Origin of the sequence: Microbacterium sp. CFH 31415 (assembly GCF_022538185.1) — a bacterium.
Taxonomy (GTDB): domain Bacteria; phylum Actinomycetota; class Actinomycetes; order Actinomycetales; family Microbacteriaceae; genus Microbacterium.
Map to the genome: position 1 here is coordinate 1 of NZ_JAKYXC010000011.1, position 49,571 is coordinate 49,571.

Annotated in this window: 52 protein-coding genes; 45 read left to right on the top strand and 7 right to left on the bottom strand. The window is 66.6% G+C overall.

Features of this window, described 5'->3' with window-relative positions:
* Positions 1–186: 186 nt before the first annotated feature.
* The 14 genes from MK786_RS13205 to MK786_RS13270 all read left to right on the top strand — a co-directional run bounded on the left by MK786_RS13205 (position 187) and on the right by MK786_RS13270 (position 12,612).
* Positions 187–516 carry a flagellar protein FlgN gene (locus tag MK786_RS13205; RefSeq protein ID WP_191766111.1) on the top strand — a complete coding sequence of 110 codons (330 nt, stop codon included), beginning with the start codon at positions 187–189 and terminating at the stop codon, positions 514–516.
* A complete protein-coding gene (locus MK786_RS13210; protein WP_241112716.1) occupies positions 516–1,802 on the top strand; it encodes a hypothetical protein in 1,287 nt (428 codons plus the stop codon). The genes MK786_RS13205 and MK786_RS13210 overlap by 1 nt, the downstream gene beginning before the upstream one ends.
* Positions 1,799–2,287, top strand: coding sequence for a hypothetical protein (locus MK786_RS13215; protein WP_241112717.1), 489 nt, complete (start codon positions 1,799–1,801; stop codon positions 2,285–2,287). The genes MK786_RS13210 and MK786_RS13215 overlap by 4 nt, the downstream gene beginning before the upstream one ends.
* Positions 2,284–2,862, top strand: coding sequence for a hypothetical protein (locus MK786_RS13220; RefSeq protein WP_241112718.1), 579 nt, complete (start codon positions 2,284–2,286; stop codon positions 2,860–2,862). Before MK786_RS13215 ends, MK786_RS13220 begins: the two co-directional genes overlap by 4 nt.
* Positions 2,853–3,467 carry a hypothetical protein gene (locus MK786_RS13225; RefSeq protein ID WP_241112719.1) on the top strand — a complete coding sequence of 205 codons (615 nt, stop codon included), beginning with the start codon at positions 2,853–2,855 and terminating at the stop codon, positions 3,465–3,467. Before MK786_RS13220 ends, MK786_RS13225 begins: the two co-directional genes overlap by 10 nt.
* Entirely contained in the window at positions 3,464–3,712 is a 249-nt protein-coding gene (locus MK786_RS13230) for a hypothetical protein (RefSeq protein WP_241112720.1), read from the top strand. The genes MK786_RS13225 and MK786_RS13230 overlap by 4 nt, the downstream gene beginning before the upstream one ends.
* 356 nt (positions 3,713–4,068) lie before the next feature.
* Positions 4,069–4,437, top strand: coding sequence for a 30S ribosomal protein S12 (gene rpsL, locus MK786_RS13235; RefSeq protein WP_018171438.1), 369 nt, complete (start codon positions 4,069–4,071; stop codon positions 4,435–4,437).
* Between the two features lie 5 nt (positions 4,438–4,442).
* On the top strand, positions 4,443–4,913 hold the full coding sequence (rpsG, locus tag MK786_RS13240; protein WP_056117669.1) for a 30S ribosomal protein S7: 471 nt from the start codon (positions 4,443–4,445) through the stop codon (positions 4,911–4,913).
* Between the two features lie 71 nt (positions 4,914–4,984).
* Complete coding sequence (gene fusA, locus MK786_RS13245; protein WP_241112721.1) at positions 4,985–7,099, top strand: elongation factor G; 2,115 nt, start codon at positions 4,985–4,987, stop codon at positions 7,097–7,099.
* A gap of 156 nt (positions 7,100–7,255) precedes the next feature.
* The gene (tuf, locus tag MK786_RS13250) at positions 7,256–8,449 is read left to right on the top strand and encodes an elongation factor Tu (protein WP_241112722.1); all 1,194 of its coding nucleotides are present in this window, start codon (positions 7,256–7,258) and stop codon (positions 8,447–8,449) included.
* A gap of 96 nt (positions 8,450–8,545) precedes the next feature.
* Positions 8,546–9,568, top strand: a complete 1,023-nt coding sequence (locus MK786_RS13255) for a glycosyltransferase (RefSeq protein ID WP_241112723.1) — start codon at positions 8,546–8,548, stop codon at positions 9,566–9,568.
* Entirely contained in the window at positions 9,565–10,725 is a 1,161-nt protein-coding gene (locus MK786_RS13260) for a glycosyltransferase (protein WP_241112724.1), read from the top strand. Before MK786_RS13255 ends, MK786_RS13260 begins: the two co-directional genes overlap by 4 nt.
* Entirely contained in the window at positions 10,725–11,618 is an 894-nt protein-coding gene (locus tag MK786_RS13265) for a glycosyltransferase family A protein (RefSeq protein WP_241112725.1), read from the top strand. Before MK786_RS13260 ends, MK786_RS13265 begins: the two co-directional genes overlap by 1 nt.
* On the top strand, positions 11,596–12,612 hold the full coding sequence (locus MK786_RS13270; protein WP_241112726.1) for a stealth family protein: 1,017 nt from the start codon (positions 11,596–11,598) through the stop codon (positions 12,610–12,612). The genes MK786_RS13265 and MK786_RS13270 overlap by 23 nt, the downstream gene beginning before the upstream one ends.
* Here the strand turns inward: MK786_RS13270 and MK786_RS13275 are convergent.
* Positions 12,600–13,415, bottom strand: a complete 816-nt coding sequence (locus tag MK786_RS13275; RefSeq protein ID WP_308220045.1) for a glycosyltransferase — start codon at positions 13,413–13,415, stop codon at positions 12,600–12,602. The two genes, MK786_RS13270 and MK786_RS13275, sit on opposite strands and share 13 nt — an antisense overlap.
* Positions 13,416–13,777: 362 nt before the next feature.
* On the opposite strand from MK786_RS13275, the gene MK786_RS13280 reads away from it, so the two are divergent.
* The 3 genes from MK786_RS13280 to MK786_RS13290 all read left to right on the top strand — a co-directional run bounded on the left by MK786_RS13280 (position 13,778) and on the right by MK786_RS13290 (position 19,822).
* Entirely contained in the window at positions 13,778–15,184 is a 1,407-nt protein-coding gene (locus tag MK786_RS13280) for a polysaccharide biosynthesis protein (protein ID WP_241112728.1), read from the top strand.
* Positions 15,181–16,041 carry an NAD(P)-dependent oxidoreductase gene (locus tag MK786_RS13285; protein ID WP_241112729.1) on the top strand — a complete coding sequence of 287 codons (861 nt, stop codon included), beginning with the start codon at positions 15,181–15,183 and terminating at the stop codon, positions 16,039–16,041. Before MK786_RS13280 ends, MK786_RS13285 begins: the two co-directional genes overlap by 4 nt.
* Positions 16,042–16,204: 163 nt before the next feature.
* Entirely contained in the window at positions 16,205–19,822 is a 3,618-nt protein-coding gene (locus MK786_RS13290; RefSeq protein ID WP_241112730.1) for a glycosyltransferase, read from the top strand.
* Positions 19,823–19,936: 114 nt separating this feature from the next.
* Here the strand turns inward: MK786_RS13290 and MK786_RS13295 are convergent, their stop codons facing one another.
* The 5 genes from MK786_RS13295 to MK786_RS13315 form a co-directional block, all read right to left on the bottom strand.
* The gene (locus MK786_RS13295; RefSeq protein WP_241112731.1) at positions 19,937–20,989 is read right to left on the bottom strand and encodes a class I SAM-dependent methyltransferase; all 1,053 of its coding nucleotides are present in this window, start codon (positions 20,987–20,989) and stop codon (positions 19,937–19,939) included.
* 347 nt (positions 20,990–21,336) lie between these two features.
* The gene (locus MK786_RS13300; RefSeq protein ID WP_241112732.1) at positions 21,337–21,858 is read right to left on the bottom strand and encodes a hypothetical protein; all 522 of its coding nucleotides are present in this window, start codon (positions 21,856–21,858) and stop codon (positions 21,337–21,339) included.
* Between the two features lie 271 nt (positions 21,859–22,129).
* Positions 22,130–24,514, bottom strand: coding sequence for a glycosyltransferase (locus MK786_RS13305; RefSeq protein WP_241112733.1), 2,385 nt, complete (start codon positions 24,512–24,514; stop codon positions 22,130–22,132).
* Between the two features lie 64 nt (positions 24,515–24,578).
* Positions 24,579–26,915, bottom strand: coding sequence for a glycosyltransferase (locus MK786_RS13310; RefSeq protein ID WP_241112734.1), 2,337 nt, complete (start codon positions 26,913–26,915; stop codon positions 24,579–24,581).
* A 24-nt stretch (positions 26,916–26,939) separates the two neighbouring features.
* Positions 26,940–27,890 (bottom strand): hypothetical protein, encoded by a 951-nt coding sequence (locus MK786_RS13315; protein ID WP_241112735.1) that lies wholly within the window; start codon positions 27,888–27,890, stop codon positions 26,940–26,942.
* 279 nt (positions 27,891–28,169) lie between these two features.
* Here MK786_RS13315 and MK786_RS13320 point away from each other — a divergent pair, with 279 nt between their 5' ends.
* The 3 genes from MK786_RS13320 (at position 28,170) to MK786_RS13330 (ending at position 31,193) form a co-directional block, all read left to right on the top strand.
* Positions 28,170–29,087 carry a hypothetical protein gene (locus MK786_RS13320; RefSeq protein WP_241112736.1) on the top strand — a complete coding sequence of 306 codons (918 nt, stop codon included), beginning with the start codon at positions 28,170–28,172 and terminating at the stop codon, positions 29,085–29,087.
* Between the two features lie 149 nt (positions 29,088–29,236).
* On the top strand, positions 29,237–30,088 hold the full coding sequence (locus MK786_RS13325) for an ABC transporter permease (RefSeq protein WP_241112737.1): 852 nt from the start codon (positions 29,237–29,239) through the stop codon (positions 30,086–30,088).
* Positions 30,081–31,193, top strand: a complete 1,113-nt coding sequence (locus MK786_RS13330) for an ABC transporter ATP-binding protein (protein WP_241112738.1) — start codon at positions 30,081–30,083, stop codon at positions 31,191–31,193. The genes MK786_RS13325 and MK786_RS13330 overlap by 8 nt, the downstream gene beginning before the upstream one ends.
* Positions 31,194–31,215: 22 nt before the next feature.
* Here the strand turns inward: MK786_RS13330 and MK786_RS13335 are convergent, their stop codons facing one another.
* Positions 31,216–33,543, bottom strand: a complete 2,328-nt coding sequence (locus MK786_RS13335; protein ID WP_241112739.1) for a glycosyltransferase — start codon at positions 33,541–33,543, stop codon at positions 31,216–31,218.
* A gap of 70 nt (positions 33,544–33,613) precedes the next feature.
* Here MK786_RS13335 and MK786_RS13340 point away from each other — a divergent pair, with 70 nt between their 5' ends.
* From MK786_RS13340 to rplO, 25 genes are all read left to right on the top strand, one after another.
* Entirely contained in the window at positions 33,614–34,780 is a 1,167-nt protein-coding gene (locus tag MK786_RS13340) for a nucleotide sugar dehydrogenase (protein WP_241112740.1), read from the top strand.
* Positions 34,781–34,892: 112 nt separating this feature from the next.
* Positions 34,893–36,464 carry a sugar transferase gene (locus MK786_RS13345; protein ID WP_241112741.1) on the top strand — a complete coding sequence of 524 codons (1,572 nt, stop codon included), beginning with the start codon at positions 34,893–34,895 and terminating at the stop codon, positions 36,462–36,464.
* Positions 36,465–36,511: 47 nt separating this feature from the next.
* Positions 36,512–38,428 (top strand): DUF4012 domain-containing protein, encoded by a 1,917-nt coding sequence (locus MK786_RS13350; protein ID WP_241112742.1) that lies wholly within the window; start codon positions 36,512–36,514, stop codon positions 38,426–38,428.
* Positions 38,429–38,462: 34 nt separating this feature from the next.
* The gene (locus tag MK786_RS13355) at positions 38,463–38,957 is read left to right on the top strand and encodes a VanZ family protein (RefSeq protein ID WP_241112743.1); all 495 of its coding nucleotides are present in this window, start codon (positions 38,463–38,465) and stop codon (positions 38,955–38,957) included.
* Between the two features lie 83 nt (positions 38,958–39,040).
* Positions 39,041–39,256 (top strand): Rv0909 family putative TA system antitoxin, encoded by a 216-nt coding sequence (locus tag MK786_RS13360; protein ID WP_241112744.1) that lies wholly within the window; start codon positions 39,041–39,043, stop codon positions 39,254–39,256.
* Positions 39,257–39,780: 524 nt separating this feature from the next.
* A complete protein-coding gene (gene rpsJ, locus MK786_RS13365) occupies positions 39,781–40,089 on the top strand; it encodes a 30S ribosomal protein S10 (protein WP_013584016.1) in 309 nt (102 codons plus the stop codon).
* Between the two features lie 8 nt (positions 40,090–40,097).
* Positions 40,098–40,757: a 50S ribosomal protein L3 gene (gene rplC, locus MK786_RS13370; protein WP_191766100.1), complete on the top strand. Its 660-nt coding sequence runs from the start codon at positions 40,098–40,100 to the stop codon at positions 40,755–40,757.
* A gap of 4 nt (positions 40,758–40,761) precedes the next feature.
* Entirely contained in the window at positions 40,762–41,424 is a 663-nt protein-coding gene (gene rplD, locus MK786_RS13375) for a 50S ribosomal protein L4 (protein ID WP_241112745.1), read from the top strand.
* Complete coding sequence (gene rplW, locus MK786_RS13380; protein ID WP_056117679.1) at positions 41,421–41,720, top strand: 50S ribosomal protein L23; 300 nt, start codon at positions 41,421–41,423, stop codon at positions 41,718–41,720. Before rplD ends, rplW begins: the two co-directional genes overlap by 4 nt.
* Before the next feature lie 24 nt (positions 41,721–41,744).
* Positions 41,745–42,584 (top strand): 50S ribosomal protein L2, encoded by an 840-nt coding sequence (gene rplB / locus MK786_RS13385; protein WP_241112746.1) that lies wholly within the window; start codon positions 41,745–41,747, stop codon positions 42,582–42,584.
* A gap of 12 nt (positions 42,585–42,596) precedes the next feature.
* Complete coding sequence (gene rpsS / locus MK786_RS13390; protein ID WP_019181724.1) at positions 42,597–42,878, top strand: 30S ribosomal protein S19; 282 nt, start codon at positions 42,597–42,599, stop codon at positions 42,876–42,878.
* Between the two features lie 25 nt (positions 42,879–42,903).
* Complete coding sequence (gene rplV / locus MK786_RS13395; RefSeq protein WP_191766097.1) at positions 42,904–43,302, top strand: 50S ribosomal protein L22; 399 nt, start codon at positions 42,904–42,906, stop codon at positions 43,300–43,302.
* Positions 43,302–44,054 carry a 30S ribosomal protein S3 gene (gene rpsC, locus MK786_RS13400; protein ID WP_169580747.1) on the top strand — a complete coding sequence of 251 codons (753 nt, stop codon included), beginning with the start codon at positions 43,302–43,304 and terminating at the stop codon, positions 44,052–44,054. The genes rplV and rpsC overlap by 1 nt, the downstream gene beginning before the upstream one ends.
* On the top strand, positions 44,054–44,473 hold the full coding sequence (gene rplP / locus MK786_RS13405) for a 50S ribosomal protein L16 (protein ID WP_045275476.1): 420 nt from the start codon (positions 44,054–44,056) through the stop codon (positions 44,471–44,473). Before rpsC ends, rplP begins: the two co-directional genes overlap by 1 nt.
* A complete protein-coding gene (gene rpmC, locus MK786_RS13410) occupies positions 44,473–44,787 on the top strand; it encodes a 50S ribosomal protein L29 (protein ID WP_045275475.1) in 315 nt (104 codons plus the stop codon). The genes rplP and rpmC overlap by 1 nt, the downstream gene beginning before the upstream one ends.
* Positions 44,787–45,155, top strand: coding sequence for a 30S ribosomal protein S17 (gene rpsQ / locus MK786_RS13415; protein ID WP_241112747.1), 369 nt, complete (start codon positions 44,787–44,789; stop codon positions 45,153–45,155). Before rpmC ends, rpsQ begins: the two co-directional genes overlap by 1 nt.
* A 34-nt stretch (positions 45,156–45,189) precedes the next feature.
* A complete protein-coding gene (rplN, locus tag MK786_RS13420; protein ID WP_191766096.1) occupies positions 45,190–45,558 on the top strand; it encodes a 50S ribosomal protein L14 in 369 nt (122 codons plus the stop codon).
* Positions 45,559–45,563: 5 nt separating this feature from the next.
* Complete coding sequence (gene rplX, locus MK786_RS13425; protein WP_191766095.1) at positions 45,564–45,923, top strand: 50S ribosomal protein L24; 360 nt, start codon at positions 45,564–45,566, stop codon at positions 45,921–45,923.
* Positions 45,924–45,925: 2 nt separating this feature from the next.
* The gene (gene rplE, locus MK786_RS13430; protein WP_241112748.1) at positions 45,926–46,516 is read left to right on the top strand and encodes a 50S ribosomal protein L5; all 591 of its coding nucleotides are present in this window, start codon (positions 45,926–45,928) and stop codon (positions 46,514–46,516) included.
* A 100-nt stretch (positions 46,517–46,616) separates the two neighbouring features.
* On the top strand, positions 46,617–47,015 hold the full coding sequence (rpsH, locus tag MK786_RS13435; protein WP_241112749.1) for a 30S ribosomal protein S8: 399 nt from the start codon (positions 46,617–46,619) through the stop codon (positions 47,013–47,015).
* A gap of 6 nt (positions 47,016–47,021) precedes the next feature.
* Positions 47,022–47,558 (top strand): 50S ribosomal protein L6, encoded by a 537-nt coding sequence (gene rplF / locus MK786_RS13440; protein ID WP_241112750.1) that lies wholly within the window; start codon positions 47,022–47,024, stop codon positions 47,556–47,558.
* Positions 47,559–47,560: 2 nt separating this feature from the next.
* The gene (gene rplR / locus MK786_RS13445) at positions 47,561–47,920 is read left to right on the top strand and encodes a 50S ribosomal protein L18 (protein WP_241112751.1); all 360 of its coding nucleotides are present in this window, start codon (positions 47,561–47,563) and stop codon (positions 47,918–47,920) included.
* Between the two features lie 29 nt (positions 47,921–47,949).
* The gene (rpsE, locus tag MK786_RS13450) at positions 47,950–48,606 is read left to right on the top strand and encodes a 30S ribosomal protein S5 (RefSeq protein WP_308220046.1); all 657 of its coding nucleotides are present in this window, start codon (positions 47,950–47,952) and stop codon (positions 48,604–48,606) included.
* On the top strand, positions 48,606–48,791 hold the full coding sequence (gene rpmD / locus MK786_RS13455; protein WP_023954062.1) for a 50S ribosomal protein L30: 186 nt from the start codon (positions 48,606–48,608) through the stop codon (positions 48,789–48,791). Before rpsE ends, rpmD begins: the two co-directional genes overlap by 1 nt.
* Positions 48,791–49,483 carry a 50S ribosomal protein L15 gene (gene rplO / locus MK786_RS13460; protein ID WP_241112752.1) on the top strand — a complete coding sequence of 231 codons (693 nt, stop codon included), beginning with the start codon at positions 48,791–48,793 and terminating at the stop codon, positions 49,481–49,483. The genes rpmD and rplO overlap by 1 nt, the downstream gene beginning before the upstream one ends.
* The last annotated feature ends 88 nt before the right edge of the window (positions 49,484–49,571 follow it).

The window sequence follows — 49,571 nt, forward strand, 5'->3', positions numbered from 1 at the left end:
GAGGGGTACACCGAGCTGACCACGGGTCTGGAGAAGGCCATCGAGGGCATCTCCGACATGGGTGAGTCGCTGCGCAAGATGCAGCAGGCGATCAAGGACACCGACCAGGCACTCGCCGGCAACTGACCGTCTTCCGGCGCGCGGCGGCACTCCCGCCGCGCGCCGTCCTAGCTGGAGGATCACCCCGTGGCCGACATCATGCTGGACCTCGAACGCCTGCAGACGGCTCGAGAGGGCCTCGCCGCCGCGATCGCGGAGTTCGAGGAGGCCTCGAAGATCAACAGCGGTCTCGAGAAGGACATCGGCCGTCCCGACGACCGCACCGCTCTGCGCGACAAGGCCTCGGACTTCGAATCGAAGTGGGACGGCAAGCGCGGCAAGCTCAGCGAGAACCTGTCCAACATCCACGAGCAGCTGTCGTCGATCGTCGACGGCTGGCAGGAGTGGGATGCCGAGACCGCGGCCGACATCGAGGCGGCACGCGATACGAGCACGACGAATGTGAGAGCGGTCTGATGCGGTCACCCCACGGCGGTCACGAACTCCGGCAGCTGGAAGGCGAGGCCGAGGAGATCTGGAACCGCGGCGACGCCTGGGTCAAGCTCGGCGACGTCATGAAGCACACCTCGGCCGAACTCACGGCGATCGGCGACTCGTCGATCCACAAGAGCAAGGGCACCGAGAAGCTCGCCGAGATGGCGAGCGAGAGCGCCGACGATCTCGAAGCCGCAGGCGTCCGCTATCGCGAGACCGGACGCGCGCTGCGCACCTACGCGAACGCCCTCGAGACGGCCCAGACCTGGCTGCGGCGCAACCTCGAGAACGTCGAACAGGCGGAGCGGGCGTACCAGTCCGCGCTCGACGCCAAGGCCGATGCGCTCAGCGCACAGAACGCGCTCACCACCGTCCCCGGGGCTGACGACCCGACCGAGGCCGAGAAGAACGCGGCCGACGCCGAGGTGTCGTCGGCGACGACGGCGCTCACCAGCGCCACCACCACCCGCGACGGGCTGTGGACGGAATTCGACCAGGTGTTCACGAAGTGGTCGGATGCTTACGACGAGGCCGTCGAGGACATCCAGGGCGCGATGGACTCGGCCGACAACAACGACGGGTTCTGGGAGTTCGTCGACAGCGCGCTCGACGTTATCGGCATCGTGCTGATCGTGCTGAGCGTGATCGCCCTCATCATCGGAGCGCCGCTGACAGGTCTTCTCGGACTGGTGATCCTCGGGCTGACGCTGCTCGTCGTCGGGCTCACTCTCCTGCAGTTCGCGTTCGGGAAGGCGACGTTGAGCGACGTCGCCTGGAGCCTCGTGGGCCTGCTGCCGTTCGGCATCGGCAAGGTGCTCTCGCGTGGCGCCCCCGTGCTGTCGACGGTCGTCCGCGGGGGCCGTGGCGTGACGACCGCGGCCATCCGGTCGGGGCTGCCGCGTCTCAGCCTGCTCCGCCCGACCACCTGGACATCGCCGATCCGCTCGCTCGTCGCGCCGGTGCGCTCCTGGCTCGCGCTGCCGCGACCGGGCATGTTCGTCAACCCGTTCCGCTCGATCACCATGGGCGGCCCGGAGGCCGTGCAGGTGCAGAACTTCCTGAACACGATGCGCACGACGCCCTGGGCGAACAACCCCGGGGTCACAGAGTTCATCACCCGCACCGCGGGCGCGCTGCCCGGCCGCGGCGAGCGTCTGCTCAACGTCGGGCTGTGGACGTCGTTCTCGACCTTCGACGGACTCGGCGTCGCCGACGCCCAGCCCGACATCCCGGTGCTCGAAGATGTGCAACTACCCTGGGGACGATGAGTACGCGCAGCCAGCGACGCATCCCGGTCGCCGGGATCGTCTGCCTCAGCGCCGTCCTGGCGCAGGCGGGCATTCTCGTCGCGTTCCTCGTCGGCTCCCTCGCGCTCTCCGGCGCGCAGGTCACAGCCGGCGGTGACCCCGCCTGGGAGGCCGTCGTCCCGTTCCCGGTCTTCCCGGTGCCGCCCTGGCTCATGATCGGCCTCGCGGTGATCGGTCTCGTCGCCGGGATCGTGTGGGCGGCGACGGCCCGTCCTGCCGATGCTGCGGTGCTGACCGGCGGCGTCGGCCCCGCCGTCGCAGGCGCCTTCGCGTCAGGATTCTTCATGTTCGCCTTCGCTGACGACGGCGTGCCGCTGGGCGCCTTCGGCATCGCGCTCGCGATCGGCACGGCCACCGTGGTCGCGCTCTTCGCTGCGGCCGTGATCCACGGTGCGCGAGCCGACCGGACGGCGGCAGGCGACAGCATCGAGCAGGGGACCGCATGACCGGGCAGACCGCGACGCAGAGGCCCACGGGCTTCCACATCATGATGCCGCCCGGGTGGGTGCGCTACCTCGTCGACGACGAGGGCAAGCGCGCGCTCCTCAGGCAGACGTCGGCGCGCATGCGCGACCTGTCACGGCCCGACCTGGACGCACAGGCCCGCACGCTCGTCGAAGGGCAATGGCGCAAGCTGATCACCTCCGGGGTGACGGCGGTGTACCTGCCGGTCGAGACGACCGAGATCCTGCCGCCCGCGAGCATCGCCGTGCGCCAGCACGTCGCCCAGCCCGGCCGCACCTTCGAGGAGTCCATCCGTGCGCTCGCCGGCGCCACCGTCGAGTCCTTCGACACCCGGATCGGCCGCATCCTTCGCTGGCGCTCCGAGGCGCAGGGCGCCGGAGAGCTGTCGGCGATCCGCACGCGCCAGGTCGGCTACGCCTTCGCCCTGCCCGGCAGCGACCGCCGCGGGCTCGTGTTCGTGTCGGCGATCCCCTTCCCCGACGGCGCCGACCCGGCGATGGTCGAGGCCATGACCGAGCTGTCCGACACGATCATGGAGACCTTCCGGTGGCGATGAACGTCGAGTACACGATCGAGCTCGATCACCGCGTCTGGATCCCGGTGCCGCTCGTCTTCCCGTGGAACGGGTATGCGGATGCCGCCACCTGGGCCCACGATCTTTCGACGAGCCTGATGTCGGGCATCGACGCGCCCGACGAGGTGCGCGCCGCGCTCGAGCAGGCCGCGGTCGCCATGGCCGACGTCGATTCGCCGCTGCCGGGCGCGCTCGAGCGGTTCTGGCACCTGCCCGTCGAGGGCGGTCCGGAGCGGCTCGTCCACCTCTACGTCACCGAGACCGAGGCCCGCACCGCCGAGGAGCTCGCAGAGCTCGCCCGCGCGGGGGTCGGCGGGTTCGTGCAGACGGTCACGGTCCTCGAGGGCACCGCCTTCGACGTCGCGCTGCGCGCCGTCGTGCTCACCGACCTGCCCGATCGCCGCATCGCCGTGCTGCGCACGCTGGGGCTCCGCGGTGGCCACGTGTTCGTCGTCGAGCTCATCGAGGAGCAGACGGCAGTGCTCGAAGAGCTCGAACCCGCCGTCGAGGCGCTGTTCCGCTCGATCCGCGTTCGCGTCGAGGGCGATGAGCGCCCCCGCGCCACAGCCCAAGGAGCCTGGTCATGATCCTCCGCGTCGGCCTCCTCATCGTCGGGGCCCTGCTCTTCGTGTTCCTCGCCTGGGGTGCGATCACCACCTGGATCACGGTGTTCAGCGAGGGAGCGGGCACGTCGATCGCCGTTTCCGGACCGGGCAACGACCGGGGCGAGGGCCCCGCTCTCGTCGGCGCCATCGTCTTCACGCTCTTCGCGCTGCTCGCCGGCGCGGCGGCCGTGGTTGCCGGTGTCGCACTGGCAAAGGGGCGCCGCTGACCGCTGACGCCGGGCTGTTCGCCCACGGCGACGGGGCTGTGTCGGGGCGCGTTTGCCGCACCCCGGAATCCCGCGTATCATTGATCGGGTGTGCGCCCACGCGCGCCATCCGCTGTGCCTAGGCACGGAGGAGGCACGCCGAGCGCCACATCTCAGGGAACGACCTGCGAACAGGTCACCCCCACGGCATATCCACCACACAAGGCTCGGCATCATCATGCCGCTCCGGTGGATGAATGTGAGCCCGCCGCGTCACGAATCGCAAGATCCGGATGCTGCGGGGGAGACACGAACGCTGTCACCGTGCAGCACCTGGGTGGAACCGACGGAACCGCCCAGCCGACATAGGAGAGAACGTGCCAACCATTCAGCAGTTGGTTCGCAAGGGTCGCTCGCCCAAGGTCTCGAAGACCAAGGCGCCGGCGCTCAAGGCGAACCCGCAGCAGGCGGGTGTCTGCACCCGCGTGTACACGACCACGCCCAAGAAGCCGAACTCGGCGATGCGCAAGGTCGCCCGTGTCAAGCTCCGCAACGGCACCGAGGTCACCGCGTACATCCCCGGCGAGGGCCACAACCTGCAGGAGCACTCGCTGGTGCTCGTGCGCGGCGGTCGTGTGAAGGACCTCCCCGGTGTGCGTTACAAGATCGTTCGCGGCGCCCTGGACACCCAGGCCGTCAAGAACCGCAAGCAGGCCCGTAGCCGCTACGGCGCGAAGAAGGGTTGAGTTAGATGCCTCGTAAGGGACCCGCCCCGAAGCGCCCGGTCGTCAACGACCCGGTCTACGGCGCACCGATCGTCAGCCAGCTCGTCAACAAGATCCTCGTCGACGGCAAGAAGTCGCTCGCCGAGTCGATCGTCTACACCGCCCTCAAGGGTGTCGAGGCGAAGAACGGCCAGGACGCCGTCGCGACCCTCAAGAAGGCGCTCGACAACGTGCGCCCGACCCTCGAGGTCAAGAGCCGCCGCGTCGGTGGCTCGACCTACCAGGTGCCGGTCGAGGTCAAGCCTCACCGCGCCAACACGCTCGCTCTCCGCTGGCTCGTGAGCTACGCGAAGGGTCGTCGTGAGAAGACGATGACCGAGCGCCTCCAGAACGAGATCCTGGATGCCTCGAACGGCCTGGGTGCCGCGGTCAAGCGCCGCGAGGACACCCACAAGATGGCCGAGTCGAACCGCGCCTTCGCGCACTACCGCTGGTAATCAGCTTCGTGTCGCCGGCCGGAGGCGCGCCCTCCGGCCGGCGCATCCCGAATACGTAAGGAAGACATCCCGTGGCACAAGAAGTGCTCACCGACCTCAACAAGGTCCGCAACATCGGCATCATGGCCCACATCGATGCCGGCAAGACGACGACGACCGAGCGCATCCTGTTCTACACGGGCGTCAACCACAAGATCGGCGAGACGCACGACGGCGCTGCCACCACCGACTGGATGGAGCAGGAGCAGGAGCGCGGCATCACGATCACGTCCGCCGCTGTGACGTGCTTCTGGGACAAGAACCAGATCAACATCATCGACACGCCCGGTCACGTGGACTTCACCGTCGAGGTGGAGCGCTCGCTCCGCGTCCTCGACGGCGCCGTCGCCGTCTTCGACGGCAAGGAGGGCGTCGAGCCCCAGTCCGAGACCGTGTGGCGTCAGGCCGACAAGTACGACGTCCCCCGCATCTGCTTCGTCAACAAGATGGACAAGCTGGGCGCCGACTTCTACTTCACGGTCGACACCATCGTCAACCGCCTCAAGGCCAAGCCGCTCGTGCTCCAGCTGCCCATCGGCGCGGAGAATGACTTCGTGGGCGTCATCGACCTGGTCGAGATGCGCGCGCTCGTCTGGCCCGGCGACGCCAAGGGCGACGTGACCATGGGCGCCAAGTACGAGATCCAGGAGATCCCGGCCGACCTCGCCGACAAGGCTGCGGAGTACCGCGAGAAGCTGATGGAGACGGTCGCCGAGTCCGACGAGCACCTGCTCGAGAAGTACTTCGGCGGTGAGGAGCTCACGGTCGCAGAGATCAAGGGCGCGATCCGCAAGCTGACGATCGCGTCGGAGCTCTACCCGGTGCTCTGCGGCTCGGCGTTCAAGAACCGCGGCGTGCAGCCGATGCTCGACGCCGTCGTGGACTACCTGCCGTCGCCGCTCGACGTCCCCGCCATCGAGGCGAAGGACCCGAAGAACGAAGAGATCATCATCGAGCGTCACGCCGACCGCGACGAGCCGTTCGCGGCGCTCGCGTTCAAGATCGTGACGCACCCCTTCTTCGGTCGTCTCACCTACATCCGCGTCTACTCGGGTCACCTCGACTCCGGCGCCCAGGTCGTCAACGCGACCAAGGGCAAGAAGGAGCGCATCGGGAAGATCTTCCAGATGCACGCCAACAAGGAGATGCCGGTCGACTCGGTCACCGCCGGTCACATCTACGCCGTCATCGGCCTGAAGGACACCACCACGGGTGACACGCTGTCCGACAGCGCCAACCAGGTGGTCCTCGAGTCGATGACCTTCCCGGAGCCGGTCATCGAGGTCGCCATCGAGCCGAAGACCAAGGCGGACCAGGAGAAGCTGGGTCTCGCGATCCAGAAGCTGGCCGAAGAGGACCCGACGTTCCGCGTCGAGCAGAACGCCGAGACCGGCCAGACGGTCATCAAGGGCATGGGCGAGCTGCACCTCGACATCCTCGTGGACCGCATGAAGCGCGAGTTCAAGGTCGAGGCCAACGTCGGAAAGCCGCAGGTCGCGTACCGCGAGACGATCCGCAAGTCGGTCGAGAAGCACGACTACACCCACAAGAAGCAGACGGGTGGATCGGGTCAGTTCGCCAAGATCCAGTTCACGATCGAGCCTCTCGAGGTCACGGCCGACAAGATCTACGAGTTCGAGAACAAGGTCACCGGTGGCCGGATCCCGCGCGAGTACATCGGTCCCACCGACCAGGGCTTCCAGGACGCCATGAACGTCGGCGTGCTCGCCGGCTACCCCATGGTGGGTGTCAAGGCGATCCTGCTCGACGGTGCCTCGCACGACGTCGACTCGTCCGAGATGGCGTTCAAGATCGCCGGCTCGATGGGCTTCAAGGAGGCCGTCCGCCGCGCGAACCCGGTCATCCTCGAGCCGATCATGGCCGTCGAGGTGCGTACGCCCGAGGAGTACATGGGCGACGTCATCGGCGACCTGAACTCGCGTCGTGGCCAGATCCAGTCGATGGAGGACGCCGCCGGCGTCAAGGTGGTGCGTGCCAACGTGCCGCTGTCGGAGATGTTCGGCTACATCGGCGACCTGCGCTCCAAGACCTCCGGCCGGGCCGTCTACTCCATGGAGTTCGACAGCTACGCCGAGGTCCCGCGCAACGTCATGGACGAGATCGTCCAGAAGACCAAGGGCGAGTAACCCTTTCTCCGGGACCCCTCGGCGACGCGGGGTCCCGGAGCACAACTTCACACTGAATCACCAGATCCGCCTCTACTAAGGTGGAGATATCCCCGTAGACGACCGGTCGCAAACCAGCGCCCGGACCTTCTACACGAACGTCCTGAGGAGGACCCAGTGGCTAAGGCCAAGTTCGAGCGCACCAAGCCGCACGTGAACATCGGAACGATCGGTCACGTCGACCACGGCAAGACCACGCTCACCGCAGCGATCTCGAAGGTGCTCGCCGACAAGTACCCGTCGGCCACCAACGTGCAGCGCGACTTCGCGTCGATCGACTCCGCTCCCGAGGAGCGCCAGCGCGGCATCACGATCAACATCTCGCACGTCGAGTACGAGACGCCGAAGCGCCACTACGCGCACGTCGACGCCCCCGGTCACGCCGACTACATCAAGAACATGATCACCGGTGCCGCTCAGATGGACGGCGCGATCCTCGTGGTCGCCGCCACCGACGGCCCGATGGCTCAGACCCGTGAGCACGTTCTGCTCGCCAAGCAGGTCGGCGTGCCGTACCTGCTCGTCGCGCTGAACAAGAGCGACATGGTCGACGACGAGGAGATCCTGGAGCTCGTCGAGCTCGAGGTCCGCGAGCTTCTCTCGTCGCAGGACTTCGACGGCGACAACGCGCCGGTCATCCGCGTCTCGGGCCTCAAGGCTCTCGAGGGCGACGCCGAGTGGGTCGAGAAGATCGTCGAGCTCATGGACGCCGTCGACGCGTCGATCCCCGACCCGGTGCGTGACAAGGACAAGCCGTTCCTCATGCCCATCGAGGACGTCTTCACCATCACCGGCCGTGGCACGGTCGTCACGGGTCGCGCCGAGCGTGGCACCCTGGCCATCAACTCCGAGGTCGAGATCGTGGGTCTGCGCCCGACGCAGAAGACGATCGTCACCGGTATCGAGATGTTCCACAAGCAGCTCGACGAGGCCTGGGCCGGCGAGAACTGCGGTCTGCTCCTTCGCGGCACCAAGCGTGACGACGTCGAGCGCGGCCAGGTCGTCGTGAAGCCCGGTTCGGTCACCCCGCACACCAACTTCGAGGGCACGGCGTACATCCTGTCCAAGGAGGAGGGCGGCCGTCACAACCCGTTCTTCACGAACTACCGTCCGCAGTTCTACTTCCGCACCACCGACGTCACCGGCGTCATCACGCTGCCCGAGGGCACCGAGATGGTCATGCCCGGCGACACCACCGACATGACGGTCGAGCTGATCCAGCCGATCGCCATGGAGGAGGGCCTCGGCTACGCGATCCGTGAGGGTGGCCGCACCGTCGGCGCCGGCACGGTGACGAAGATCCTCAAGTAAGTCTTCCGACTTACGACGAGACGGAACCCCCCAGGCTTCGGCTTGGGGGGTTCCGTCGTCGATGCGGATCCGCTCGTTGCCTAGGATGGTGGGGACATGACCGAGCACCCGGACGCGCGGCGCCCCGAGATGACGGGGCATCCTGTTCGCGAAGGCGTCGCGCTCGTCGCCACGGTCTGGAACGAAGAGCCGACCATTCACGCGTTCCTGGAGGGGCTGAGGAGACAGACCGTCCACCCGCAGGAGATCGTCGTCGTCGACGGCGGCTCCACCGATCGAACCGTCGCCGAGCTGCAGGCGTGGCGGCCGCCGTGCGGATGCCGGGTGCGTGTCGTCCTCGAACCCGGCGCGGGAATCGCCGCCGGCCGCAATGCTGCGATTGCCGCCACGCAGATGCCGAGGCTCGCGGTGACCGACGCCGGGACCGAACTCCGCGCCGACTGGCTCGAGCAGCTCACAGAGCCCCTCTCGCGCACCGACCCGCCGGATGTCGTCAGCGGCTTCTTCGAGCCCGCGGGACGCACCTTCGCGGAGCGCGCCATCGCCGCGACGATCACCCCGACCGTGGACGAGATCCGCCCTGAGAGCTTCATGCCCTCCAGCCGATCGGTCCTGTTCAGCCGCGATGCATGGATGGGGGTGGGCGGCTATCCGGAGTGGCTCGACTATTGCGAGGATCTGGTCTTCGACTTCGCGCTGCGCGACTCCGGGGCACGGTTCGAGTTCCAGCCGAAGGCGATCGCCGGATGGATCGGACGACCGAACCTGCGCGCGTTCGCGAAGCAGTACTTCCGCTATGCCCGTGGAGACGGGAAGGCCGGTCTCTTCCCTCGGCGACATGCCGCGCGGTACGTCGCTTATTCGTATGCGCTTGCCTCAGTTCTGTTCATCACGAAGCTGCCTGCGCTGTTCCTCATCGGCTGCGGCGGGCTCGCCCTCTACATGATCCGTCCAGAGCAGCGCGTGCTCGCCCGGCGCGCTCGGTTCACACGGAGCGAACTGATCCGCGCCATCCTGCTCGCGCCGGTCATCGTGATCACCGGTGATCTTGCCAAGATGGCGGGCTACCCGCCGGGCCGCGTGTGGCGTCGGAAGCGTTCCGGCAGGCCGACGGCATGAAGGGCCGACGCAGTGCTGCCACGCCCACAGGGCATCGGCGGGTGATGGTGTGGCGTGACCTGGTGCTCCCCGGCTCGGAGACGTTCATCCGGAACCAGATCGACGCGATGACGCGATGGGAGCCCGTTCTGGTGGGTGTGCGCAGCATCGAATCACCGATCCGGCGGGACACCGATCTCGTGCTCTTCGACGACTCGTTCTTCGGACGCGTCGAACGCCGACTCTTCGCGGTGTGGGGCTGGTCTCCTCGGCTGGACCGTCTGCTCAAGAAGGGCGGTGTCGGCCTCATCCACGCGCACTTCGGCATGGGGGCGGTGAGTATCGCGCGCACGGCGCGTCGCCTCGGCATCCCTCTCATCGTCACGGTCCATGGCAACGACGTGACGAGGACGGATCTGCGGTCGGGCACCGGCGGCCGCGAGGGGCGCGCCTACGCGCGGAGATTGACGGACGCGTTGCGCTACGCGACCACCGTCGTAGCCGTATCGCACTTCATCGCGCGGCAGGTACGCGACGGCTATGCCGTTCCTGACCACAAGGTGGCCGTGCTGCCGATCGGCGTTCCGTCCCGGTCTCCCTCGGCCGAGACAGAGCCGCAGCGAGACATCCTCTTCGTCGGGCGCCTCGTCGCCAAGAAGGGTGTCAGCGATCTTCTGACCGCGGTCGAGGTCGCGGGTCACCAGATTCCACCTCCCTCGGTGTGCATCATCGGAGACGGCAAGCTGCGCGAGCAGCTCGAGGCGGAAGCGCGGGCGCGGGGAGTGAACGCGACGTTCGCCGGCGCGAGGAGCCCTGATGATGTGGAGAAGGCGATGCGGACTTCCCGCCTCTTCGTGGCGCCCTCCCGCACTGCCCCCGACGGTGATGCAGAAGGACTCGGAATGGTCTTCCTCGAGGCGGCGCGGGCGGGACGCCCGGTGATCGCGTACGACCACGGTGGCGTGGGCGAGGCGGTCGTGGACGGGGTCACCGGAGTCCTGGTGCCCGAGGGCGATACCGCCGCGCTTGCCGACGCCATCGTGCAGCTTCTCGGCGACCCCGAGCTCCGCAGCAGGATGGGTGAAGCAGGTCGGCGCCGTGTTGCGGATGAGTTCGACATCCGCACGTGCACCGCCGCACTGGAGGACGAGTTCGACCGAGTGGCGGGTGGTGGATAGTGGCGCAGCCGGCTGACACCGATGGCGGCGCGGAGTACTCGCGGATCTCGGTGGTCATTCCCACCTACAACCGCGCGGACCTGCTGCCGCGGGCCGTGCGCGCCGCCTTCGCGCAAACCGTCGCGCCGGCCGAGGTGATCGTCGCGGACGACGGCGGCGATGACGAGACGCGCGCGACGATGGCGCAGCTCACCGCCGAATTCGGTCCCTCGCTCGTGTACACGCGAACAGCCCCCGAGGCTCGCGGTGCATCCGCCGCAAGGAACGCCGGAGCGCGAGTCTCGCGCGGCCACGTCCTCGCCTTCCTCGACGACGACGACTGGTGGGATGCTGAATACCTGGCGCAGGCGATGACCACGCTGCGCGCCGAAGACGCCGAGATGGTGCTGACGCCGAACTGGATCGTCATCGATGAGGAGCGGCGACCGTTCATGACTCCCAGCGAGTCGAGCTTCTCGACCTTCCGTCCGGGCATGACCGGCTCGAACATCGTGGTGACGCGGAGAGCGTTCGATCGCATCGACGGCTTCGATCCCGCGATGTGGGTGATGAACGACGTCGACTTCTTCGTCCGTGCTCGCGCGGCCAAGACGCGCATCGTGGCGGCACGGGAGCGTCTCGTGTATCTCGAAGGCAGGGGAGTCGGCCACCTTTCGTCCGCATCGGAGCGCCGGGCTCTCGGCTTGGAGCACTTCATCGAGGTCCACGGATCGGAGATGGACCGAAAGTCCATCCGGTTGGTGAAGCGCCGTATCAGCGTCGCCAGAGCGGCATCCGCCGTCAGCATCCCTGCTCGCGTGCGTCATACTCTGGCAGTGATGTGGTTCTCGTCGGTCAGCGACTACACCGGGACGTTGAAGCGGAGGCTCGATGGACGCCGTCGGTCCTATTGACGTCGTGATCCTGTGGGTCGACGTCCGCGACCCCGAATGGCAGGCCGCCCGAGGTGCCGCCCGCGGAGGGTCGGGAGACACGCGGTACACCGGCGCGGACAACGACTGGGATACCCTGCGTTACCTCCTCCGGAGCATCGACCGGTACTGCCCGTGGGCGCGGCGGATTCACCTTGTGACCCCCGGCCACGTTCCGCGCTGGCTGGTCGAGAGCCATCCGCGACTCTCGGTCGTCGACCAGCGCGTCCTGCTTCCACCGGATGCGTCACCCTCCTTCAACTCCATGGCCGTGGAGGTGAATCTGGACCGAATCCCCGATCTCGCGCCCACCTTCGTGTACTTCAACGACGACATGCTCGTGCTGCGCGAGACGACCGTCCGCGACATCATCCCTCGCGGGCATCCGGCTGGATTTGCGGTTCAGAACGCACTCACCGCATCCAATGACTGGTCGCACTGGGTGCTCAACGCGGTGGGCGCCGTGAACTCCGTCTTCGACAAACGTCGTGTGATGCGGGCTCGACCGGCGCAGTGGTTCAGCCCACGCTACGGACGCCACGTGCTCCGAAACATCGCGCTGCTCCCGTGGGGATCGTTCACGGGGTTTTTCGAGCCTCACGTGCCGATGGTGCTGCGCACCAAGACCTTCGCGGATGTGCGACGTCGACTGCCCGAGCTCATCGAGACGACGACGAGATCTCGTGTGCGATCGCTCAGCGATGTGAGCCCCTTCCTGTACCGCTATTGGCAGCTGTGCACCGGTGACTTCAGCCCGGTGTCGCCAGACGCCTATGGCCGGTTCTTCGAAGTGAGCGCCGCGTCATTGGACGCCGTGGAAGCCCACCTGCGGTCGAGCAGGTCGCTCTTCGTCTGTCTGAACGACGGACCGGATGCCCATGCGGACGGTGTGCGGGAACGTCTGCACGCCCTGCTGGACGCGCGTTTTCCGCATCCCTCCGCCTTCGAACGGGAGCCGGCAACTCAGCCGGGATAGACAGCCCGGGCGATGGCGGGGTGAGCGCGACTGGCAATACGGTGGGACAGGATCATCTCCGGGTATCGGCTGTAGAACTTCGCCATGGAGGCGATCTCCCTGAGCCAGGGCATCCAGCGGAACTTACCCGAGGTCTCGCGCGCCCAGCCGTGGGTCGCGGTCGCCGTGGGCGCGAGGAGGACGCGCACCCCCTCGTGCCACGCGCGCAAGCCGATGTCGGAGTCCTCGTAGTAGATGAAGAAGCGCGAATCCCAGCCGCCGATCCGATCGATGGTCGCGCGGGTGCCGAAGACCGCGGCGCCCATCAGCCAGACGACAGGACGGGGAGCCGCGCCGTCAGAGGTCAGGAGATACCGGTGGTCGTCCCCGCGCAGGCGATTCCGGATCTTGGCGGTCAGCAACGGGAAACCTCGTCCGTTGGGCTGGATCGTCCCATCGGGGTCGAGGAGCTGCGGGCCTACGACGGCGCCCGTCTCGCGCGCGAGCTCTTCAAGGCGATCGATCGCGGCCGCATCGATCCCGACGTCCGGGTTCACGAATCCGATGAAGTCTCCGCGCGCCGTCGCGAGGCCGGCGTTGTTGGCAGCGGAGAAGCCGACGTTCTTCGGCAGCCGGATGACTCGCGCCCCCAGCGTCTCAGCGAGCGCCGCGCTGTCGTCGCTGGAGAAGTTGTCGACCACGATCCATTCGGTCTGATCGTCCATGTCTCGGTCGTGCCAGAAACGCATCAGCGCTTCCCGACTGTTGAAGGTCACCGTGATCAGTGACCGGCGCGGGCTTGAATGCGGCAACGTGCCTTCCACGGTCTACTTTCCTGTATCGGGGCCGGTTCTTGGAGACACTGGCCCAGGTGCACTGCCCAGGATCGCTCGCGCGCCCGTCAGCGATTCCCTGCGGCACGCGTTGTCGCCAGAACACCGAGCCAGCATACGCGCCGGCCCTCTGGGCACTTCGCCGCTTCAAGACGAGGACGGGGTGCGGGGATGCGAATCAGGCGCAACCACAGCCATGGCGCACTGCGCTGCAAGCGCACACAATGGCGGTTTCGGGCATGGTGAGCTGCCAGCGACCGGGGGACGAGATTGCGTTCCGCGGCGGCGGAGCACGGACCGACGTTGCTTCAGGGGGTTCGGCCTACCTCGGGGCGCTCCGTTAGGATCGACCAGTGACTGACGACGAAGCTCCGACGATCGATGCGCAGCGGATTCTCGTGGTCGGACACGGCGTCGCTGGACGGGGTGTCGCCGACGACGCCCTCGCGAAGGGCCACAACGTCGTCGGATTCCTCGATGATGAGCTCAGCTCGCCTGATGTCCTCGGCAGGCTCTCCGATGTAAATCAGGTTGTCCACGACAATCACGTGGACACCATCTATTTCGCCATCCCCACGATTGAGGCGGGGCGTTTGCGCGAGTTCATCGCGGGGCTTGAATCCGACCTCCGCCTGTCGATGCTTCCGCGAACGTACAAGACCATCAGCACCGAGGCAGTGGGCATTGGCGACCTCACCGATGTCGATATCCTCCAGTTGGTCGGACGACGACCCGTGAAGCACGACCTGCTCGAGGCGGAGGCGCTGGTCTCCGGACGACGCGCGCTTGTGACCGGTGCCGCGGGTTCGATCGGTTCGCGTCTGACGGAGCACCTCTTGCAGCTCGGAGCGGAGTCAGTCACCGCCTTCGACTGGTGGGAGAACGGATTGTTTCACCTTGCCAACAGGCTGGGCGACAGCCGGCTGCGGATCGTGGTCGGGGACGTGAAGAACCGCAGAAGAGTCGAGCGGGTCTTCGCCGACCACCGCCCCGATCTGGTCTTCCACGCGGCCGCTTACAAACACGTCCCGATTAATGAGGACAACCCGACAGAGGCCCTCGCGAACAACGCGCTCGGAGCCGAGATCGTCCTCACCCAGGCGATCGCCGTCGGAGCGAGCCACGCCGTATACGTGTCAACTGACAAAGCCGTGCGACCTGCCAACGTCATGGGTGCGTCGAAACGTCTCGGCGAGCTCCTTCTCCGCGATCTCGCCGGTACATCCGGGGAAACGAAGTTGACTGCTGTGCGATTCGGGAACGTGTTGCAGAGCAACGGGTCGGTGATGGAGACGTTCAGGCGTCAGATCGAGGCGGGTGGACCGCTCACCGTCACTCACCGCGATGTGACCCGGTACTTCATGACGATCGACGAGGCGGCCCAGCTGATCATCCAGTCGACGCACTTGGGTGAGAACGGCGACATCTGTGTTCTGGACATGGGCGATCCGGTGCGCATCATGGAACTGGCCGAGAGCCTGGTCAAGGCCACGGCTCCGCACGTGAAGATCGAGGTGACGCAGCTCCGCCCGGGCGAGAAGCTCTACGAGGAGCTGACCTACAACCCTGACCTCGCGACCAGCACAGATAACAGCAAGGTCTTCATCATCAAAGCCGAGGACGAGTTGGATGTCCCGGTCACCAAGATCCGCGAAGTCGTGACCGCGGCACGTGACGGCGCGCTCGATGACGACGGTGCCCGTCGCGCCCTCATCACAATGGGTTTCGCAATCGCCCCCCCCAAGACGGAGCTGCCTTGAACTCGCTCTCCGCGTCGACCGTGCTGGTAACCGGCGGCGCGGGGCGACTAGGTCGTCTCGTCGTTACGGCGCTGCGGGCGCGCGGCATTCGTACCCTCTCTCTTTCGCGGGGCACGATTGAACACCCGGATGATTTGCGGGCCGACTTGACCGACGCCGATGGTGTCATCTCCGCGGTTGCAGACGGTGACGTCGACATCATCGTTCACCTTGCCGCCGCAGTCCATCGTGACAACTCTCTCGAGAGCGGCGCGCGAATGGATGCGTCACTTGACCGACTGATTCGCACCAAGCTTCCTCACGCCGTCGTCTTCGCATCCACGGGTGCGGTGTACGGGGATCGTTCCACGGAGGCCGTGACTGAAGAGTCGCCGACGTTGGGTACGTCGCCATACGCCCTGTCGAAGTTGTCGTCCGAGAATGCTCTACACGCTTTGACCTTGGGAATGCCGGAGCTTTCGGTGACCACGCTGCGCATTTTCAACGTCGCGGGGCCAGACTTTCCGACGTCTCTCGTCCAGCGCCTTCTAGCGGCAGACCCCGCGCATCCGGCGACGCTCATTCGCCCGGACTCCTACGTGCGGGACTACATCCACCAGGCGGACGTGGTGAATATCATCTTGGCGGCGATGGATGACCCCGAACCGGGCTACCACCTGCTGAACGTCGGTGCTGGTCAGCCGATCCCGACTCGGAGTCTGCTGAGTTCGCTCGACATTTCGGATAGCGCCTGGGTGGAGGTGGACGGCGAGGAAAGCAGCAACTGGTGCGACAACGCACCCCTGGTACGTTCGTTCGGAATCGCCCCGCGTGTGCTGCCGACCCGCGCGTGGGGGTTGCGAGATCCCAGTGCGTGAGCGTAGCCCTGCCTGGGCCGCCGGGCGGTGACGCAGGGACGGAAGTTGCGCGGACCGCGCATTCGAGTCAAGAGTTTGACCGGTAGGATACATAGGTTATCCTCGCGCTCGGGTCGTCCAATTGACGTGCACCGACGATACCCCCATCCTCCGAGAGTTACGCATGTCGACGAGCCCCGCTGTCTCCATCATCATTCCTGTACACAACGACGAGACGTGGATCGCCGCAGCCCTCGAGAGTTGCATGAGGCAGTCGCTCTCCGACATCGAGGTGATCTGCGTCGACGACGCGTCGACCGACGGAACCCGGGCGATCATCGATACCTATCGAGCGCGGGACTCTCGCATCCGCCTGATCGAGCAGCCGACGAACGCCTCAGCCTTTCAGGCGCGACGAGTTGGTGTTGAGGAAGCTCTGGCGCCCTACGTGCTTTTTCTCGATGGCGATGACGAGCTGACGCGAAATGCGGCACAGGTGGTGCTCGAGCGAGCGCGGTCCGAGGGCGCTGATGTCGTCGGTTTCGGCGTCGACTTCGTCATGTCGAAGGGCGTGCGCAAACCGGCTTTCGAGAAGGAAGTGCAGCCGAAGCACGCTGAGCTGTCAGGCTCGGCGATCCTCCCGGGTATCTTCCCCCCAGGCAAATCCGCTCACGGACACGTGTGGGGCTACCTCTTTGCTAGAGAAATCCTGAGATCCGCGTACGCCGGACTTCCTCTGGACCTGCACCTCCCGCGAGCCAACGACCTGCCCATCGCATTCCTCGCGTTGGCCGGAGCAACCAAGTACGTGTCAACGCCCGAGCGGGCGTATCGCTACCACTTCCGGCGCGGCACCAGCGGCCAGCGGGTCACGAACACCGACGAGTTCGAGTTCTATCTCGGCGCCGTTCGTTCGATTGAACTCATCGAGCACAAGGTTCACGAAATCGTGCAGGGGTCGGACAATGCTGTCGAGGTCTTGGCGTGCTATGAATCGACGCGCCTCTCCGTCATCGGTACCGTTCTGCGGTACTGCCTCAATGCAGCTGACGAGGAGCTTCAAGGCGCTTGCTTCGCTATGGTACGCGCGCGGGTCAGCGACGTTGACCTGATCCGGGCCGCTGCAGGCTTCTGCCCGGACGCGCTGCGCTTGTTTGATCGCACCAGTCCGGGTCCTTCGAATCGAGCGGAGCCGGTTCGAAGCGTCCTCATCACCACGGCGGTGCTGGGCACCGGTGGTATCCAGGGGGTCATCGCATCGCAGGCTCGTCACTTGGTCGACGCCGGGATGAGGGTGACGATCGCGGTTCATCGACACGACGACTCTGTTTACGAGCTCCCCGACGGTGTCGAGGTAGTCCATCTACAGGCGACGACGGTGGCTGAACGTCTTCGCGCGTGGATTGAGATCTGCCGTGATTCAGAGGCTGATGTCATCCTCGACCACTACGTGCTCTACAACCAGGTATGGCCATTCTTCGCTCTCGCTGCTCAGACGCTCGGCATCCCCACTGTTGGGTTCCTTCAGAGCTTTGCGTTGCGCCCGGTCCGCGACGACAACGCAAACATGTCGTTCCTGGTAGAGAATCTGCCGCTCCTCGAGACGGTTGTGACTCTTTCTGCCGCCGATGTGGCGAACTGGAAGCTGCGTGGCCTGGAGCGGGTCGTCCATCTGCCTAATCCTCCGTCGCCCATGCTGCAGCAGATGCCGGCACGCACCGTGCCGAAAGCCCCGCCAGTCGGACCCGTGAAACTCATCTGGTGGGGTCGCCTCCAGCAGTCGACGAAACAAGCCCGGGATCTCATACCGATCACTGCCGCGCTGAGGTCCCGAGGGGTGGATGCCGAACTCACCGTCATCGGACCGGACAGCAATGACCTCACCGCGGCGCGGATGCTGGCTGACGCCGTTTCCCAGGGTGTCGCTGATCATGTCAAGATCGTTGGCGCTCTGCACGGACCAGCCCTGGTCGAGGCACTGTCCGATGCGGACATCTCGCTGTTCACCAGCGTGATCGAAGGGTCGCCACTCGCCCTTATCGAGGCACAGTTTCTCGGGCTTCCCGTTGCCATGTACGAGCTGCCCTGGCTGGCGAATCTGGATGGAAACAAAGGTGTGATCACTGTCAGCCAAGGCGACGTGCGCGGGCTGGCGCGAGAGATCGATCTGCTGGTCAATGATCCTGACCGATACGCCGCTGTCTCTCAGGCGTCGCTCGAGGCCGCTAGACGCGCCACTGACTTCGATTTCCCCGAGCTGTATGGGCAACTGCTGACGGGAACTCTTCCCGCGACCCGCTCGCCGGAGCCGACAGTTGCGCACGCGCGCCTCCTGCTTGAGTGGACGACCTTCTACACAGAACTCAACTCGCGGCAGCGCATGGCGCAGAGCGCTGAGGTCACCAATCTGCGTAAGCAGATCGTCGCGTTGCGGAAGGAAGGCGCGGATGTTCGCGCCAAATTCGTGGCGCAACGACAAGCGACGGCAGATCTGCGGCGCAAGCTGGCGGTCGCACCGAGCACGCCTCGGTTCGATCGACGCGCGAAGCGACTAGTAGCACGGATTGCCCGCAAGGCGCAGTCTGTATTGCGTACCCGAGATCACGCCAAAGACAGTGCTCACACGGGGTCTACTGCCGTACACGACATGGCCTTGAGTGTGCCCACCGTGGACGCAGCAGTAGAGGTCGCCGGTCGCGATTCCGTCGCTGTGCCCGGTGACCACGGTCACCGCACTGATGGTGCCGCGCTTCGGGACGGGGCCGAGGCGACTGGCAGGGGAGTGCTCTCCGCCGCCCAGCCGGATGTCTCGGTCGTGATTCCCGTCTACAACGCAGGACCCTGGCTTGCCCAGTGCCTTTCGAGTGTGCTCGCCCAGAGCGAAGTCGGGTTGGAAGTGATCTGCGTCAACGATGGTTCGACTGACGATTCACGGAGCATCCTGAGCCATATGGCGCACCAGGACTCGCGAGTTCGCATTATCGACCAGCCCAACAGTGGGCAGTCCGTCGGGCGAAATGCCGGCTTGAATGCGGCCAACGGCCGGTACGTGATTTTTCTCGACAGCGACGACTACTGGGCGCAGGACGCACTGTCGGTGCTCGTACAGCGCGCCGACGCCGACGAGTTGGATGTTCTGCTCCTGGAGGGTCACTCAGTTCTCGATGGCAACGTGAGCGACGAAGTGTGGAACCGCTACGGCAACTACTACCCGCGGCACCAGGAGTACCGCGAGACGCGGGCTGGTGTCGACATGATCGTCGACATGAGACGCGGACGCGATTACAAGGCGCACGTGGGCCTTTACCTGACCCGCACGAGTTACATCCGTGCCAGCGGTGCACGATTCATTCCGGGGATCGTCCATCAGGACAACCCGTACACATTCGCGCTCTTGTTGAACGCTGGCCGCGTTGCGCACGCCATGGTAGATCTCTATGCCCGGCGCTTGCGGCCCGGGTCCACCATCACGACGCTGAAGGCTCTGAATTCCGCCAAAGGCTACTACCTCAGCTACGTATCAATGCTTCGGGAAGTGTCCAGCCGTGACCTGTCGCCCGAAGTTGCGAGCGTCCTGAGCAATGTCGTCTACGACGTCTTCGTGAGCGCTCGTGGCCAGTTCGTTCAACTGCCCCCATCTATAGGTGCTGAGTTGAAGAGACTCGATCTCAGTCCTGAAGGGCAGGTGGCCTTTCGCCTGCTGGTTAGCACTCGCGAACCGGTGACCGCACAGGAGCCGATCCACCCTCCACGCGCCGAGAACCGCACGTTGACCGGCGACGCTGTCCAGGCCGCACGCTGATCCGTCCCAGGCGAGTTGCAACGTGACAACAGTGGAAATCCATGCAGCGTCGACTCTTGCGACTCGAATAGACGGAACCCATCGAGATTGGCCCCGGCCCGGGCTGGCGCACGACTAAGCTACGGCGAGCTCGAGGACTTCGATTCCCAGTCCCGGTGACTCCACGCGCCGCAGGCGGGGGACTTCTTCCAGCCAGTACTCGAGTATCTCGCTTTCGTCGCGCCGATCAACGTCGTCAGCCACAATGAGTGCACCCGGAGCGAGGCGGTCGACAAGTAGCGGCAACGCCGGGTACCTCGCGTGTGGCCCGGTGGTCCCCGGCGGACCGTCGACGAGAAGCACATCGATGGGTTCGGTGAGTTCAGCCGAGTCGAACGAGTACCAGGAGAACTCGCCTCGCGGCGTCTGGAGCGGCGAGAGAGGTGCGAGGCGCACGTCGACGAAGTCCGTCAAGCGATGGGCGGAGATGAGCGCACGTGTCTTCTGTGCGTATTCGGGCAAGTGTTCGAGCGCAATCAGTCGCCCGCGCCCCAGTTTCTTCAAGGCGTAGCCGATCCAAAGTGTGGACGTGCCACTGCCGCACTCGACGATGGTTTGGGCCCCGCTTGTTTCGATGAGATCGACGAGTGCGAGTAGCCCGGCCGGGCTCAATGCCCAACCGGCCACTGCGGGAAGCCTCGCCTTTGGCGAATATCTGCTCAGCAACTGGTCGAGAGCCTGAATGTCGGTGAGGAGCTCGCGGTGAAGGAAACGCAGGCGTCGATCCATGGTCTTCTCTAACGAGTGGATCGCCCGCGACTCTCCGATGAGCGCGTCCAAACTCGCTTGGAGGTGCATGTCGCGTTCTTCGCGGGCGCGATCCCCGTCAGCCTGCATCGACCTGAGCTCTTCGCGCGCAACGTCGCGCTCGGCTCGCATCTCGGCGAGCGCTCGGTGCGCAGCGTCGCGTTCGGCTCTCGCCATGACGAGTGCATGGCTGGCGTCGTCCCGTTTCGCGCGTGCGCTCTTCAACGCCCTGCGCGCTGCATCTCGCTCGGCACGTGCCTCGCGCAATCGAGCCTCCCATGGAAGCCGAGCGCGCCAAGATGCACGCGAGTGTCGCGATGCCGAGTCGCCCGTCGGTTGGTGACCGGTGTCCGGCTTTTCGGCGTCTCCTGCGTCGCTCATCGTGGCAAGGCTACACTCATGCGACGACCGAGGCTCGTGCGCTCGAAGAGGATGAAGGCGATTAGCTCCTTGCCTCGTCGACAGAACGCACTTTCGTCGACTGGATCCAGCGCTGGGTCGGTGACCGCCTCACCTTGACTGCGGGGAGACGAAGCCATGGTGCGGCATCGAGCACGGCCGAGCGAGTGGCGTCACAATCGGTGTCAGGCGTCAGCCATGGACGCGACCGGCCGACCCAGTCTGCAGTGATGGCGCGGCGGCTAAGCGGGGGGTTCGGGTCCCTGCAACGGTTGCGACGCGACGGCTCCGGTGCGTGCCGGCGGCGCAGCCAGCGCGCCGGGGCAGGGTCAGCGCGATCGGTCGAGCAATCGCCCCAAGCGGGTTCTGCGCGGCTTCGACTGCTTCACCGTGGGTTCCGGCTCGTCGAGGGAGCGAATCACACGCGCCGGGACTCCCCCCACCAGCGTGTTGGGCGGCACGTCGGAGACGACGACCGCCCCGGCCGCGACGACGGCGCCCGCGCCGATCGACACGCCGCCGACGACCGTGACCGCAGCCCCGATCCACGCACCGTCTCCGATCGTGATCGGATCGAATCGGCCAGTACCGGCGCGACGCGACGCCGGTCCGAGCTCGTGGGTGTCCGTGACCAGCCGGACGAACGGCCCGATGTTGACGCGGTTGCCGATCGAGGTATTGGGGCGGACATATGCGTCTCGATTGATGTACACGCCGATGCCGATGTCGATTGGTCCAAGGAATTCACCGCCACGGAGGATCTTCGTCCTCGCGCCGATGCGCACCAGCCCGTCGCCGATGAATCGGGCAGTCGGTGAGATCTCGCAGCCTTCGGCGATATCGGTCGTCACCGGAACATTATGCCTGCTGAGGAGCGACCTCGATCCGGAAAGCCCAGCGCTGCCACCGCTCGCCGGCAAGCTCGCGGAGGCGGGTCTCAATCGTCGCAGATGACGCCGAGCGGACCAACGAGTGGGAGACGACCGGCGTTTGGACCAGAGCGTTGTGGCGCTGACCCTCGCCGGGTCGCCCGGGCGCGGGGTGGAAGTGCTCGAGGCCGGCGCGCATCGGGGGGATGCGCGGGCTGATCCCAGCTCGACTGAAACCAACTCGGTGATCAACTCAGCGACGCAGGAGAGCGTGCCTCAGCCTGAGCGCCGCGGGGCGGAGCCACGGCGCGATGTCGAGCACGGTCCGGGCCGCCGGCGTCGCCTTCTGAACAACCCGCGAACTGAGCGACTGATCGACGCTCTCGGCGGCTCGGCGGGGCGACTTGTCGCGATCTCGCCGGCGCTCCGGCGGCTTTCGAGCCTTGGCGCTCTCTTCGGCAAAGAGGATCGTCAGATCGATGAGGCGCTTGGCGTCGTCGATCGTCGGCTCGGGGGAGTGACTCGCCGGGAGCGTGCCGGAGACCAACTGCTGATAGAGCGTCGCGAAATCGTGGGAGAGCTCTCGCTGGGCGGCCGAGACCGATGCCGCGGACAGCCTGCGGTACAACTGGGGATCGGCGGCGATCGCGGCGATCTCCGCGGCCAAGCCGGTGGCATCGCGCTGTGGAGCGGTGACGATTCCGTCATTACCTTCCGCGAGAGCCAGCCAAGGCATCTCGTACATCGCGACCGGCAGGCCGCGGGACTGTGCCTCCGGAATCGTGAGCGGGTATCCCTCGATGATGCTCGTGTTGAGGAAGATGTCGGATGAGTCGATCGCGGCCAGGAGATCCTCTCCGTAGAGCGGTCCCACCGCCTGCACGAGATCTCCGATCGCCAGCCTGTCCGCGAGCTCGTTCAACTGAGCTGCCGTCATCTCGTTCCAGTCCGGGCCGATGATGCGCAGCCGGAAGTCGACACCGAGTCGCCGCAGCTCCGCCGCCACCTGGACGAGCTCGGACACGCGCTTCGTGCGCTGCTCGAGCCGCCCCCACCACACCAGCTCGAGCGGCCGCCCGGTGGGCGCTTTCCGGGGAGCGGTGACCCGCGAGGCCTCCGCCAGCAGTGGAGAGGGCGGATTTGGCAGATAGGCCACCCGCGGCATCCCGCGCAGCTTCCAGAACGCCACGTCGGTCGGCGAGAGCACGATCAGCTGCGAGAGGGCGCCCATATTTCGGGTCTGGAAGGCGAGCCGTGTGATGCCGAGGAGGACGGACCGGCCGGCGAAGTTGTGCGCCCAGCCGATCGTCGCTGCGCCCTCCGCGCGCGCCGCGAGGGCGAATGCGGGCCACCGGTTCGCATAGAGCCAGTGGTGGTCGATCACAAGGTCGACACTGTGCTCGCGACACGCGTCAGCCCACTGCGCCAGCTGGTCCGCGAGGGACGTCGAGTCGTCGATCTGGACGAAGACGGCCCCTCGAGGGACGAGCGACTCGTCGCTCCCCGCCTCGCGCGCCGCGATCGTCACCCGGAACCCCGCGGCGAGCAGCAGGCGTGCCTGCGACAGCAGGACGCCGGTCACGCCGCCCCTCTGAAGGACGTTCGTGGTGAGCAGGATGCTGCGAGCAGGACGTTCACTCAGGTCGATCCGGCTCGTGTGCGCCGCGAGCTTCTCGAGCGCACCCGGCCGGAACTTCGCCGTCGCGTGCACGATCTCGCGCGCGGGGGCGCAGGTATACAGATGGGCGAAGGTCTCCGCGAGCAGGTCCTCACCGGTGTGCTCGGCGAGGTAGTACGTGGTGTAGGCGACGATAGACAGGCGGGCGGAGTCGTAGGTGGCGTGCACGAACGCCGGATCGGAGCTGCGGTTCGCGATCACCTGGACCGCGGGTGCGATCGTGTTGATCGAGTGGATCGCTCCCGCGTAGAACTTCGCCCACTCCAGGTCGTGGACCTTCTGCCCGCTGCCGCCACGACCGAAGTGGTATCGGTAGAGGCGCTCGGGCAGCGATTCGTAGCTCGTTGCCAGCGCCGTGGCGAGAAACGTGATGGGCAGATCATTGACCCGCGGGAGGACGAGGTCGTCGGGCATCAGCGCGTACGCGTCGACGAGCAGCTGCGTGCGGAAAAGGAACCGCCACAGCTGACCCTGCGCCGGCTCGTCGATCGGGAAGAGCCCGCGCAGGACGTCCGCACCCCGGAGCGAGCCGATGCGCGGCTGGAGCCGAAGTTCGAATCCGCCACCAGTGCTCCCGTCGCGGCCGACGACCTCGACGCCGAACTGGACGAGATCGGCGTTCGTGCTCTTCGCCTTCGAGAGTGCGACCTCCGCCGCGTTGTCGGCCAGCTCGTCGTCGCCGTCGAGGAAGAGCAGATATGCGCTTCGCGCCGCACGGATTCCCACCCCACGCGCCTGGTAGGCCGACATGTTCTGCTCCTGGCGGATGATGTGCACGCGCGGATCACGCTCGGCGTACTGCTGCACCACATCAGTGGTTCCGTCGGAGGATGCGTCGTCGACGACGATGACTTCGATCGCGGAAAGCGTCTGGCGAAGGCAGCTGTCGAGTGCTCCCGCGATCACGTCCTCGTCGTTGTAGACCGGGATGACGATCGATACGAGCGGGATGGTGTCCATGTGATCTCCGTCGTTGCGGGTAACTCGTGGGGGGCGCGGCAGTGCGACTGCGTCGCGCGCCGGGTCAGCTGCGCAGGAGTGCGTGCTTTACGCGGCGGGCAAGCGGACGCAGCCAGGGGGCGAGAGCCAGCACTCTGTGACCTGTCCCGGTCAGCTTGCCCTCCACCCGCTGACCGATCGAGCGAGAGGCTGAGGTGGCGCGCGCCCGCCCGTTAGCGGACGCCTTCGCTGCCTCGACGCTCTGCTCCGCATTCCGCTCGGCGTAGAAGACCAGCAGATCGAGCGAGACGCGGGCGTCTTCCAGCGTCGGCTCCGGTGAGTATTCGGCCGGGAGGGTGCCGGACACGAGCTGCTGGTAGAGCGCCGCGAAGTCGTAGGAGGTAGCGCGCTCCGCCGCCGCGATCGATGCGCGCGAGAGCGCGCTGTACCGGTCTGGATCGGCCGCGAGCGCAGCGACGGCGGCGGCGAGAGCGTTCGCGTCGCCCTGACGGACGGCGATGACGCCGGGGTTGTCCTGGACGGGGAGCAGCCAGGGCAAGTCGTACATGACCACGGGTAAACCGCGGGACTGCGCCTCGGGAATCGTGAGGAGGTACCCCTCGATGATGCTTGTGTTGATGAAGATGTCGGAGGAGTCGATTGCTTCGAGCAGGTCATCACCGTGGCGGGGGCCGATGACGTCGACGACATCGTCCAATCCGCGTCGCGTTACCAACGTCGACAGCTGGGCAGCACTCATGTCCGTCCAGTCCGGTCCGATGATCCGCAGCCGGAAGTCGACGCCGAGCCTCTTGAGCGACCGCGCGACCTCGACGAGGTGTGTCACTTTCTTGGTGTGCTCCTCGAGCCGGCCCCACCACACGACCTCGAGCCGACGCCCGACCGGCGCGGGTTTTGGCGCGACATCGCCCGCAGACCCGAGCAGCATCGGGGACGGCGGGTTCGGCAGAAAGGCGGTGCGGGGGATGCCGCGCAGCTTCCAGAATGCGACGTCCAGGGGCGAGAGCACGATGAGCTGTGCCAGTGCCGGCAAATTGTCGTGCAGCAGCGTGTGCAGATCGGTGCCGTTGTAGGTCGGGCGCCCCGCGAAGTTGTGGAGCCAGCCGATGGTGGCGGCCCCGGATGCCCGTGCTGCCAGGGCGTAGCCCGGCCAGTCGCGTGAGTACAGGACTCGGTGGTCGATCACGACGTCGACCTCGTGCTCCCGGCACACCTCGACCCAGCGGGCCAGGCGGTCCCGTCGGCTCGAGCCGGAGACCGCGACGAGCGTCGCCCCCTCGGGCACGAGCGACTCGTCGCTGCCGTGGAGGTGTGTCGCGATCGTGACGCCGTACCCCGCGTCGAGGAACACCTGCGCCTGCGTCCGCAGGACGTTGGACACACCCCCAGTGGTGAGGATGTTCGTCCTCAACAGCACGTTGCGCACGGGCTTCCGGCCCAGCTCGATGCTCGTCCCTAGGCGCGTTAGGGTCGGCAGCGTCTCGGGCGCGAACGTCGACGCGGCGGCGATGATGTCGATTTCATCGATACGCGCGCGCAGCGGTTTGATCTCCTGCATCTGGCGGGCCTCGGGTACGCGATGTACGCGCGCGAGTGCCCGGGCGACGCCCGACAGGCGAAGCGCCTCGTAGCCGTCCAGCAGCGGCTCCGGATTGGGACTGTGCCGTGCCCACTCCCGCACGATCGGCTGGATCGCCGTCACGGCATCGAGCGAACCCATGTCCTGCGACAGAGCGGCGCTCGAATGCGCGACTTCTGCCGAACCACGGCCGGACAGTCGCAGATGCGCGGACTCCCCCAGGGGCGCATACGTGCGCGCCGCCGCGCACGCGAGGAACACCTCGACCGCGTCGTCGGATGATCCGGCAGGCAGAGCCGTGTACACAGCGCGGAGCAGCTCTGTGCGGAAGAGGAATCCAGTGACGCGACCGTGCGAGCCGGCGTTGGCGGGAAACAGGCCTCGCACGATGTTCTCTTCATGCAGCACGGTGTTGCGGGCTTTCTGCATGCGCTCTGAGACGACGCCATCCTGCGCACCGGTCGCGTCAGCGAAGCCGACGATGTCCGCGTTTCCCTGGGTCGCCTTCTTGTGCGCGTCCTCGGCCGCACCGCTGATCAGCTCGTCGCCGGGCTCGAGGAACAGGACGTACGGCGCCGTGGCCGCCGACACACCCGTCCGTCGCAGCCCCGAGGCCGAGGAATCCTCGCTCCGTGCGATGCGAACGCGGGGATCCGCCGCCTTCCGCTCAGCGAGGGCAGGGTCCGCGGGCATGCTCCCAGCGACGCAGATGATCTCGACATCGTGCATCGACTGGTCGATGCACGACCGCAGCGTGGCTCCGATCCGCTGGTCGTCGTGAACGATCAGGACGATGAGGGAGACGAGGGGCGACGTGGACATCTGAATTCCGTGGAGGTAGGGCGGCTAGCTCGATGCCGCAGCGGCCCGGAAGACCGCCGTGTACTCGGCCGCGATCGCGTTGGGATCGCGAGCGTCGAGATCGGGTCGGCCTGTGGGGGGCTGATCTCTGAGCGCCTCGACCGCTGCTTCCAGCGTCACGGCCGTGAGGCGTCCGCTGTGGAGGCGCACCCAGTCGTGGCCAACTTCGTCGGCGAGCAGTCGTGTGCCAGGGGTGTCCTCGACCAGCACCGGGCGGTCGAGAGAGAGAGCGAGCATGATGATACCGAGGCTGTCGGAGGCGTCCGGCGCAGCCACGACGACGAGCTCGGCGAGCGAGACTTCCTCGACGCGTGCACTGTCGGAGAGGGGTTCGTCCCGGAGGGTGATGCGGTTCGGATAACGAGTCAGGGTGCGGTCGAAGGACGCGCGGAGGGCGTCCGGCAGCTGACCGACGATCCGGAGCGTACTGTCGCCGAGGTCGGCGTAGGCGAACACCTTGAGCGGTGCCTCGTAGACGGCCGGGACTGTGTGGGGGGAGACGAACAGGAGGCGCCCGGGCACCGCCTCCTTGCGCGGGTAGCCGAGGAAGCGATCTCGCAGATGGCTGTGCCCAATCACGATCGCGGCCCTCCCGGCGGGAGCGGGGATCGTAGGGCTGAGAGCGACGAACGATGTAGTCGCATCGTCGAGGATGGCCTCGGCCCGCGACGCCGCCCGTGCGACCACAGCGTCGTCATTGCTCACTGTCCGCACGAGCGCGATGCCGCGACGCTTCAGTGACTTCGAGAATTTCGTGGCGCGCCTCACCTGCTCCCCGTCCGGGGTGCCGCGCTCGCCGATCACGGCGCCGGGCGAAAGGACGTGGATCACGTCGACGCCCGCGGTCGGACGCGGACGGGCGCGGAACTCGTAGACGATGCCCGTCGGTCCCTTGCCTGCCGAGTTGTCGCCGATCAGCTGGTCCACGTATGCCACGCGGTGCGACGGTGGACGCGAGGCGACCACGACTCGCAGCGACGGGACTTCCGAGCCCTCCTGAGCGCCGTCGCCGGCGTTACCGCGCACGCCGGAAGACGAGGAGGAAGACGCCGAAGACACGCGCCAAGAATAGACTGGCGCGCGGTGAATGAGAAAATGACTCAGAACGTCTTTGCGCAGCTGAGCGGGCAGGACGACAATCTTGGAGACTCGGCACTCCGTGTCGCATACCTCGATGCGCTTCGCGGGCCCGGCCGGCATGTCCACGTATATCTGATGACCCCGACCACGGACTACACGGCCGGCTTCGCCAAGGCCCCGGATGTGACGTTCTACGAGCAGTGGACGCCGTGGATCCGCGCGCAGAACGAATCCACGCGACCCGTGCACGCGATCAACGCCGGAGAGATCAACCCCGGGGCCGGGGTGTTCCCCGGGCCCCGTCGCGCGGCGGAATGCGCGCGCGTCGTCGCCGCCGGCGGTGCCGTGGTTGTCGCCGGCATCGGTCTCCGCAACGTCGAGAGCGCGGATCACGTCACCTTCGACCCCGCGTTCCGCAACGCGTCGGTGGTGTCCTGGCGCGACCAGGGATCGCGCGACGCAGCCGGGTTCGGCGACTTCGCTCCTGATTGGGCGTACTCGGAGGGGCCGCCGACGTCGGCGTGGGCGGATGCGGGGGAGCGCTCGCTGCTCGCGGTGACGCTGCGATTCGACCGCCCGTGGCCGGGAGAGGAGTGGATCGCTGCGACGCGCGCGTTCGCGGCCAAGACCGCGACGCGCATCGTCACGGTCGCGCAGGTCGCGCGCGATGCGCCCCGCGCCGTGCATCTGGCTGAAGCCCTCGGCGGCGAGTACCTCTCCGCGCCGAGCATGCGGCACGACGACCTCGATGCCCATGTACGCAGCGTGTACAGCCGCTCGCTCGCGGTTGTCAGCGACCGTGCGCACGGCCTGATCATGGGGGCAACCGAGGGCGCGTATCCGATCGGCTCCGGCAGTGATCCGCAGAAGATATCCCGCCTGCTCGCAGCGGTGGGCCTGGGCGGGCTGATCGGCCGCTATGACGAGCTGCCGGAGTTCGCCGACCGCTTTGAGTCGCACCTGCCGAGTCTCGTACCGGCGATCGACGCCGCCCGTGCCGACGTCGCCGACCTGACCGCGCGCATCCGCGCCGCAATGGACGCGGTCGCCTGATCAGCACGATAACTCAGCTCGGACCCCGGGCAGGGCTGTCACAGCTCTCTCCCGGGCTCCGCTGGTGAGCCGAGGTATCATCGCATGAGCTGTGCGCGCGGGACAGTCCCACGGAGTACGTGGCGGTCAGAGAGGTAGCGAGTTCCTTGGTGGAAGCACACCTTCGCGCCCCTGCCGACGGCCTCTACGAAGTAGGCCGACGTCCGCCGTTCGGCGCGTATCTCCAGGAGACGTGGCGGCGCCGCAGCTTCGCGTTCACGCTGGCCGGATACCGGTTGATCGGTGGGCTGCTCCAGAACAGGCTCGGCATCCTCTGGATCGTGCTGAAGCCCGTGCTTACTGCCATCATCTATGGCACCATCTTCGGTTTCATCCTCTCCCACTCCGCGCGCCCCGCCGACTTCGTGCCCTACGTGCTGACGGGCGTCTTCGTCTTCGAGTTCTTCACCGGCTGCTTCTCCGGAGGGTCACGGTCCATCACCGGCAACGCCCGTCTCGTCCAGAGCCTGGGATTCCCGCGAATTCTGCTACCCGTCTCAGTCGTGATCGAGCAGGCGATGCGGATGGTGCCGACGACCGTGCTGCTCGGCATCCTGCTACTGGTCTTCGGTGTGCCGATCAGCTGGTCGTGGCTGCTGGTCATCCCGATTCTCGCGCTCATGGCGGTCTTCAACTTCGGTGTCGCGCTGATCGTCGCCCGCATGTCTGTCTGGACCCGCGACGTCCAGCAGTTCATCCCAACCATCAACCGCGTGCTGTTCTACGCGAGTAGCGTGTTCTTCCAGGTCGATCTCGTGTTCGCCGACAACCCGGTGCTGCTCACCATCGCACACAGCATCCCCACCTACGACTTCATCGCACTCGTGCGAGGCGTGATGCTCGTCGATCATCCGACGCCCATGCTCGCCGCCATCCTCGCGCCCGTGTGGGCCGTGCTGGCCCTCGTGGTCGGTGTCGTCTACTTCTGGAAAGCGGAGGCGAGGTATGGCCTCAGTGAGTGAGTCGGCACGGCCGATGATGGTCGTGGACGACGCGCACGTCACCTATCGTGTCTACGCGTCAGGCAAGCGGATGAGCGTTCGCGACACCATGCTCAGCATGCAGGCGCTGCGCGGCGGACGCGGCCTCAAGACCGTTCCCGCACTCAGGGGCGTCACGTTCGCGGCCTCTGAGGGCGAGACGATTGGGGTCATCGGCCACAACGGATCAGGCAAGTCGACGCTGTTCCGCGCGATGAGCGGACTGATCCCCACCTCGCAGGGGACGATCTGGGCCGCCGACCGCCCCGTGCTGCTCGGCGTCAACGCCGCGCTCGTTCCCGACCTGTCGGGGGAGAACAACATCAAGCTCGGCCTTCTGGCGATGGGCTTCACTCCCGAAGAGGCATCGGCGCATGTGGACGAGATCGCCGACTTCGCCGAGCTCAACGAGTTCATCCACCACCCCATGCGCACCTACTCGTCGGGTATGGGAGCGCGGCTGCGCTTCGCCATCGCTTCCGCCAAGGCCCACTCGATCCTGCTGATCGATGAGGCGTTGTCCGTGGGGGACCGGCGATTCAAGCTCAAGAGTGAAGAGCGCATCCGTGAGCTTCGCGACAGCGCCGGCCTTGTCATGATCGTGAGTCATTCGGCCAGTTCGCTCCGTGACACGTGCGAGCGGGTGCTCTGGATACACAAGGGCGAGCTGCGCGCCGACGGTCCGGCCAGAGACGTCATCAACGACTACGTCAAGTGGACCAAGCAGGGGACCAGCGCGGTCGGTGCGGCATCGACCGCGCTAACGGCACCGAAGGCGAACACGGCATCGGCGGCCCGGCGCATGCAGGCGAGGGTCGAATACCGTGCGGCGCAGGCCGCGGCTGCTGCACCGGCTCCGGCGATCGCCGCGCCGACGGCCTCGAGTACGCCCACGGGACCTGTCGCTCAGCCGACCGGACCTGTCACTCACCTGACAGGCCCCGACACCGTCCGACGGCGGCGGTTCTACCAGTCGGTGCGAGAGCGCAGCCGTCGCGAGATCACCGCAATCGCTGTCACGGGCGGCGCGATCCTCGTCGCCATCGGCGCGGGAGCGGCCCTCGCGCTGGTCGCGATTCTGCCCTAGCCAGCCCAGCCCAGCCAGCGGCTCACCGAGGGCGCAGCCACTTCTTCGCGCGATGCGCGAGCGGACGCAGGCCCGGCAGTCTCTGGAGAGTGGCCCGCCCGATCGGCGCGGCCGATTCCCACAGCCGAGCACTCACCGACGCGGGTCTCGCACGACCCCGCCCCCGCGACCGTTCGGCGAAGAAGACCATCAAGCCGAGCAGCTCTCGCGCATCAGCGAGCGTCGGCTCGGGGGAGAGGCCGGGGGGCAGAGTGCCAGTGACGACACCGCGGTACAGCTCCGCGAAGTCGAACGAACTCGTCCGCTCGGCCGCCTCCACAGAAGCTCGGGAGAGAGCGGTGTACCGCTCCGGATCGTAGAGCAGATCGGCGATCTGGCGGGCGAGGCCGCGCGCGTCGGCCTGCGGCACGGCCACGATTCCTTCATTGTGCTGCGCCAGGGTGAGCCACGGAAGCTCGTACATGAACACCGGCAGGCCGCGAGCCTGAGCCTCCGCGATCGTGAGCTGGAAACCCTCGATGATGCTCGTGGAGACGAAGGCGTCAGCGGCGTCGATGGCGTCGATCAGCCGTGCGCCGAGCAGAGGACCTACGGCGACGACGTGGTCGCCGACACGACGCCGGTGCGCCTCGCGGTTGAACTTCTTCGCGGTCATGTGGTCCCAGTCCGGACCGATGACCTTGAGGCGGAAGTCGACCGACAGCCTGCGGAGCTGAACCCCCACCTCGATGAGTTCGCGCACCTGCTTCGTGTGCTGGTCCAGGCGTCCCCACCACACCAGCTCGATGCGACCGGCGGGCGGCGTTCTGGCTACCGGATGCGACAGCGACTCCAGCAGCAGCGACGAGGGCGGATTCGGCACGTATACGGCGTGTGTCACGCCGCGAAGCTTGAAATACGCGACATCCAAAGGAGACAACACGACGAGTTCGGCGAGCGTATTGCTGCACCGTTCGATGAGCGAGAGCCGGTCGTTGCCGTCGTAGATCGGCCGCCCGACGAAATTGTGCACCCAGCCGATGGTCGAGGCACCCTCGGCGCGCGCCATGAGCGCGTACTCGGGCCAGTGCGGCGTGTAGAGAATCTGATGGTCGATCACCACGTCGACCTCGTGCGCGCGGCAGATCTCGGCCCACTCGTCGAGACGCTCGACCAGGTCGCGCCCGGCCAGCTCGACGAATGCCGCGCCCGCCGGGACGACGTCTCGGTCGCTCCCGCTCTTGCGGGCGACGATCGTCACACGGAAACCCGCGTCGAGCAGGTAGCGCGCTTGCGAGGCGAGGACGGCCGACACGCCTCCGGTGCGAAGCGTGGAGGTTGTCAGCAGGATGCTGCGGACCGGCCGGTCACCGATGCCGTGCCACGTGGCGTGGAACTTCAGCGTCTTCAAGGTGGCGGGGTAGAACCTCGCGGCCGCGATCACGATGTCGTGCGCCGGCGCCAGCGTGTGGAGATGTGCGAGTGCGGCGTCGAGCACCGCGCTGTCGCTCCGCTCTATCAACTGGAAGCACACATGTCCGATCATCGAAAGCCGGGCGGACGCGTACGTGTCGAGTAACAGCAGCCCGTCCGCGCCCGTGCCGGCGAGTTCGTGCACCGCAGGGCCGATGCTGTCGATCGATCGGATCGCAGACGCGTAGAACTCCGCTCGTTCCACGGTGTCGACGACGTGACCGCTGCCACCCCGCCCGAAGTGGTATCGGTACAGCTTGTCGTCGATCGAGACATACGTCGTCGCGAGAGCGGCGGTCAGAAACATCAGCGGGAGGTCGTTCACCCGGGCGAGCATGAGGTCGTCGGGCAGAAGCGCGTACGCGTCGCGCAGGAGGCGAGTGCGGAATAGGTATCGCCACAGCTGGCCCTGGGCGGCCTTGCCGATCGGGAAGAGCCCGCTCAGCACCGCCGTCCCGTCGAGGGAACGATGCGGGGGCTGCAGCCGGCTCTCGTACGCGCCGCCGGTGCGGCCATCTCGCTCCACGACGGTGACGCCGAAGCCGACAAGGTCGGCCCCGGATGCATCTGCCTTCGCGAGTGCCTTCTTCGCGGCGTCCGCCACCAGTTCGTCATCGCCGTCGAGGAAGAGCACGTAGGCGGCGCGGGCGGCCAGGATGCCGGTTCTCCGGGACTGGAATGCGGATCGATTGGTCTCCTGACGGATGAGACGAACGCGGGGGTCGCGGGCGGCGAGGCGCTCGATCACCGCGGCCGTGCCGTCAGTCGACGCATCATCGACGCAGATGATCTCGATGTCGTGGACAGTTTGACGGAGCGCGCTCTGAAGTGACGAAGCGATCGTCGCCTCGTCGTTGAAGACCGGCATGACGATCGAGAGAAGCGGTGCCGAACCCATCGCGCAATTCTATGGTGCGCAGTACGCCCGCCGATTGGGAGCAGTCCGCGGGCACGGATACCCTTACGCAATGAAGATCGCCATCGCCGGCACTGGCTATGTGGGCCTTTCGAACGCCGTCGTCCTCGCCCAGCACCACGAAGTGGTCGCCGTCGACATCGACCCCCACAAAGTCGAACTGCTCGAGAAGCGACGCTCGCCGATCATCGATCTCGACATCGAAGAGTACCTCGCCACGCGCGAGCTCAATCTGCGCGCGACACTCGATCATGCGGGCGCGTACCGGGATGCCGACTTCGTGGTCGTCGCCACACCGACGAACTATGACGAGGTGAACAACTTCTTCGACACCTCATCGGTCGAGGGGGTGATCGACGACGTTCTCGCAGTCAACCCCGGCGCCGTGATCGTCATCAAGTCCACTGTTCCGGTGGGCTTCACGGCGAGCATGGTCGCGCAGCATTCGGATGCAACCATCATCTTCTCGCCCGAGTTCCTGCGGGAGGGGCAGGCGCTCTATGACAACCTGCACCCATCGCGCATCGTCGTGGGTGACAGCGGGCCCGCGGGTCAGCGGTTCGCCGCGCTGCTGACCGAGGGCGCTCTCGACGACGACGTGCCGGTGCTGCTCACGGGATCGACCGAGGCCGAGGCGATCAAGCTCTTCGCCAACACCTACCTGGCCCTGCGCGTCGCCTACTTCAACGAACTCGACACTTACGCAGCCGTGCACGGCCTCAACTCGCGGCAGATCATCGAAGGCGTCGGACTCGACCCGCGCATCGGCACGCACTACAACAACCCGTCGTTCGGCTACGGCGGGTACTGCCTGCCGAAGGACACGAAGCAGCTGCTCGCGAACTACTCCGAGGTGCCGCAGAATCTCATCGCCGCGATCGTCGACGCCAACAGCACCCGCAAGGACTTCGTGGCTGCCGACATCCTCGCGCGGGGGCCAGAGACGGTCGGGGTCTATCGGCTGGTCATGAAGTCGGGCTCCGACAACTTCCGGGAGTCGTCGATCCAGGGGATCATGAAGCGCATCAAGGCGAAGGGCGTGAACGTCATCGTCTATGAGCCCTTCCTCGAAGACTCCGACTTCTATCACTCCGAGGTCGTGCGCGATCTCGACGACTTCAAGGCCCGCGCTGACGTCATCATCGCCAATCGGTCGACCGATCTGCTCTCGGACGTGTCCCACAAGATCTACACGCGCGACCTCTACGGTCGCGACTGAGCTGTGCGACGCTCCGAGGGCCGAGAACGGCTTCGTAGTAGCCTGGAAGACAACCCCCGGCCACTCCGAGTGCAGTTCGGGGCACATGTATGCAGGCGACGGAGCGGGTGCTGTGACTAGGCCGAGCGAACGGGCGAGCGAGTCCAGACGGCGCTCCCCGTCCCCGGCTGTCGGCGTCGAAGAGCCCGACTCCGGCTCATCGGCCGACATCGCCCGCTCCGAAGCGGCGCCGCCCGCGCTGAACGCCGCCGAGGCCGTGAAGCGCCGCGAGCCGCCGTGGGTTCGCCGCTACGCGAGCCGACTGTTCTACTCCGACGCAGCGGTCGTCGCCGGCACGCTGCTGTCCTACGCGCTGATCGCGCTGAACCAGCTCACCCAGCCCGTGTCGTGGCCGGACGGCCCGAGCATCCCCTACTGGGTGCTGCTGACCCTCCTGGGCGTCTTGTGGCTGCTCGCGCTGGATGCATTGGACACCCGGGATCGTCACATGGTCGGGCACGGCATCACCGAGTACCGACGGATCGTGAACGCGACGCTGGTGGTGTTCGCCGTCGTCGTCGCAGTGGCGTTCTTCGTGCGGATCGACATCGCCCGGTCGGTGTTCATCGTGGCGCTGCCGATCGGATTGGTCGCTCTGCTTCTGTCGCGATGGTTGTGGCGTCAGTGGCTGCGGCGGCGACAGCGTCGCGGAAGCTACGTCTACCGAGCGATCATCGTGGGCGAGCGCTCCAAGGTTGCCCACATCGCTCAGCAGATCCGGCGCGCGCCGGACTCCGGCTACGTCATCGTGGGCGCGCTCACCAACGGTGGCGATGAGGCCGTCGCCGGCATCCCGATTCTCGGCGACTTCGCGGCGGCGGGCGATGCGGTCGACCGAGTGGGTGCAGACACTCTCATCGTCGCCGAATCCGATCAGCTCGATCCGGTGACGATGCGTCGCCTCGGCTGGGAGATGGCCGACCGGGACGTGAACTGGGTGGTGGCCCCGGCACTCACCGACGTGGCCGGTCCGCGCATCCACGCCCGTCCGGTGGCCGGCCTCCCGCTCGTCCATGTGGACTTCCCGACCCTCGAGGGGTACAAGCGCTTCGCGAAGCGTGCCTTCGACATCATCGGCTCGTCGCTGTTGATCCTCTTCTTCTCCCCGGTCATGGTCGTCACGGCGATCGCCATCCGCATCGACGGCCCTGGGCCGATCATCTACCGTCAGCAGCGGATCGGTCGTGGCGGGCGGGAGTTCGGGATGGTGAAGTTCCGTTCCATGGTGGCGGACGCCGACGATCAGCTCGCGAGCCTTCTCGATGTGCAGGGCACTACCGACGAGCCGCTCTTCAAAGTCACCGACGACCCGCGCATCACCCGGGTGGGACGCGTGCTGCGCAAGCACTCGATCGACGAGCTGCCGCAGCTCTTCAACGTCTTCGTCGGCCAGATGAGCCTCGTCGGCCCGCGCCCTCAGCGCGCTGCAGAAGTCGCGCTCTACGACGACGACGCCCATCGGCGCATGCTCGTGAAGCCGGGAATGAGCGGCCTCTGGCAGGTCAGCGGAAGGTCCAGGCTCACCTGGGAGGACGCCCTGCGGCTGGACCTCTACTACGTGGAGAACTGGTCGTTCACGCAGGACATCCAGATCCTCTTCCGGACGATCGGAGCCGTGGTCGCGCCCGGCGAGTCGGCGCACTGAGTGTGCCTCTCGGGATGATCCCAGCGTCGTCCCGCTAGCATCTTCAGGTGCCCCGAAAGCAGACCCCCGGCCGCTTCCGACACGGTCGGGCAGGCAACCATGCGCCCGCGCCCACGCGCCGGCGCCGCTGGCCGTGGGTGCTCCTGGGGGTGTCGGTGGTGATACTCGCTCCTGTTGCTATCGTCGGCGGCATCTTCGCGTCGCAGGCGCTCGAAGTGCGCGACAACCTCATGCTGGCCAAGAGCAAGCTCGCCTCGATCGTCGACCTCGTGCAGGAGGGCGACCAGGAGGGGATCAAAGCCGCTGGCGCCGATGTCAGCCGGCTGACTGCCGAAGCTGCGACGATCGTCGAAGAGCCGCTGTGGGACGCCGCGATCGACATTCCCGTTGTGGGTGCGAATGTAGAGGCGGTACGGGCGGCGACGCACGCGACCGACACCCTGGTGGTCGAGGCGATGCCGCCTGCGCTGCAGCTGCTCGCGACGATCCAGATCGATGAGCTGAAGGTCGAGGGCGGCGGCCTCAACCTCGAGCCGTTCACCGGCGCCGCCGCCATCGTCCCCACAGTGCGCACCGCGCTCGCCGACGCCCAGGCCCAGGTGGCCCACGTCGACCGCAAGGAGCTGCTTCCGGTCGTCGACGACGCGGTCGGTCAGCTTCTCGACGTCTTGGATCAGGCCGGTCCCGCCCTCGACATGGTCGAGAAGTACGTGCCGACACTGCTCGCGCTGGCGGGCGCGAACGAACCGCGCACCTACGTGGTGCTCTTCCAGAACAACGCCGAGATCCGTGCTACCGGTGGCAACGCCGCGAACGGAACCATCGTCACTGTCGATGCCGGCAAGATCGAGATGCGCAAGGACGAGGCGACCGACGCCTTCCACAATGCGGGGTATGACGGTCTGCTCCAGTACGAGATGCCCGAGTCGACGCTCTCGATGTACGAGTGGGAGTTCGACGCGTACTCGCAGAACTTCACGAGAACCCCCGACTTCCCGACGACGGCCGCCATGTACCGCTCGCTCTGGCAGACCACGAATGGCGGCGACATCGACGGGGTGGTCTCCATCGACCCGGTCGTACTCTCATACCTGATGATCGCAACCGGACCGATCGCCTTGGAGGACGGCACAGAACTCACGTCCGAGAACGTCGTGCAGGTGCTCCTCAGCGACACGTACGAGCGCTTCGGCTCGGACGGGGATGCGGCCGACGAGTACTTCGGCGATGTCGCGGGCAAGGTGTTCGACACCGTCGCGGCGGGCGACTGGGACCCGAAGGAGATGCTCGTCCAGCTGCAGAAGTCGATGCTCGACGACCGCGTGTACATGTGGTTCCCCCGCGAGGCCGAGCAGGAACTCGCTCAGGAGCTCGTGGTCGACGGCGCACTCGCCACCGACAACGTCGAAGAGACCCAGGTGGGCGTGTGGCTGAACAACGCCTCGTACAGCAAGCTCGAGTACTACCTCAGCACCAAGATGGACATCTCGTGCGACCCTGCGGCGCGCACCGTGACGTCTACGATCACCATGACCAACTCGGTTCCTACGGGCGATCTCAGCCAGTACACGCTGGCATGGCGCAATCCGAGCCTCGGTCTGCCGCGCACGACGATGATCCTGGACGTGCTGTCGTATGCAGTGCCCGGAGGAACCCTGAGTTCGACCCCCGAGTACGGCGACTTCGCGGACTGGACCCGAACAGGATCGGAGGCCGGCCGAGACGGTCGCAGCGTCACCATGCTGCTCGGCATGGGTGAAACGAAGTCGGTGTCGTTCACGAGCACGCTCCCCGAGGGCGAACTGGGCCCGCTGGCTGTGCGCTACTCGCCGACGGTGACGAAGACGCCGGTGACGATCGCGGACTCGTGCGACTCGCTGTTCCCGCCCGCGGAGCCCTCTCTGCTCGAATCACTGCCGATTCCCGCAACCACCGCGACGCCGACGCCGACGCCGACCCCTTGACCGCCGGCGCGCCGACCCCGCAGAGCCGATGACCATGTCCCGCCTGCCCTCCACCAGCGGTCCCCGTCGGACGATCGTCGCGGCGCTGGCTCTGGGGTATGGGGCGTTCCTCGCGTTCGTTGTCTTCTGGCCGAGCCCCATCGATCAGCCCGTCGAGGGACTTTTGGATCGTGCGATCTCCGAACTGCACGAGCGCGGCGTGCCGCAGTTCGTGGACTATGCGTTCATCGAATCATTCGCGAACATCCTCCTCTTCGTGCCCGTCGGCTTTCTCTTGGGCATGATGGTGTCCCTGCGTTGGTGGCCGGTTGCCCTCCTTCTCGGGCCGGCTCTGTCGGCAGGCATCGAGGTCGCGCAGCGGGAGCTGCTCGAAGCGCGGTACGCGACGATCGAAGATGTGGTCGCCAACTCGATCGGCGCGACGATCGGCGTGTTCCTCGCCGTGATCATTCGTGCGGTGGTCAAGGCCCGCGATCAGAAGGTGATCGAACGTCACGAGGCGATCAAGCGTTCGGTTGCCGCAGTCTGAGTGCAATCGGCATCGGTTGACGAACTCAGTCGCCGCGCCTTGAATGGTCGCGTACGCCCGAGCGGGCACCGAAGGAGTGGGATATGGGTATCGACGACCTGGTGAACCAAGGCAAGGACTTCCTCGAGCAGAACAAGGACAAGATCGACGACGTTCTCAAGTCCGACCGGGCGGAGGACGTGAGCGACAAGGCACTCGACGCGGCGGCCGACTTCGTCAAGAAGGTCGCTCCTGACAGCATCGACCAGCACGTGGACGGCGTGCGCGACAACATCGACAAGTCGGTCGGCAACGAGTAGCACGACTGCCTGTACAGGCGATGAAGCGGCTCGGATGCCCCGGGCCGCTTCTTCGTGCGCGGGGGCACCGCGACCTCGCCGGCGCCCTTAGTCTTCGGCGGAGCATCCCTCCCCCCTGAGAACCTGCCGAGCATACTCGCCGCGCGACACGCCCGAGTTTGCGACACGCCCGGGCGGCACGTAGACTAGTGAGGTTCCACATTCCGGTGCGCCTTTCGGCGCGCGCAGGATCACTGCCAGGGCAGTGCATAGGCGGCGCGAGAGCGCAGGGTCCTAGGCCGCGGGCAGCAGAACCACCACATCTCAAACCTCCTTCAGCTCGAGAGCGCTGCTCTCGTGCGCGGGCAGGTGGCGGATGCCGGGAGCGGCGCTTCGGCGCGGCATCCGGATTGACATCAGAACAGCGGTGCAGCAACGCACTGCGCAAGCGGTGCAGAAGTGCCATGGCGCGTGAGCGCCACCGTGCGTCCAATGCCTCCGGGGAGCCCGGAACGGTAAGACGCGAGAAAGAGAGTGAGCAGACAATGGCGGGACAGAAGATCCGCATTCGCCTGAAGTCGTACGACCACGCCGGCCTCGACAGCTCGGCGCGCAAGATCGTCGACACCGTGACCCGTGCGGGCGCGACCGTCGTGGGCCCCGTGCCCCTTCCGACCGAGAAGAACGTCGTGTGCGTCATCCGGTCGCCCCACAAGTACAAGGACAGCCGCGAGCACTTCGAGATGCGCACCCACAAGCGTCTGATCGACATCATCGATCCGACGCCCAAGGCCGTCGACTCGCTGATGCGCCTTGACCTGCCGGCCGACGTCAACATCGAGATCAAGCTCTGAGGTTCGACATGGCTGACATCAACAACAAGATTTCCAAGGGCCTGCTCGGCACCAAGCTCGGCATGACCCAGGTATGGGATGAGAACGGCAAGCTCGTTCCCGTCACCGTCATCGAGGTCGCTCCGAACGTGGTCACCCAGGTTCGCACGCCCGAGAAGGACGGCTACAAGGCCGTCCAGATCGCGTACGGCCAGATCGACCCCCGCAAGGTCAACAAGCCCCTCACGGCCCACTTCGAGGCCGCCGGCGTGACCCCCCGCCGCCACCTCACCGAGATCCGCACCGCGGACGCTGCTGACTACTCACTCGGTCAGGAGCTCACGGTGGACGGCGTCTTCGAGGCCGGCCAGCTGATCGACGTCGTCGGCACCAGCAAGGGCAAGGGCACCGCGGGTGTCATGAAGCGCCACAACTTCAAGGGTGTCTCCGCCTCGCACGGTGCGCACCGCAACCACCGCAAGCCCGGTTCGATCGGCGCATCGTCGACCCCGAGCCGCGTCTTCAAGGGCATGCGCATGGCCGGCCGTATGGGTGGCGAGCGCGTGACCGTCCTCAACCTCAAGGTGCACGCCATCGACGCCGAGAAGGGTCTGCTGCTCGTCAAGGGCGCCGTCCCCGGCGCGCGTGGCCGCATCGTCTACGTCCGCAACGCAGTGAAGGGTGCCTGAGCACATGGCTGACTCGACTCTCGCGCTCGACGTCCACAAGGCCGACGGCAAGAAGGCCGGCTCTGTCGAGCTGCCCGCCGCGCTCTTCGACGTCAAGACGAACATTCCTCTGATCCACCAGGTCGTCGTCGCGCAGCGCGCGGCGGCTCGCCAGGGCACCCACTCGACCAAGCGTCGCGGTGAGGTCTCGGGCGCCGGCCGCAAGCCCTTCAAGCAGAAGGGCACGGGTAACGCCCGTCAGGGCTCGATCCGCGCGCCGCACATGACCGGCGGTGGCATCGTCCACGGCCCGAAGCCGCGCGACTACGCGCAGCGCACGCCCAAGAAGATGATCGCGGCCGCCCTGCTGGGCGCGCTCAGCGACCGTGCTCGCGGCGACCGCCTGCACATCGTCGACTCGTTCGGCATCGAGGGCGCCCCGTCGACCAAGGCTGCCGCGGCGGTCCTCACGGCCCTCGCCCCCACCAAGAACGTGCTGGTCGTCATCACGCGTGACGACGAGCTCAGCATCCTGAGCGTGCGCAACCTCGCGTACGTCCACGTGCTGTACGCCGACCAGCTGAACGCCTACGACGTGCTCGTCTCCGACGACATCGTCTTCACCAAGGCCGCCTACGACGCGTTCGTCGCGTCGAAGACCGGCGCCACCGAGGAGGTCTCGGCATGACCGCCGTGAACAAGGACCCGCGCGACATCATCCTGAAGCCGGTTGTCTCCGAGAAGAGCTACGGGCTCATCGACGAGGGCAAGTACACGTTCCTCGTGGACCCCCGTGCCACGAAGACCGAGATCAAGCTCGCGATCGAGAAGATCTTCGGCGTCAAGGTGGCTGCGGTCAACACGATCAACCGCGTCGGCAAGGCCCGCCGCACCCGCTTCGGCACCGGCAAGCGCAAGGACACCAAGCGCGCCATCGTGACCCTGAAGTCGGGCACCATCGACATCTTCACGGCAGTCGGCTGACGGTCGGGATAGAGGACTAGAAATATGGCTATTCGCAAGTACAAGCCCACGACCCCGGGTCGCCGCGGCTCGTCGGTGGCCGACTTCGCCGAGATCACCCGATCGACGCCTGAGAAGTCGCTCCTCCGCCCGCTCGCCAAGACCGGTGGCCGCAACAACCAGGGTCGCATCACCACACGCCACATCGGCGGTGGCCACAAGCGTCAGTACCGCGTCATCGACTTCCGTCGCAATGACAAGGACGGCATCGACGCCAAGGTCGCTCACATCGAGTACGACCCCAACCGCACGGCGCGCATCGCGCTCCTTCACTACGCGGACGGCGAGAAGCGCTACATCATCGCGCCGAACAAGCTGTCGCAGGGCGACATCGTCGAGTCGGGTCCCTCGGCCGACATCAAGCCCGGCAACAACCTGCCGCTGAAGAACATCCCCACCGGTACCGTGATCCACGCGATCGAGCTCCGTCCCGGCGGCGGCGCCAAGCTGGCCCGCTCGGCGGGCGTCTCGGTGCGTCTCGTCGCGAAGGACGGCCCGTACGCCCAGCTGCGTCTCCCCTCGGGTGAGATCCGCAACGTGGATGCCCGCTGCCGCGCGACCATCGGCGAGGTCGGCAACGCCGAGCAGTCGAACATCAACTGGGGCAAGGCCGGTCGCAACCGCTGGAAGGGCATCCGCCCGACCGTCCGCGGTGTCGCGATGAACCCCGTCGACCACCCGCACGGTGGTGGCGAGGGCAAGACCTCCGGTGGTCGTCACCCTGTTTCGCCGTGGGGCCAGGCCGAAGGCCGCACCCGCCACGCGAACAAGGAAAGCGACAAGTACATCGTTCGCCGTCGCAACGCCGGCAAGAAGCGCAAGTAGGAGTAGAGGAAGATGCCACGCAGTCTCAAGAAGGGCCCCTTCGTCGACGAGCACCTGCTCCGCAAGGTCGTCGTACAGAACGAAGCCGGCTCCAAGAACGTCATCAAGACCTGGTCGCGCCGCTCGATGATCGTCCCGGCCATGCTGGGCCACACGATCGCCGTGCACGACGGTCGCAAGCACATCCCCGTGTTCGTGACCGAGACCATGGTCGGCCACAAGCTGGGCGAGTTCGCGCCCACCCGCACCTTCCGCGGCCACGTGAAGGACGACAAGAAGGGCCGTCGCCGCTGAGGCGGGGACGAAAGAGGAGAGAGAAATGGTGGAGTCCATCGCACGTGTGCGACACATCCGCGTGACCCCTCAGAAGGCTCGTCGTGTCGTCGCCCTCATCAAGGGCAAGCAGGCTGAGGAGGCCCTGGCCATCCTCAAGTTCGCGCCGCAGAGCGCGAGCGAGCCGATCTACAAGCTCGTCGCCTCGGCGATCGCGAACGCTCGCGTGAAGGCCGACAAGGATGGCGAGTTCCTGGACGAGCAGGACCTGTACGTGGCCAACGCGTACGTCGACGAGGGCACGACGCTCAAGCGTTTCCAGCCCCGTGCCCAGGGTCGTGCGTTCCAGATCAAGAAGCGCACGAGCCACATCACGGTCGTGCTCTCGACGCCCGAGGTCGCTGAGGCGGCCCCGGCTGCCAAGACGAAGAAGGCGAGCAAGTAATGGGCCAGAAGGTCAACCCGTACGGCTTCCGCCTCGGCATCACCACGGACCACGTGTCGCGTTGGTTCTCGGACTCGACGAAGCCCGGACAGCGCTACGCCGACTACGTGGCCGAGGACATCAAGATCCGTCGTCTGCTCACGACGTCGCTCGACCGCGCCGGCGTCAGCAACATCGAGATCGAGCGCACGCGTGACCGCGTCCGCGTCGACATCCACACCGCCCGCCCGGGCATCGTGATCGGCCGCCGCGGCGCCGAGGCCGAGCGCATCCGCGCCGACCTCGAGAAGCTCACCGGCAAGCAGATCCAGCTGAACATCCTCGAGGTCAAGAACCCCGAGGCCGACGCTCAGCTCGTCGCACAGGGCATCGCCGAGCAGCTCAGTGCCCGCGTGGCCTTCCGCCGCGCCATGCGCAAGGGTCTGCAGGGTGCTCAGCGCGCCGGCGCCAAGGGCGTCCGCATCCAGGTCTCCGGCCGCCTCGGCGGCGCCGAGATGAGCCGTTCGGAGTTCTACCGCGAGGGTCGTGTGCCGCTGCACACGCTGCGCGCGAACATCGACTACGGCTTCTACGAGGCCAAGACCACCTTCGGCCGCATCGGCGTGAAGGTCTGGATCTACAAGGGCGACCTGACCAACAAGGAGCTCGCTCGCGAGCAGGCCAACGCGCCCAAGTCGGACCGTCGTCGTGACGACCGCCCGCGTCGTGGCCCGCGCAACGAGGCCCCCGTCGCAGAAGGAGCATCGGCGTAATGCTTATCCCCCGCAAGGTCAAGTACCGCAAGCAGCACCACCCCAAGCGCGATGGCCAGGCCACCGGCGGCACGAAGGTCTCCTTCGGCGAGTTCGGCATCCAGGCCCTCACGCCCGCGTACGTGACGAACCGTCAGATCGAGTCCGCTCGTATCGCGATGACCCGTCACATCAAGCGTGGCGGCAAGGTGTGGATCAACATCTACCCCGACCGTCCGCTCACCAAGAAGCCGGCCGAGACCCGCATGGGTTCCGGTAAGGGTTCGCCCGAGTGGTGGGTCGCAAACGTCAAGCCGGGTCGCGTCCTCTTCGAGGTCGCCGGCGTCAACGAGGAACTCGCTCGTGAGGCCCTGACCCGTGCCATCCACAAGCTGCCTCTCAAGGCACGCATCATCAAGCGCGAGGAGGGCGACGCGTAATGGCGATCGGCACCAAGACGCTCGCTCCCAGCGAGCTCGACACGTTCGAAGACCAGCGCCTCGTCGAGGAGCTGCGCAAGGCCAAGGAAGAGCTGTTCAACCTGCGCTTCCAGTCGGCCACCGGCCAGCTCGAGAGCCACGGCCGCATCCGTGCGGTCAAGCGCGACATCGCGCGGCTCTACACGGTGATCCGTGAGCGCGAGCTCGGCATCCGTGCCACGCCCGCGCCGCTGGAGACCGCGACGAAGGCGAAGAAGACGAAGGCCAAGAAGGCGGATGCCGCTGACGAGGCCGTGAAGGAAGAGGCCGAGTAATGGCTGAGACCACCGAGAAGAAGGCCCCCGCGAAGAAGGCCACGGCTGCCAAGGCCGAGGTCGTCGAGCAGGTCGCCGGCCACGAGTCCGCCGAGCACGATGTGCGCGACGCCGACGCCCGTGGCTACCGCAAGTCGCGTCGTGGCTACGTCGTGAGCGACAAGATGGACAAGACGATCGTCGTCGAGGTCGAGGACCGCGTGAAGCACCCCCTCTACGGCAAGGTCATCCGTCGGACCTCCAAGGTCAAGGCTCACGACGAGGGCAACACCGCCGGCATCGGCGACCTCGTCCTCATCAACGAGACCCGTCCGCTCAGCGCCACCAAGCGCTGGCGCCTGGTCGAGATCCTCGAGAAGGCCAAGTAAGCCTCGGGCTTGCTTGGTACCCAAGGAGTAAGAAGTGATTCAGCAGGAATCCCGCCTCAAGGTCGCCGACAACACCGGCGCCAAGGAGCTGCTCACGATCCGCGTGCTCGGTGGCTCGCACCGCCGGTACGCCGGTCTGGGCGACACCATCGTGGCCACGGTCAAGGATGCGATCCCCGGCGGCAACGTCAAGAAGGGCGACGTGGTCAAGGCCGTCATCGTCCGCACCAAGAAGGAGACCCGTCGTCCCGACGGCTCGTACATCAAGTTCGACGAGAACGCCGCCGTGATCCTGAAGAACGACGGGGAGCCCCGCGGCACCCGCATCTTCGGACCGGTCGGTCGTGAGCTTCGCGACAAGAAGTTCATGAAGATCGTCTCGCTCGCACCGGAGGTGATCTGACCCTCATGGCCAAGATCAAGAAGGGCGACCTGGTTCAGGTCCTCACTGGCAAGAAGCAGGCCAACGGCGGAGACCGCGGCAAGCAGGGCAAGGTCCTCGAGGTCCTCGTCGAGCAGAACCGCGTCATCGTCGAGGGCGTGAACTACGTCACCAAGCACACCCGCGTCGGCCAGACCCAGCGCGGCACCAAGACGGGCGGTCTCGAGACGTTCGAGGCTCCCATCCACATCTCCAACGTCGCCCTCGTCGACCCCTCGACCAAGAAGCCGACCCGCGTCGGCCACCGCGTCGAGGAGCAGACGAAGGACGGCGTGAAGCGCACCGTCCGCGTGCGCTACGCCAAGAAGTCAGGCAAGGACCTCTGAACATGAGCACCGCCACTGCCGCGGAGGCTGGCAAGATCCAGCCCCGCCTGAAGCAGAAGTACAACACCGAGATCAAGAAGCAGCTGCAGGACGAGTTCGGCTACGCCAACGTCATGCAGATCCCTGGTCTGGTCAAGGTCGTCGTGAACACCGGTGTCGGCGAGGCAGCTCGCGACAGCAAGGTGATCGATGGTGCGGTCGAGGACCTCACCAAGATCACCGGTCAGAAGCCCGTCGTCACCAAGGCCCGCAAGTCCATCGCGCAGTTCAAGCTGCGCGAGGGCCAGGCCATCGGCGCGCACGTCACCCTCCGCGGCGACCGTGCGTGGGAGTTCGTGGACCGCCTCGTGAACCTCGCGCTGCCCCGCATCCGCGACTTCCGCGGTCTGTCGGCCAAGCAGTTCGACGGTCACGGCAACTACACCTTCGGTCTCCAGGAGCAGTCCGTGTTCCACGAGATCGACCAGGACAAGATCGATCGCGTTCGCGGGTTCGACATCACGGTCGTGACGTCGGCGAAGACGGATGCCGAGGGCCGTGCGCTCCTGCGTCACCTCGGCTTCCCGTTCCGCGGCGAGGACGCTCAGGCCTGAACGGCCGACTCCCCGGGAGCCCACCGGCTCCCGGGGAACTCATAGAAGGTCGGCTGTCGTGTAACGGCTGTCGAAACCTCTTGAACGAAGGAAACAAGAAATGACAATGACAGACCCGGTCGCAGACATGCTGACCCGTCTGCGCAACGCGAACTCGGCGCACCACGACACCGTGTCGCTGCCGAGCTCCAAGCTCAAGACCCACATCGCCGACATCCTCAAGCAGGAGGGCTACATCGCGGGCTGGGAGGTCTCCGATGCACGCGTCGGCCAGACCCTCACGCTGACGCTCAAGTACGGCCCGAACCGCGAGCGGTCGATCGCCGGCATCAAGCGCGTCTCCAAGCCCGGTCTGCGCGTCTACGCACGCTCGACCGAGATCCCCACGGTCCTCGGTGGCCTCGGCGTCGCCATCCTCTCCACTTCCTCTGGCCTCCTCACGGACCGCCAGGCTCAGCAGAAGGGCGTGGGTGGGGAAGTCCTCGCCTACGTGTGGTGATCTGACATGTCGCGTATCGGACGTCTCCCGATCGACATCCCCACCGGTGTGACCATCACGGTCGACGGTCAGGATGTCGCGGTCAAGGGCCCCAAGGGCGAGCTCACGCTCTCCGTGGCACGCCCCATCGAGGTCAAGGTCGAAGAGGGCCAGGTCGTCGTGACCCGTCCCGACGACGAGCGCGAGTCGCGCTCGCTGCACGGCCTGACCCGCACGCTCATCAACAACAACATCATCGGTGTCACCCAGGGCTACACCAAGGGCCTCGAGGTCGTCGGCACGGGTTACCGCGTGGCGCAGAAGGGCAGCTCGGTCGAGTTCGCCCTCGGCTTCTCGCACCCCGTCCTGGTCGACCCGCCCGCGGGCATCACCTTCACGGTCGAGGGCAACAACAAGCTCACCGTGAGCGGCATCGACAAGCAGGCCGTCGGCGAGGCGGCTGCCAACATCCGCAAGATCCGCAAGCCCGAGCCGTACAAGGGCAAGGGTGTGCGCTACGCCGGCGAGGTCGTGCGGCGCAAGGCCGGAAAGGCTGGTAAGTAACCATGGCTGTGAAGTCGAAGACCGACGCACGTTCGCGTCGTCACGCCCGCCTTCGCAAGAAGGTCGTCGGCACCGAGCTGCGTCCGCGCCTCGTCGTCACGCGTTCGGCCCGCCACGTCTTCGTGCAGGTCGTGGACGACAGCAAGGGCCACACCGTGGCCTCGGCCTCGACCCTCGAGACCGACCTGCGCACGTTCGACGGTGACAAGACTGCCAAGGCCCGCAAGGTCGGCGAGCTCGTCGCCGAGCGTGCGAAGGCCGCCGGCGTCTCGGACGTCGTGTTCGACCGCGGTGGCAACCGCTACGCGGGCCGTGTCGCGGCGATCGCCGACGGCGCTCGCGAAGGAGGTCTGAACCTGTGAGCGAAACAACCAACAACCCGGAGAACGAAGTGACCGAGCAGGCTGCTGCCGCCACGACCACCGAGGCGCCCGCCGAGCGTGAGCGCGAGCCCCGCCGCGGCGGTCGCGAGCGCAACGCCAACCAGCGTGACCGCGGTTCGCGCGATGCCGACAAGAGCCAGTTCCTGGAGCGCGTCGTCACGATCAACCGCGTGTCGAAGGTCGTCAAGGGCGGTCGTCGCTTCAGCTTCACCGCGCTCGTGGTCGTCGGTGACGGCAACGGCGTCGTGGGCGTCGGCTACGGCAAGGCCCGCGAGGTGCCCCTGGCCATCTCGAAGGGTGTCGAAGAGGCCAAGCGCAACTTCTTCCGCGTGCCGCGCGCCGGCTCGACCATCCCGCACCCCGTGCAGGGTGAGGCCGCTGCCGGTGTGGTGCTCCTGCGCCCCGCCGGTGCCGGTACCGGTGTCATCGCCGGCGGTCCGGTCCGTGCCGTCCTCGAGTGCGCGGGCATCCACGATGTCCTCTCGAAGTCGCTCGGCTCGTCGAACACGATCAACATCGTCCACGCGACGGTGGAGGCCCTGAAGCAGCTCGAGGAGCCCCGTGCGGTCGCCGCGCGTCGTGGCCTCGAGTTCGACCAGGTGGCCCCCGCCCGTCTCGTCCGTGCCGAGGCCGAGGCCGCGGCTGCTGCGAAGGCAGGTGTCTGATGGCCGCGCGCCTGAAGGTGACCCAGGTCAAGTCCAAGGTGAGTGAGAAGCAGAACCAGCGTGACACGCTGCGTTCGCTCGGTCTCAAGCGGATCGGCGACTCGGTCGTCCGTCCCGACGACGCGCAGACGCGCGGCTACGTCAAGACCGTCGCTCACCTCGTGAAGGTTGAGGAGATCGACTAATGGCTGAGAAGGCCGAGAAGAACGACGCCGTCGAGGAGAAGGCTTCGAAGAAGCCCGCCGCCTCGAAGGCTGCTGCCGCGAAGGCTCCGGCGAAGAAGGCGACCGCCAAGGCCGCCGACAAGCCGGCCGCCGAGAAGAAGGCGCCCGCCAAGACCGCTGCCGCCAAGGCCGACAAGGCTGACGCTGCGCAGAAGGCCGAGAAGGCGCCCGCCGCCAAGAAGGCTGCTCCGAAGGCTGACGCCCCCGCGTCGCGCCCCGGCGTGCTGAAGGTGCACCACCTGCGTCCCGTCCCGGGCGCCCGCACCGCCAAGACCCGCGTGGGTCGTGGTGAGGGCTCGAAGGGCAAGACCGCCGGTCGTGGCACCAAGGGCACGAAGGCCCGCTACCAGGTCAAGATCGGCTTCGAGGGCGGCCAGATGCCGCTGCACATGCGCACCCCGAAGCTGCGCGGGTTCAAGAACCCGTTCCGTGTCGAGTACCAGGTCGTGAACCTGGAGAAGCTCGCCGAGCTGTACCCGTCCGGTGGCGACGTCACCGTCGGCGACCTGGTCGCCAAGGGCGCGGTTCGCAAGAACGAGAAGGTCAAGGTGCTCGGCACCGGCGACATCTCGGTGAAGCTCAACGTGTCGGTCGACAAGGTCTCGGGTTCCGCCGAGCAGAAGATCGTCGCTGCGGGCGGCACCGTCAAGTAGTACACGCAGTGGGGGTCGGAGCATTGCTCCGACCCCCACTGGGTTACCCTGGACGTCGGCGCGTCGCCGTGCGTGCCGGCATCCCCTC

Excerpts from the sequence above, each read along its gene's own strand:
- MK786_RS13210 (WP_241112716.1), top strand. The coding sequence starts at position 516 with ATGCGGTCACCCCACGGCGGTCACGAACTCCGGCAGCTGGAAGGCGAG.
- MK786_RS13215 (WP_241112717.1), top strand. The coding sequence starts at position 1,799 with ATGAGTACGCGCAGCCAGCGACGCATCCCGGTCGCCGGGATCGTCTGC.
- MK786_RS13220 (WP_241112718.1), top strand. The coding sequence starts at position 2,284 with ATGACCGGGCAGACCGCGACGCAGAGGCCCACGGGCTTCCACATCATG.
- MK786_RS13230 (WP_241112720.1), top strand. The coding sequence starts at position 3,464 with ATGATCCTCCGCGTCGGCCTCCTCATCGTCGGGGCCCTGCTCTTCGTG.
- rpsG (WP_056117669.1), top strand. The coding sequence starts at position 4,443 with ATGCCTCGTAAGGGACCCGCCCCGAAGCGCCCGGTCGTCAACGACCCG.
- MK786_RS13255 (WP_241112723.1), top strand. The coding sequence starts at position 8,546 with ATGACCGAGCACCCGGACGCGCGGCGCCCCGAGATGACGGGGCATCCT.
- MK786_RS13260 (WP_241112724.1), top strand. The coding sequence starts at position 9,565 with ATGAAGGGCCGACGCAGTGCTGCCACGCCCACAGGGCATCGGCGGGTG.
- MK786_RS13270 (WP_241112726.1), top strand. The coding sequence starts at position 11,596 with ATGGACGCCGTCGGTCCTATTGACGTCGTGATCCTGTGGGTCGACGTC.
- MK786_RS13290 (WP_241112730.1), top strand. The coding sequence starts at position 16,205 with ATGTCGACGAGCCCCGCTGTCTCCATCATCATTCCTGTACACAACGAC.
- MK786_RS13295 (WP_241112731.1), bottom strand. The coding sequence starts at position 20,989 with ATGAGCGACGCAGGAGACGCCGAAAAGCCGGACACCGGTCACCAACCG.
- MK786_RS13305 (WP_241112733.1), bottom strand. The coding sequence starts at position 24,514 with ATGGACACCATCCCGCTCGTATCGATCGTCATCCCGGTCTACAACGAC.
- MK786_RS13310 (WP_241112734.1), bottom strand. The coding sequence starts at position 26,915 with ATGTCCACGTCGCCCCTCGTCTCCCTCATCGTCCTGATCGTTCACGAC.
- MK786_RS13320 (WP_241112736.1), top strand. The coding sequence starts at position 28,170 with ATGACCCCGACCACGGACTACACGGCCGGCTTCGCCAAGGCCCCGGAT.
- MK786_RS13335 (WP_241112739.1), bottom strand. The coding sequence starts at position 33,543 with ATGGGTTCGGCACCGCTTCTCTCGATCGTCATGCCGGTCTTCAACGAC.
- MK786_RS13340 (WP_241112740.1), top strand. The coding sequence starts at position 33,614 with ATGAAGATCGCCATCGCCGGCACTGGCTATGTGGGCCTTTCGAACGCC.
- MK786_RS13355 (WP_241112743.1), top strand. The coding sequence starts at position 38,463 with ATGTCCCGCCTGCCCTCCACCAGCGGTCCCCGTCGGACGATCGTCGCG.
- MK786_RS13360 (WP_241112744.1), top strand. The coding sequence starts at position 39,041 with ATGGGTATCGACGACCTGGTGAACCAAGGCAAGGACTTCCTCGAGCAG.
- rpsJ (WP_013584016.1), top strand. The coding sequence starts at position 39,781 with ATGGCGGGACAGAAGATCCGCATTCGCCTGAAGTCGTACGACCACGCC.
- rplC (WP_191766100.1), top strand. The coding sequence starts at position 40,098 with ATGGCTGACATCAACAACAAGATTTCCAAGGGCCTGCTCGGCACCAAG.
- rplD (WP_241112745.1), top strand. The coding sequence starts at position 40,762 with ATGGCTGACTCGACTCTCGCGCTCGACGTCCACAAGGCCGACGGCAAG.
- rplW (WP_056117679.1), top strand. The coding sequence starts at position 41,421 with ATGACCGCCGTGAACAAGGACCCGCGCGACATCATCCTGAAGCCGGTT.
- rplB (WP_241112746.1), top strand. The coding sequence starts at position 41,745 with ATGGCTATTCGCAAGTACAAGCCCACGACCCCGGGTCGCCGCGGCTCG.
- rpsS (WP_019181724.1), top strand. The coding sequence starts at position 42,597 with ATGCCACGCAGTCTCAAGAAGGGCCCCTTCGTCGACGAGCACCTGCTC.
- rplV (WP_191766097.1), top strand. The coding sequence starts at position 42,904 with ATGGTGGAGTCCATCGCACGTGTGCGACACATCCGCGTGACCCCTCAG.
- rpsC (WP_169580747.1), top strand. The coding sequence starts at position 43,302 with ATGGGCCAGAAGGTCAACCCGTACGGCTTCCGCCTCGGCATCACCACG.
- rplP (WP_045275476.1), top strand. The coding sequence starts at position 44,054 with ATGCTTATCCCCCGCAAGGTCAAGTACCGCAAGCAGCACCACCCCAAG.
- rpmC (WP_045275475.1), top strand. The coding sequence starts at position 44,473 with ATGGCGATCGGCACCAAGACGCTCGCTCCCAGCGAGCTCGACACGTTC.
- rpsQ (WP_241112747.1), top strand. The coding sequence starts at position 44,787 with ATGGCTGAGACCACCGAGAAGAAGGCCCCCGCGAAGAAGGCCACGGCT.
- rplX (WP_191766095.1), top strand. The coding sequence starts at position 45,564 with ATGGCCAAGATCAAGAAGGGCGACCTGGTTCAGGTCCTCACTGGCAAG.
- rplE (WP_241112748.1), top strand. The coding sequence starts at position 45,926 with ATGAGCACCGCCACTGCCGCGGAGGCTGGCAAGATCCAGCCCCGCCTG.
- rpsH (WP_241112749.1), top strand. The coding sequence starts at position 46,617 with ATGACAATGACAGACCCGGTCGCAGACATGCTGACCCGTCTGCGCAAC.
- rplF (WP_241112750.1), top strand. The coding sequence starts at position 47,022 with ATGTCGCGTATCGGACGTCTCCCGATCGACATCCCCACCGGTGTGACC.
- rplR (WP_241112751.1), top strand. The coding sequence starts at position 47,561 with ATGGCTGTGAAGTCGAAGACCGACGCACGTTCGCGTCGTCACGCCCGC.
- rpmD (WP_023954062.1), top strand. The coding sequence starts at position 48,606 with ATGGCCGCGCGCCTGAAGGTGACCCAGGTCAAGTCCAAGGTGAGTGAG.
- rplO (WP_241112752.1), top strand. The coding sequence starts at position 48,791 with ATGGCTGAGAAGGCCGAGAAGAACGACGCCGTCGAGGAGAAGGCTTCG.